This is a genomic window from Mesorhizobium sp. WSM4829 (assembly GCF_055811475.1).
On the sequence record NZ_JBVVQJ010000033.1, the window covers coordinates 1 to 57,671 of the forward strand.

At 59.6% G+C, this 57,671-nt stretch carries 45 protein-coding genes and 15 pseudogenes (1 of these 60 running past the window's edge); 25 read left to right on the forward strand and 35 right to left on the reverse strand.

Features of this window, described 5'->3' with window-relative positions; translation table 11 throughout:
* Both AC0L17_RS25815 and AC0L17_RS25820 read left to right on the forward strand, forming a co-directional pair.
* A partial coding sequence (locus AC0L17_RS25815) for a M16 family metallopeptidase (protein ID WP_473517883.1) occupies positions 1-278 on the forward strand: 278 nt, incomplete at its 5' end.
* 4 nt (positions 279-282) lie between these two features.
* Positions 283-1,674, forward strand: coding sequence for a M16 family metallopeptidase (locus tag AC0L17_RS25820; RefSeq protein ID WP_473517884.1), 1,392 nt, complete (start codon positions 283-285; stop codon positions 1,672-1,674).
* A gap of 261 nt (positions 1,675-1,935) precedes the next feature.
* Here the strand turns inward: AC0L17_RS25820 and AC0L17_RS25825 are convergent, their stop codons facing one another.
* The gene (locus tag AC0L17_RS25825; RefSeq protein ID WP_065006821.1) at positions 1,936-2,115 is read right to left on the reverse strand and encodes an Hsp70 family protein; all 180 of its coding nucleotides are present in this window, start codon (positions 2,113-2,115) and stop codon (positions 1,936-1,938) included.
* A gap of 536 nt (positions 2,116-2,651) precedes the next feature.
* Between AC0L17_RS25825 and AC0L17_RS25830 the strand changes: the two genes are divergently transcribed.
* On the forward strand, positions 2,652-2,933 hold the full coding sequence (locus AC0L17_RS25830; protein ID WP_473517885.1) for a recombinase family protein: 282 nt from the start codon (positions 2,652-2,654) through the stop codon (positions 2,931-2,933).
* Between the two features lie 1,102 nt (positions 2,934-4,035).
* On the opposite strand, the gene AC0L17_RS25835 is transcribed toward AC0L17_RS25830, so the two are convergent.
* The 3 genes and pseudogenes from AC0L17_RS25835 to AC0L17_RS25845 form a co-directional block, all read right to left on the reverse strand.
* A complete protein-coding gene (locus AC0L17_RS25835) occupies positions 4,036-6,093 on the reverse strand; it encodes an acyltransferase family protein (RefSeq protein ID WP_473517886.1) in 2,058 nt (685 codons plus the stop codon).
* A 107-nt stretch (positions 6,094-6,200) separates the two neighbouring features.
* Positions 6,201-6,804: pseudogene (locus AC0L17_RS25840) on the reverse strand (carbonic anhydrase); the annotation flags it as partial.
* A gap of 301 nt (positions 6,805-7,105) precedes the next feature.
* The gene (locus AC0L17_RS25845) at positions 7,106-7,453 is read right to left on the reverse strand and encodes a condensation domain-containing protein (RefSeq protein ID WP_473517887.1); all 348 of its coding nucleotides are present in this window, start codon (positions 7,451-7,453) and stop codon (positions 7,106-7,108) included.
* A 66-nt stretch (positions 7,454-7,519) separates the two neighbouring features.
* On the opposite strand from AC0L17_RS25845, the pseudogene AC0L17_RS25850 reads away from it, so the two are divergent.
* The 4 genes and pseudogenes from AC0L17_RS25850 to AC0L17_RS25865 form a co-directional block, all read left to right on the forward strand.
* Positions 7,520-8,227 (forward strand): annotated as a pseudogene (locus tag AC0L17_RS25850) (beta-ketoacyl-[acyl-carrier-protein] synthase family protein); the annotation flags it as partial.
* A 140-nt stretch (positions 8,228-8,367) separates the two neighbouring features.
* Entirely contained in the window at positions 8,368-9,213 is an 846-nt protein-coding gene (locus AC0L17_RS25855; protein ID WP_473517888.1) for an LTA synthase family protein, read from the forward strand.
* A complete protein-coding gene (locus AC0L17_RS25860; protein WP_473517889.1) occupies positions 9,147-10,085 on the forward strand; it encodes an LTA synthase family protein in 939 nt (312 codons plus the stop codon). Before AC0L17_RS25855 ends, AC0L17_RS25860 begins: the two co-directional genes overlap by 67 nt.
* Positions 10,086-10,178: 93 nt before the next feature.
* A pseudogene (locus AC0L17_RS25865) lies at positions 10,179-10,430 on the forward strand (EamA family transporter); the annotation flags it as partial.
* A gap of 2 nt (positions 10,431-10,432) precedes the next feature.
* Here the strand turns inward: AC0L17_RS25865 and AC0L17_RS25870 are convergent.
* Together AC0L17_RS25870 and pmtA are read right to left on the reverse strand one after the other, a co-directional pair.
* Positions 10,433-11,182 carry a methyltransferase family protein gene (locus AC0L17_RS25870; protein WP_473517890.1) on the reverse strand — a complete coding sequence of 250 codons (750 nt, stop codon included), beginning with the start codon at positions 11,180-11,182 and terminating at the stop codon, positions 10,433-10,435.
* A 532-nt stretch (positions 11,183-11,714) separates the two neighbouring features.
* Entirely contained in the window at positions 11,715-12,308 is a 594-nt protein-coding gene (gene pmtA, locus AC0L17_RS25875; RefSeq protein WP_473517929.1) for a phospholipid N-methyltransferase PmtA, read from the reverse strand.
* Positions 12,309-13,448: 1,140 nt separating this feature from the next.
* Here pmtA and AC0L17_RS25880 point away from each other — a divergent pair.
* From AC0L17_RS25880 to AC0L17_RS25895, 4 genes are read left to right on the forward strand one after another with little or no spacing between them, the layout of a single operon-like run.
* Entirely contained in the window at positions 13,449-14,501 is a 1,053-nt protein-coding gene (locus AC0L17_RS25880; RefSeq protein ID WP_473517930.1) for an ABC transporter substrate-binding protein, read from the forward strand.
* Positions 14,502-14,532: 31 nt separating this feature from the next.
* Positions 14,533-15,411 (forward strand): ABC transporter permease, encoded by an 879-nt coding sequence (locus AC0L17_RS25885; RefSeq protein ID WP_473517891.1) that lies wholly within the window; start codon positions 14,533-14,535, stop codon positions 15,409-15,411.
* Complete coding sequence (locus tag AC0L17_RS25890) at positions 15,387-16,133, forward strand: ABC transporter ATP-binding protein (protein ID WP_473517892.1); 747 nt, start codon at positions 15,387-15,389, stop codon at positions 16,131-16,133. The genes AC0L17_RS25885 and AC0L17_RS25890 overlap by 25 nt, the downstream gene beginning before the upstream one ends.
* 45 nt (positions 16,134-16,178) lie before the next feature.
* Positions 16,179-17,525, forward strand: coding sequence for an LLM class flavin-dependent oxidoreductase (locus AC0L17_RS25895; protein WP_473517893.1), 1,347 nt, complete (start codon positions 16,179-16,181; stop codon positions 17,523-17,525).
* 107 nt (positions 17,526-17,632) lie between these two features.
* Here the strand turns inward: AC0L17_RS25895 and AC0L17_RS25900 are convergent, their stop codons facing one another.
* From AC0L17_RS25900 to AC0L17_RS25910, 3 genes and pseudogenes are all read right to left on the reverse strand, one after another.
* Complete coding sequence (locus tag AC0L17_RS25900) at positions 17,633-18,046, reverse strand: hypothetical protein (protein WP_473517894.1); 414 nt, start codon at positions 18,044-18,046, stop codon at positions 17,633-17,635.
* Between the two features lie 79 nt (positions 18,047-18,125).
* The gene (locus AC0L17_RS25905) at positions 18,126-18,512 is read right to left on the reverse strand and encodes a M24 family metallopeptidase (protein ID WP_473517895.1); all 387 of its coding nucleotides are present in this window, start codon (positions 18,510-18,512) and stop codon (positions 18,126-18,128) included.
* 648 nt (positions 18,513-19,160) lie between these two features.
* Positions 19,161-19,295, reverse strand: a pseudogene (locus AC0L17_RS25910) (ABC transporter permease); the annotation flags it as partial.
* Between the two features lie 5 nt (positions 19,296-19,300).
* On the opposite strand from AC0L17_RS25910, the pseudogene AC0L17_RS25915 reads away from it, so the two are divergent.
* From AC0L17_RS25915 to AC0L17_RS25960, 10 genes and pseudogenes are all read left to right on the forward strand, one after another.
* Positions 19,301-19,751: pseudogene (locus tag AC0L17_RS25915) on the forward strand (transposase); the annotation flags it as partial.
* Between the two features lie 547 nt (positions 19,752-20,298).
* Entirely contained in the window at positions 20,299-21,261 is a 963-nt protein-coding gene (gene aepX, locus AC0L17_RS25920; RefSeq protein ID WP_473517896.1) for a phosphoenolpyruvate mutase, read from the forward strand.
* 16 nt (positions 21,262-21,277) lie between these two features.
* Positions 21,278-22,546, forward strand: coding sequence for a pyridoxal phosphate-dependent aminotransferase (locus tag AC0L17_RS25925; RefSeq protein ID WP_473517897.1), 1,269 nt, complete (start codon positions 21,278-21,280; stop codon positions 22,544-22,546).
* Between the two features lie 187 nt (positions 22,547-22,733).
* On the forward strand, positions 22,734-23,819 hold the full coding sequence (locus AC0L17_RS25930) for a malate/lactate/ureidoglycolate dehydrogenase (protein ID WP_473517898.1): 1,086 nt from the start codon (positions 22,734-22,736) through the stop codon (positions 23,817-23,819).
* A 337-nt stretch (positions 23,820-24,156) separates the two neighbouring features.
* Positions 24,157-25,293 (forward strand): annotated as a pseudogene (locus AC0L17_RS25935) (ABC transporter ATP-binding protein); the annotation flags it as partial.
* Between the two features lie 357 nt (positions 25,294-25,650).
* Positions 25,651-26,307, forward strand: a pseudogene (locus tag AC0L17_RS25940) (carbohydrate ABC transporter permease); the annotation flags it as partial.
* Positions 26,304-27,155, forward strand: coding sequence for a carbohydrate ABC transporter permease (locus AC0L17_RS25945; RefSeq protein WP_473517899.1), 852 nt, complete (start codon positions 26,304-26,306; stop codon positions 27,153-27,155). The pseudogene AC0L17_RS25940 and the gene AC0L17_RS25945, both read left to right, overlap by 4 nt.
* A 17-nt stretch (positions 27,156-27,172) precedes the next feature.
* The gene (locus AC0L17_RS25950; RefSeq protein WP_473517900.1) at positions 27,173-28,438 is read left to right on the forward strand and encodes an ABC transporter substrate-binding protein; all 1,266 of its coding nucleotides are present in this window, start codon (positions 27,173-27,175) and stop codon (positions 28,436-28,438) included.
* Between the two features lie 257 nt (positions 28,439-28,695).
* A pseudogene (locus AC0L17_RS25955) lies at positions 28,696-28,880 on the forward strand (IS5/IS1182 family transposase); the annotation flags it as partial.
* Positions 28,881-29,747: 867 nt separating this feature from the next.
* Positions 29,748-29,888: pseudogene (locus AC0L17_RS25960) on the forward strand (IS1380 family transposase); the annotation flags it as partial.
* Between the two features lie 61 nt (positions 29,889-29,949).
* Here AC0L17_RS25960 and AC0L17_RS25965 read toward each other — a convergent pair.
* Positions 29,950-30,231 carry a hypothetical protein gene (locus AC0L17_RS25965; RefSeq protein WP_473517933.1) on the reverse strand — a complete coding sequence of 94 codons (282 nt, stop codon included), beginning with the start codon at positions 30,229-30,231 and terminating at the stop codon, positions 29,950-29,952.
* 512 nt (positions 30,232-30,743) lie between these two features.
* Between AC0L17_RS25965 and AC0L17_RS25970 the strand changes: the two genes are divergently transcribed.
* Positions 30,744-31,886 carry a hypothetical protein gene (locus AC0L17_RS25970; protein WP_473517901.1) on the forward strand — a complete coding sequence of 381 codons (1,143 nt, stop codon included), beginning with the start codon at positions 30,744-30,746 and terminating at the stop codon, positions 31,884-31,886.
* 974 nt (positions 31,887-32,860) lie between these two features.
* Here the strand turns inward: AC0L17_RS25970 and AC0L17_RS25975 are convergent.
* From AC0L17_RS25975 to AC0L17_RS26045, 15 genes and pseudogenes are all read right to left on the reverse strand, one after another.
* On the reverse strand, positions 32,861-34,219 hold the full coding sequence (locus AC0L17_RS25975) for a CehA/McbA family metallohydrolase (RefSeq protein WP_473517902.1): 1,359 nt from the start codon (positions 34,217-34,219) through the stop codon (positions 32,861-32,863).
* 2 nt (positions 34,220-34,221) lie between these two features.
* Entirely contained in the window at positions 34,222-35,439 is a 1,218-nt protein-coding gene (locus AC0L17_RS25980) for a diaminopropionate ammonia-lyase (RefSeq protein ID WP_473517903.1), read from the reverse strand.
* 197 nt (positions 35,440-35,636) lie between these two features.
* Positions 35,637-36,611, reverse strand: coding sequence for an agmatinase (gene speB, locus AC0L17_RS25985; RefSeq protein WP_473517904.1), 975 nt, complete (start codon positions 36,609-36,611; stop codon positions 35,637-35,639).
* 83 nt (positions 36,612-36,694) lie between these two features.
* Positions 36,695-38,272: pseudogene (locus tag AC0L17_RS25990) on the reverse strand (ABC transporter substrate-binding protein).
* A 50-nt stretch (positions 38,273-38,322) separates the two neighbouring features.
* Positions 38,323-38,544 carry an S-methyl thiohydantoin desulfurase domain-containing protein gene (locus tag AC0L17_RS25995; RefSeq protein ID WP_473517905.1) on the reverse strand — a complete coding sequence of 74 codons (222 nt, stop codon included), beginning with the start codon at positions 38,542-38,544 and terminating at the stop codon, positions 38,323-38,325.
* Between the two features lie 48 nt (positions 38,545-38,592).
* The gene (locus AC0L17_RS26000) at positions 38,593-39,723 is read right to left on the reverse strand and encodes a DUF917 domain-containing protein (RefSeq protein WP_473517906.1); all 1,131 of its coding nucleotides are present in this window, start codon (positions 39,721-39,723) and stop codon (positions 38,593-38,595) included.
* A complete protein-coding gene (locus AC0L17_RS26005) occupies positions 39,716-41,275 on the reverse strand; it encodes a hydantoinase/oxoprolinase N-terminal domain-containing protein (RefSeq protein ID WP_473517907.1) in 1,560 nt (519 codons plus the stop codon). The genes AC0L17_RS26000 and AC0L17_RS26005 overlap by 8 nt, the downstream gene beginning before the upstream one ends.
* Before the next feature lie 48 nt (positions 41,276-41,323).
* Positions 41,324-41,831 (reverse strand): annotated as a pseudogene (locus AC0L17_RS26010) (ATP-binding cassette domain-containing protein); the annotation flags it as partial.
* Positions 41,821-42,240 (reverse strand): annotated as a pseudogene (locus tag AC0L17_RS26015) (ABC transporter permease subunit); the annotation flags it as partial. The pseudogenes AC0L17_RS26010 and AC0L17_RS26015, both read right to left, overlap by 11 nt.
* A gap of 21 nt (positions 42,241-42,261) precedes the next feature.
* Positions 42,262-43,164 carry an ABC transporter permease gene (locus tag AC0L17_RS26020; RefSeq protein ID WP_473517908.1) on the reverse strand — a complete coding sequence of 301 codons (903 nt, stop codon included), beginning with the start codon at positions 43,162-43,164 and terminating at the stop codon, positions 42,262-42,264.
* Positions 43,161-44,111 (reverse strand): ABC transporter permease, encoded by a 951-nt coding sequence (locus tag AC0L17_RS26025; protein ID WP_473517909.1) that lies wholly within the window; start codon positions 44,109-44,111, stop codon positions 43,161-43,163. Before AC0L17_RS26025 ends, AC0L17_RS26020 begins: the two co-directional genes overlap by 4 nt.
* Positions 44,111-45,118, reverse strand: coding sequence for an ABC transporter ATP-binding protein (locus AC0L17_RS26030; RefSeq protein ID WP_473517910.1), 1,008 nt, complete (start codon positions 45,116-45,118; stop codon positions 44,111-44,113). Before AC0L17_RS26030 ends, AC0L17_RS26025 begins: the two co-directional genes overlap by 1 nt.
* The gene (locus AC0L17_RS26035; RefSeq protein ID WP_473517911.1) at positions 45,115-46,134 is read right to left on the reverse strand and encodes an ABC transporter ATP-binding protein; all 1,020 of its coding nucleotides are present in this window, start codon (positions 46,132-46,134) and stop codon (positions 45,115-45,117) included. Before AC0L17_RS26035 ends, AC0L17_RS26030 begins: the two co-directional genes overlap by 4 nt.
* Positions 46,135-46,141: 7 nt before the next feature.
* The gene (locus AC0L17_RS26040) at positions 46,142-47,002 is read right to left on the reverse strand and encodes a phosphodiesterase (protein WP_473517912.1); all 861 of its coding nucleotides are present in this window, start codon (positions 47,000-47,002) and stop codon (positions 46,142-46,144) included.
* A gap of 129 nt (positions 47,003-47,131) precedes the next feature.
* Complete coding sequence (locus tag AC0L17_RS26045) at positions 47,132-48,682, reverse strand: ABC transporter substrate-binding protein (protein WP_473517913.1); 1,551 nt, start codon at positions 48,680-48,682, stop codon at positions 47,132-47,134.
* 182 nt (positions 48,683-48,864) lie between these two features.
* Here AC0L17_RS26045 and AC0L17_RS26050 point away from each other — a divergent pair, with 182 nt between their 5' ends.
* Positions 48,865-49,050 (forward strand): GntR family transcriptional regulator, encoded by a 186-nt coding sequence (locus AC0L17_RS26050; RefSeq protein ID WP_473517914.1) that lies wholly within the window; start codon positions 48,865-48,867, stop codon positions 49,048-49,050.
* A 21-nt stretch (positions 49,051-49,071) separates the two neighbouring features.
* Positions 49,072-49,524, forward strand: a complete 453-nt coding sequence (locus tag AC0L17_RS26055) for a UTRA domain-containing protein (RefSeq protein ID WP_473517915.1) — start codon at positions 49,072-49,074, stop codon at positions 49,522-49,524.
* A gap of 167 nt (positions 49,525-49,691) precedes the next feature.
* Here the strand turns inward: AC0L17_RS26055 and phnL are convergent, their stop codons facing one another.
* The 10 genes and pseudogenes from phnL to AC0L17_RS26105 form a co-directional block, all read right to left on the reverse strand.
* Complete coding sequence (gene phnL, locus AC0L17_RS26060; RefSeq protein WP_473517931.1) at positions 49,692-50,423, reverse strand: phosphonate C-P lyase system protein PhnL; 732 nt, start codon at positions 50,421-50,423, stop codon at positions 49,692-49,694.
* Positions 50,424-50,441: 18 nt separating this feature from the next.
* Entirely contained in the window at positions 50,442-51,233 is a 792-nt protein-coding gene (phnK, locus tag AC0L17_RS26065) for a phosphonate C-P lyase system protein PhnK (protein ID WP_473517932.1), read from the reverse strand.
* Between the two features lie 5 nt (positions 51,234-51,238).
* Positions 51,239-52,129: an alpha-D-ribose 1-methylphosphonate 5-phosphate C-P-lyase PhnJ gene (locus AC0L17_RS26070; RefSeq protein WP_473517916.1), complete on the reverse strand. Its 891-nt coding sequence runs from the start codon at positions 52,127-52,129 to the stop codon at positions 51,239-51,241.
* A complete protein-coding gene (locus tag AC0L17_RS26075) occupies positions 52,126-53,232 on the reverse strand; it encodes a carbon-phosphorus lyase complex subunit (RefSeq protein WP_473517917.1) in 1,107 nt (368 codons plus the stop codon). The genes AC0L17_RS26070 and AC0L17_RS26075 overlap by 4 nt, the downstream gene beginning before the upstream one ends.
* A gap of 1 nt (position 53,233) precedes the next feature.
* On the reverse strand, positions 53,234-53,857 hold the full coding sequence (phnH, locus tag AC0L17_RS26080; RefSeq protein ID WP_473517918.1) for a phosphonate C-P lyase system protein PhnH: 624 nt from the start codon (positions 53,855-53,857) through the stop codon (positions 53,234-53,236).
* Complete coding sequence (gene phnG, locus AC0L17_RS26085) at positions 53,854-54,348, reverse strand: phosphonate C-P lyase system protein PhnG (RefSeq protein ID WP_473517919.1); 495 nt, start codon at positions 54,346-54,348, stop codon at positions 53,854-53,856. The genes phnH and phnG overlap by 4 nt, the downstream gene beginning before the upstream one ends.
* 18 nt (positions 54,349-54,366) lie before the next feature.
* Complete coding sequence (locus tag AC0L17_RS26090) at positions 54,367-55,509, reverse strand: alpha-D-ribose 1-methylphosphonate 5-triphosphate diphosphatase (protein WP_473517920.1); 1,143 nt, start codon at positions 55,507-55,509, stop codon at positions 54,367-54,369.
* The gene (locus tag AC0L17_RS26095; RefSeq protein ID WP_473517921.1) at positions 55,506-56,375 is read right to left on the reverse strand and encodes a DeoR/GlpR family DNA-binding transcription regulator; all 870 of its coding nucleotides are present in this window, start codon (positions 56,373-56,375) and stop codon (positions 55,506-55,508) included. The genes AC0L17_RS26090 and AC0L17_RS26095 overlap by 4 nt, the downstream gene beginning before the upstream one ends.
* A 240-nt stretch (positions 56,376-56,615) precedes the next feature.
* Positions 56,616-57,110, reverse strand: a pseudogene (locus AC0L17_RS26100) (type IV secretory system conjugative DNA transfer family protein); the annotation flags it as partial.
* Positions 57,090-57,255: pseudogene (locus AC0L17_RS26105) on the reverse strand (P-type DNA transfer ATPase VirB11); the annotation flags it as partial. The pseudogenes AC0L17_RS26105 and AC0L17_RS26100, both read right to left, overlap by 21 nt.
* Positions 57,256-57,493: 238 nt before the next feature.
* Between AC0L17_RS26105 and AC0L17_RS26110 the strand changes: the two are divergent.
* Positions 57,494-57,671 (forward strand): annotated as a pseudogene (locus tag AC0L17_RS26110) (IS630 family transposase); its annotated part runs 372 nt beyond the window's last position; the annotation flags it as partial.

Consider the following 57,671-nt stretch of genomic DNA (forward strand, 5'->3'; position numbering starts at 1 on the left):
CCGAGGTCGCCCGCATCGCCAGCGAGGGCGTCACATCGGGCGAGCTGGAGAAGGCCAAGGATCGTTTCGTCCGCTCGGTAATTTTCGCCCACGACGAGCAGAGTTCCATCGCCGACATGTATGGCTCCACGCTTGCCACCGGCGGCAGTGTGAAAGACGTCGAGGAATGGCCCGATCGCATCCGCAAGGTCACCGCCGATCAGGTTAAGGCCGTTGCCGCCCGCTACCTCGTGTCCGACCATTCGACCACTGGTTATCTCTTGCCCAAGGACAATTGACCCGATGACAAACCAACTCCGCAGCGCCATTGCACAAGCATTGCCCTCTCCCGTTAGAGAAGGGAGGGCCGTGCGCCTCGTCACCTTGCTGGCTGTCCTTTGCCTTGCTATTTTCTTCCTCGTTCTGCCGGCGCTTTCCGCTCGTGCGGCCATGAGCGTCCAGGAGGTGACCTCGTCAAAGGGCATTACCGCCTGGCTGGTGGAAGACCATACGCTGCCGATCGTCACGCTCCAGTTCGTGTTCGACGGCGGCACCAGCCAGGACCCGGCCGATAAGGAGGGGCTTGTCAATTTGATGACCGGCTTGTTCGACGAGGGCGCAGGCGATCACGACGGCGACACCTTTCAGGTGCGGCTCGATGATGCCGGCGCTGAGATGAGCTTCCACGCGCGGCCTGACGGCATCTATGGCTCGGTGCGCATGCTTTCCCAGCGCCAGGACGCCGCTTTCGATCTCATCAGGCTCGCGTTGAACAGGCCCCGCTTCGATCAGGAACCCTTTGACCGAACCCGCGCTCAGCTTCTCTCCGGCATCATCGCCAACGAGCGCGAACCTCACGCCATCGGCAGGGATGCATGGCGGCGCAGGCTCTACGGCGCGCATCCGTATTCGAGGCCGCCCGAGGGCACCAAGGAAAGCCTGGCCCGCATAACGCCCGCCGATCTAAGCGCCTTCCACAAGGCCGCTTTCGCCCGCGAGGGGCTGCACGTGGCGGTTGTCGGCGACATCGATGCCAAAGCCCTGAGTGCAAGGCTCGACCAGTTGTTCGGCGATTTGCCTCAGAAGCAGGCGCTCGCCCAGGTACCTGATGTCACCCCGAAGCTCGGCCAGTGGACGTTGGTCGCATACGCCCTGCCCCAGACTTCGCTCCAGCTGGCTTTTCCTGGCATCGGACGAAGCGACCCGGAATTCTATGCCGCGCAGCTGATAAACGATATACTCGGAGGCTCGCCATTTACCTCCCGTCTGTTCCAGGAAGTGCGCGAAAAGCGCGGCCTTGCCTACGGTGTCTCCTCTAGCTTGGAAGGCTATCAGCATTCCAACACGCTTGTCGTGGCCACGTCGACGCGCGCCGACAGGGCGGCGGAGACACTCGACCTGATAAGACGAGTAATCAAGGAGCTGGTGGACACCGGGCCAACAGCGGCCGAGCTCGAAGCGAGCAAGAAGTATCTGATCGGGGCCTATGCTATCAGCAATCTTGGTTCCTCCAGGGCGATCTCAGCCACGCTTCTCAGGCTGCAGCTCGACAAGCGCGGCATAGACTACATCCAGCGCCGCCCGGCCCTCATCGAGCAGGTGACGCTCGACCAGGTCAGGGCAGCGGCGAAGAAGCTGCTTTCGGCCGAGCCCGCCATTATGGGCGTCGGCCCGCGGCTAGACAGTGTCCCATGAATAATCTCGCTCTACAAGTCGCTACGGCCAGGCGGGTTCCTCCGAGGCCGCAAAGGCCCGCCACAAAAAAGAGGAATCACATGCGTATCCCGCTGCTCAACGTCAGCGGCTACGACGCACGCTCGATTCCGGAGGAGCGGCGTCCGTGAGTGGTGCAAGCGCCGTGTTCCCTTACAACGCCTTACAACGGGAGATCAGCCGGAACCGCCTTCCGACGAGCCTGCCGCGACTTGAAAATCGAAGATCTGCATTTCCACGATCTCAGGCACGAAGGTACAAGCCGCCTTTCGAGGCGGGCTTGGCGGCCATCGCCGCCGCGATCGGCTCCTGCAGCAGCGATATCCGATTGAGCCCTGCCATCCTTGCGGCCCTCATCGTGGCCTCTGATTGCATCTGGTTGAATGCCGCTGGAATGGTGATAACCGCACCCTCGATTTCCATTTCCGGAAGATCACGACGGGCCACACCAGAGTCTTGATGACCTCTGCACTGGCCTCCTCGGGTGTTAGCACGCGATCAGACCCGCCTGATCCGAACATGGTCAAGAGATGACACGGGGTCGTCGATGATCATGCCTTGACGCGATGTGTCTCCTCCGACCTCGGCTAGAAGCAGGCCAGGGCGAGCGCGCGCTGCTCTCCTTCGCTTAAGACCTTGCTGTTTGGGGTCGCTTTTGCCGCGTTGAGCCCGACCTCGAAATAACTCTGCCCATCTTGACTACGATCATTAACTGCGAACGGGATGTGCGTTATTCAAAGAGACAGGTTCCGGCGCGAAGCTCGATCGGGCCGAACGCAAAAAGGTCATGGCGCTGGCGCAGTCGAGGCAAATCGATGCCATCCTCGTGACCGAGCTTTCTCGATGGGTCGCTCGACGATCGACCTCCTCAACACGCTGCGCGAACTGGAAAGCTGGAAAGTTTCCGTCATCGCCATGACGGTATGGCCTTCGATTTGTCGTCCCCACATGGCCGAATGATGGCGACATTGCTCTCCGGCATTGCCGACTTCGAGCGTGATCTCATCAGTGAACGGGTCAAATCGGGTCTCGCCGCAGCAAAGGCGCGGGGGAGGAAATTGGGAAGACAGATCGGAGTCCGACCTAAATCCGACCGACTCGCGCCCAAGGTCCTGGCACTTATTGATGAAGGGCGGAGCTACCGCTGGATAGCCCGCGACCTTGGTATCAGCAAGAACATCGTCGCAGACGTCGTGCAACGATATCGGGCGACAGAACAGTCGCTACATGTTGTGGAATAGGCTGATGGTGAACGCGAGCGTGATGCATCGGAGGCCCATCTTCTCGGTTTTATTCGGAAGCGGCAAAGAGCATTTTAGTCGATTTGGGTTTGGTCCAGGCCCACGGCCATCAGAGCTATAGCTTTGCCGATGCAGGGAAAAAATGGCCGGCATGTTCCTAACGCAATAGCACCGAGCCTTGCAATTTCGGTGACGCTGCACCTGATCGCCATCTTAGCCGTTGGATTTTTTCCGACCAGGGAATCGCTGCCCCCGCCAATCAAGCAAAGCATTACCGTCGAAATCCTAAATGAACCCCAGGCTGCAGTAACTGCACAGCCCACTGTTACTCAAAACGAAAGCAAGCCCATCGCATTGCCCGCACCGATTGACCAGGCACCTGAGCAATGCCGTTCAAAGCTTTACTCCCCTGGGTGACCTGATGCCATCGGGAGAAACATCGCGATGGCGCAAAGCTCCTCGGAGCCAATCTGCACGCGGCGCGGCCGGGAATATGCCCCACTTCTTCAGTGCTGGGGTTCTGCTCGCGGGAGATGATTCGGCACGGAGATCAAGGGCCCGCAGGGACGCTGCTCGACGCAATCAAAGCACGGCTTCGTAGGTGGCGTAAGTCGAGAAAGAGAGGCGTGTCAGCTCGGCAGCCCGAGTTCGGAGCCGTTGCCGCCGGCCAACACCCGCCGTGGCGGACCATGCCCTGCCACTGTTCCATGGCTGGCCCAGTTGTCAGGGGCAATAGCGCCGCTGCGTGCTCCACATAGCCCAATGCGGGTGAGTTCGAGCTGCTGAAGGTGGACTCGGCCAGTTTGGGGCGGCATTGTCGTCCGCGCCCTCTTTCTGCGCTCGCACGGGAAGAGCGAACCATACCCGCACTGCGTCCACAGAATGCTGCTGGTAATTGGGCATGGATGGGTGCGGCGGTGACGGTGCTGTCGAGCCGCATAACTCTGCCGTTGGACCCCAATCAATCAGGCTCAAGGTCGTGGCTGCAGCAGAGCACTGACGGGAGATACCATGACGAATACTTCGCTGCAGTCCTTGCTGAGGGTTAGCCCGCGCTGCACCGCGGCCATGCGCGCGATCCTTTCCCCCGGAGAAGCCTGACTTACTCCAGATCCATGGCCGGCGAAGAGATGACCTTAGCGAAAATGGGGGCGAGGATATGCCGGCTCGCCCGCGAAAGGTGGATCGCGTCGAGGTAGAAGACGTCTTCACCTGATTTCAGCGGGCACTTTTCCTGCCCACACAAAGCTTGGACTATCGGAACGAATTGTACAGTTCGTGGCAGCAGATCCGCGAGGATTTGATTGTTCTGCCAAGACCTCTCGGCCGGCATGGTGGAGCACGGCGCATCGCCATTCATAAAGTCCGCACGGATAAGGCAAGTCAGCACATCGGTGGGCGGTTCTGGGGCTGGTCCAACCACGGCGGTCTTGATGCCACGGGTCGCCAGTGCGGCCGCGGTCTCTTTAATGGCGGACGTGAAGTTCGCTTTGGAAGCCTCCCGCGAAGGCCAGCTTCCATCCTTCGAAAGGAAGCTGCCTCCACGCCCCGAGTAGGTGTTCCAGCGGCCTGCTAGGATCACGAGTGTGACGTTGCGATCGGCAAGCACCGATTGGAGCGCGGACGAATTGAAGGCCGGGCAATCCGCTGTCAATGGACTGGCGGGAAGCATCGTCATGTTGGGGAAAGGAGCGCACCCCGCTTTTGTAATCTGTCTGACGCGCACGCCTGTGGTCCGGGCGGCCTCGCTTAAAGAAGGGGCAAGATGGGCAGCCTGAGAATCGCCCCACAAAACGATCGTCGGAGCGATATTGCCGGAGCCGAGGAGGCATTCGCCCGTTTTGGGGATGAGCCCGCCACGCTCGAGGCAGGAAGATGCTTCGAACTTGGCCCTCTCCGCTCTGAGTGCTTGAACAGACGGGCCGCCATCAGGGCCCCGACTGGGGAAGCCGGAGCTGTTGATGATAGCCAGGGATAGACAGCACACCGCAGCTGTTGCGCCGGCGGTCGGTACCAGCCACGTCCAACCTGTAGCTCTCCGGCGGAACGGGCGCTCGACAAAGCGCCATGAGAGAGCTGAGACGAGCAGCGCGGCCATTACGACAGCGGCACGTTCAGAGACGAGCAACTCGCGATTTTGATAGATGCCAGCAAAGACCAGCAACGGCCAGTGCCAGAGGTAGAGCGAGTAGGAAGTCAGGCCGATGAAGCCGGCAGGGCCGATCGACAGCGCTTTTGAGACCATTGTTTCGCGGTGAAAGCCGGCGGCGATGATGAGCGCCGCTCCAATGCAGGGAGCAAGCGCGTGGAGGCCACGAAATGGCGTATCTTGATCGATCAGGAAAAGTGAAGCGGTGATGAGCGCCAGACCCGAGGCAGCGAGGAGTTCCGCAATCGTTTGGTTTGGCTTCATTGCCTTGGCCACGGGCAGCGCGATCAGCCCGCCCGCGAGCAGTTCCCAAGCGCGCGTCGGAAGCATGTAGAATACAAAGGGCGGGTCGCTCTGGAGCCAGTGCTCAGCGGCGTAGATGGACATGACGAATAGCGCTGCGACGATGATTGACGACGCCCACGGTCTCAGCCATCGCATCATGAGTATGACTGCCAAAGGCCACAGCAAGTAAAACTGCTCCTCGACAGCCAGCGACCATGTGTGCAGGAGCGGGAGCGAGTTCGCGGCTTCAGTGAAATAGTTGGTGTTGCGGTAAAAAAAGAAGTTGCTGAAGGAAATCGCGGCGGCGATGGCGCTGTTGCCGAACCCAATGAACTCTCCCGGCGGCAACACAAACCACGCCATCGCAAAACAGGCGGCGAGCATCGCGGAGAGGGCGGGGAAAATCCGTCGAACGCGGCGGTGATAGAAGTCCAGCAGCGAGAATTCGCCTCTCTCTGTCCGCTCGATGATGTCGGACGTTATCAGGAAGCCGGAGATCACAAAGAAGATGTCGACCCCAACGAACCCGCCGCTGACCGCTGAAAAGCCAGCATGATACAGGACAACAGGAACAACGGCGACGGCCCGTAGACCGCTGATGTCCGCTCTGTACTTCATGCCGCTGATCGTCCTCAAAACGTCCTGAGCAACGCCTTTTTCATGTTCGTTATTCTTCGTAAAATCGATCGTTTCGATGAGTGCATCTACGGTATGAATGCGGACCATCAAATGCGATTAAGAACCGAACCAGCCCCATGCAAAATCGCGCAACGCGGAATCACGCTCGATCAAACTGACAGGCAGTGGTTTCGCTGGAGGGCAAACGCATCTTGTCACCGGCCACCGCTGCGTGGTTGGGCGCAGTGGTGCGGCGGATAGGCCGCGTTCAAAGGATAGAGTGAGGTAAATCGCTCGATGTCCGCTGGGTCGACCTCAACCGGTTCCGTCGCGACCATCCACTCGACGTTTTCGGTGCGTGGCGGCGTCGTCAATGATCCCTCATATGTCCAGTAGCCAAGCGAAGCCGGTAGAAGCGCGTTGGGGTCGGCCTCGTCGACCGCTGTTTCCTCACCTGGGATTACGGAAAATGCTGCGGCAAGGCTGGCGAAGCTGGCATTTGTCGCGCCTGGCGCCAGAAACAGGCCCAGCAGACCCAGAGTATCGCTGTTGCGGTCCTTATGGACAAAATGCGCTTTCATCGGGAAGCTCTTGCCCGCGACGTGGTGCTCGCTTGGCGCATGGAAATGAAACTGTAGCAGCTCATAAACACGATCCCCGCGGGCGAGGGTGCTGCCTTGCGGCAGGTTGACTTGGATGGTGTGGCCGTTGTTCACCATCCTGCCGCCGCCCTTGTGCAATCTATGGCGATGTGCGGAAGATCCGCTTTGACCGCGTCCTTGATGTCGATCGGCATTGCTGCGTGCCCGCCGAGCAGACGAACTTTACAAGCGCAGCTGGGCCGCCAGATCAGAACGAGCACGCTGCCGAATGGAACCATCTGGAGCAGCAGCCACCCAGGCCAGCAAGCTCTCAAGCCCGACCTGATCTCTTCCGGACAATCGGCTCATCTCGCCCCTGCCTCGTCGGGCAATTCCGATGGGGCGATCGCATCGCCGGCCGTCCAGTTACTCTTAAGCAGGTTGAGGGTCGGGTGCAGGCGCGTTGCGCGATTTGTATGGAGTCTGGGTTCGGTTCTTTAAATCGGCTTCGACGGCCCGCATTCATACCGTAGATGCGCTCATCGAAACAATCGGTTTTTCTCGACGACCTGCTCGAACGGCAGGTCCTGATGCTCCTGCGCTGCCAGCGCCGTGCGCCGCGTCCGCTCCAGAAGCTCCGACACGCTCGGCTCGCCGGACAGGTCCAGCCGAAGCGCCAGGGTGTTGACGAGGAAGCCGATCAATTCTTCGATCTCGCGCCGGCCTCGATTGGCGCTCGGAACACCGATCACAAGGTCGTCCTGCCCCGACAGACGCGACAGTACCGCCGCCCAGGCCGCCAGCACCGTCATGAACAACGTCGTGCCATGCCGTCGGCTCAGCCGCCTCAGACCCCGCGTCAGATCCGCATCGATGACGATCGGCACACTGGCGCCGGCAAACGACTGCTGGGCCGGCCGCGGCCGGTCCGGCGGCAGCGCCCGCCGGCAGCTCTCTCCATGGACCGCTTCAGCCTGCTTGCCGTGCTTGCAGCGCGCGAAGCCATGCGACAGGCCGGACTCTCCTGCGCTGAAGGCAATGCCCATCGCTTCGGCGCGTCAGTGGGCGTCGGCTTCGGCGGCTACGATGCGACTGAAAAAGCCTACCGCGCCCTCCTTTTGGGCGGAGCGTCCCGCACTGATCTGTTCACCGGAGTAAAGGCGATGCCGAGCGCGGCTGCGTGCCAAGTCAGCATGAGCCTCGGCCTGCGCGGGCCGGTCTTCGGCGTCACCTCCGCCTGTGCATCGGGCAATCATGCGATCGCCTCGGCCGTAGACCAGATCAGGTACGGCCGGGCCGACGTGATGCTTGCGGGAGGCAGCGACGCGCCGTTCGTGTTTATCGTGGTGAAGGCATGGGAAGCAATGCGCGTGCTCGCTCCGGATACTTGCCGGCCCTTCTCCGCCGACCGGAAGGGCTTGGTGCTGGGCGAGGGTGCGGGCATGGCTGTACTGGAAAGCTATGAGCATGCTACCGCCCGCGGTGCAACGATTCTTGCCGAGGTCGCCGGCATCGGCCTGTCTGCCGATGCCTCCCACATCGCCGCGCCGGCAATTCACGGGCCGGAGGACGCGATGCGCGCCTGCCTTGCCGATGCGGCACTGAATCCCGAGGACTTGGAATACCTGAACGCGCATGGCACCGGCACCAAGGCCAACGACGCTTCTGGTTCGATATCGTCACGCTGCTTCCAATCCTCGTGGTCTTTCGCCTCTTCCCGCTGCTCCTGCCAGTTTCGTGGGCCGGAAAGCGGTTTGACCGCGCAGTTGGGCTCTCGGTCTTCGCAATCTTCCTGTTTCTGATGGTCGTGCAGGGGGTCAGCGAGTATTTCTTCTGGGACGAATTCACGACGCGCTTCAATTTCATCGCGGTCGACTACCTCGTGTACACGCAGGAAGTGATCCAGAACTTTATGGAGAGCTATCCGGTCGTGCCGCTGCTTGCCGGCATCGGCCTGTTGGCGGTCGGCGGGGCCTATCTGCTCCGCCGCCAGGTGAAGGCAGGCTTCGCGCCGCATCCGCCGTTCATGAAGCGGCTGGCGGTCTTTGCGACGATAACGGGAATGGCCGCCGCCGGCGTGTTGGTGACGCCCGATTCGATCACACGGCCGATGCCGAGCGCGATCGCCCGCGAACTCGGGGGCAACGGACTCTATGGTTTGATTAGCGCCTTCTTCTCGAATGAGATCGATTTCGCGAATTTCTATCGGACCATACCCGAGAAACAGGCGGCCGAACGGACACGCGACCTTTTAGCGGAAGATCACGAGCCGTTCGAAAGCACCGATTTAAACGACATCACGCGTGACATTCGAGCCGAGGGGCCGATGCTGCGCAAGAACGTCATCCTGGTCGGCATGGAAAGCATGAGTGCGGAGTTCATGGGCACGTTCGGCAATCCGAAAAGACTGACACCGAACCTTGACCGGCTGGCGTCTGAAGGCCTGCTTTTCACTGAAATGCGGGCGACCGGCACGCGCACCGTGCGCGGGCTTGAAGCGATCGCGCTTTCAGTCCCGCCGACCCGGGGCAATCGATCCTGCGTCGCCCCGGCAACGACAATCTCTTCACCATTGGCTCGGTGTTCCAGGATTCGGGCTATGATACGCGCTTCCTCTATGGCGGCTACGGCTATTTCGACAACATGAACGCGTTCTTTTCCGGTAACGGCTTCGGTATAGTCGACCGCGCTACGATGGCGGCAGGCGATGTGCATTTCGCCAATGCGTGGGGCGTTAGCGATGAGGATCTCTATGACGAGGTGATCCGCCAAGCCGACGCCTCGGCGAAAGCCGGCAAGAACTTCTTCAGCTTCGTCATGAACACGTCAAACCACCGGCCCTTTACCTATCCAGCTGGCGCCATAGACATCCCATCGCCGGGCGGGCGCGACGGGGCGGTCAAATATTCCGACTACGCGATCGGGGAACTGGTCAAGAAGGCATCGGCGAAACCGTGGTTCAGGGATACCGTTTTTGTCTTTGTCGCCGATCATACGGCGAGCGTCGCAGGCAAGGTCGAGCTCGACATGAACAAATACCACATACCGTGCATCATCTGGTCGCAGGGCTTTGTCGAGCCCCGCCGGATCAATCGGCTGGCGAGCCAGGTGGATATTGCGCCGTCGCTGCTTGCCCTGCTGCAGGCTAGCTATCGCAGCCGCTTTTTCGGCGACGACCTGATCGAAGCGGACGAACCGGAGCGGCCGGTCTACATCTCCAACTACCGGAAGGTGGCCATGATCCTGCATGGCCGCACGACGATCCTTGAGCCCAAGAAGCAAATCGTCCAGATGAAGGGTGAGGAGGTGCAACCTGAAAGCGCCGTCGACCACAACGCGGTCGAAGATACCGTAGCCGTCTATCAATATCCCTCGCACTGGCGCGACATTTCACGCCGCATTCCAAGTGTTCTTGACAACGGCACGCTGGCACTCGGCCGGTTCGGTGTGCATCGCCTGCCAAACCCGAAGCGACGCGCGCCTCCGTCCAGGACCACACCCACCATACCGGTGCGCTAACAAAGCCACCGTGTCACAACGTCTTAGGAATGCCAGGTCTGCTCCGGTGATCGCCAAGAGGGGTGAGGACCTTAACAATCCCTTGCAAGACCCTTCGTGGTGGCGACGGGTGGTGCATCGTGGATCTGCTACTTTCGCGCGCTCCAGTTTGGAGACGCAGCACGCGTTGCCCCTGTCGACAAACTGAGCCTCGTGCTGGTGGCGGTGTTCGGAGTGACATTCCTCAAGGAACATCGTTGTCGAACTGGGCAGGGGTTGGCCTTGATCGCAACAGGCGCGGTTCTGGTATACGCTACAAAGGCTAACAGGAGGGCTATTCGCGGCGGCTTATTGCTCCGTCTTTAGGATCAGAACAGCCAAAAAAAGGTGGGCAGATAGCCAGCTACCTGGAGGTATTCGATGCCTTCGATGGCTGGAAAGATCGCCAGAAAATATAGGGCATCGAAGAATGTGCTTCTTAATGCGCTCGTGGAGAACGTGTGCTGATGCTTGTCCTGATGCAGCCACGGCTTGGGCCAGAACCGCGGCGTCCTTGCCACATATGCTTCGAACTCCGAACCAAATTTGTCACGAAGAAACGTCTCTTCCTTTCGGGCAGTCATCCCGAAAACCGCATAGGTGCACCCCCCCAGAGCGGATGCAACGATGAACGATCCGAACATGAGGCCGATGCCGAATGCCCCGATCGTCGAAAACAGATATAGAGGATTGCGAGTGATCGAGTACGGCCCGCTGAGTGCCAACTCGCTGTTCTTCCGCCCCCCGACATAGAGGATGCTCCACAACCTCCCGAGTAGGCAGACGAGGATCAGAACAAAACCGATCATCTCGATGACCTCGTGAAGGCTAGATGCTTCATCCCAACCGGGGCGAGAGAATAGCAGCGAGCCAATCGCCGCTACGCTCAAGGCCTGGACGACCAAAAGTCTCTTCCGCTGATTAAATGGTTGCGGGGCAATGGAAGCGGACATCATGGTTCCTTCGACAAAGGCTTTTTCGGGGCTCGCGCCAAGCAGTGCATCCAATGTCGACCGATCTGTCAGAAATGTGACGCGCTGTCCCTTTTCCTGGCGGCGACTGCTCGGTTTCAATGGCAAGCTCGATAGCCGATTGCGGTAGGCCTGACCCTTGGCAGATCCCGATGTCGGCAGCCCTTTGGAACTTGCCGGAAATTAAGGTCTCGGTGGATGAACCCGCATGGCTTTTGCTGGCAGGAAGACCGATGCGCGGGCGTGGATGGACCAAGGCGTTGCGTCAGGACGAGGCTCGGCAGGTGCGTGCGCGCATTGCGGAACTGGAGCGCGACCTCATAGCGCCCACACCTCAAGGACGCCATCGACGTTTCGAATCCGGACATGAACTTCGCTGCGAAGTCCCGCCTGGCGCGTCTCGAGGAATGCATCTCCGGAAATACCGGAGAAACATCGGCGTTCGCGCAAGCTTCGCCGCTCTCAATGCTTGTAGCCGAACATCATCTCTCTGCTGCGGTCAAATCGATCCTCAGAAAATGCGGAAGGGAAGACGGTCCAGCCAGGGCGCGAATGGCTGGCCACAGCACCAAGTTCAATCGGCTTTGCAGTCCTGTACCAGGATTCCGAAAGCCACCTGTCGCTCGCGTCCCCTGTGGTTTCACACTGCTCGTCGATAGGTCCAGAGTTGTGCGGGGGGAACATTGCGAACCACGAAATCATAGTGAGAAACGATGTAACGGTCGGGCATTTTGAGCACCGGTGACAGAAGACCGTAGGTGATTTGGATCACAGGTCGCCCGGCCGGGATTCGTGCAAGCAAATCCTCGAGCAGTGTGAGGCGCTGTTGCATCGGAAAGCTCAACATCGGCACTGCGCTTATGACACAATCGAACTTTTCCCGGCGCTCCCCCAGAATTTCTTCCAGGGCAAACGCATTGCCCAAGCGGAAATCCACTCCTGGAAAGCGTCGCACCAGGCCTTCATAGAAATCCTTGGAATATTCGACCGAAGTCAACCGGTGCGGTTTGATCCCTCTTTCCAGGATGGCCCTGGTGATGACACCCGTCCCGGCACCAAGCTCCAAAACCGGCAATCCAGAATGCGGGTTGACCACACTAGCCATGCGGCGCGCGGCATGGATCGACGTGGGCATGAGTGCGCCCACACCTTTCTTATCCTTCTGCCAACATTTGAAGAATTGCACTTCTTCCTCAAGTTTCTTGCCAAGTCGCTCTTTCAATCGAAAGACCATATCCGCTCCCTTCTCCCGATCCGAGTCGGAGCGACTTTTTGTCGAAATTTCGCTATATAAACAAGCCTGATTCACAGGAATGATTGCCGCGCCGGAGGCGCGAAACGCCCGCGCCGGCTGGCACGCGTTGTCCACCAGGATCACGTTTTTCTCGCTCAGATGCGCGCCAGTTCTTCCTGTATGCAAATCTCGGTCATGGCCTCGCGAGCCCCTCACGGCTCATCGAGCAGCCGTATCTCCGGCTGCACCATCAGCGCCAGCGCGACGCACGCAGGGTTTCTCATCTGCTGCGCGCTTCGCCAGGCGCACAGCAGACAATGAGGCCGCTACGGCCGCAAAAAACCCGCGACGGCGGCTCGATTCCGGGACCGGTCCGCCATTTTTGGTAGGTGATCCGTGCAAATGCGTGGCGTGGATCACCCCAGCTATTTCGTGGCCGCCCCATTGCCAACGTCCTCTTTTCAACCGGCCGAGGCTCCCAGTCGCCGGATCAATGATGACGATCCCCTCTGAATAGTTTTTGACGAGCCTGACGGTCTACGCCGTCTTACCGTGGTTCCGGCTTTGCCATGGCCTTCTCTGCCGCAGGCGGCAAAGTGCTATGACTCTACCGTGCATTGGCCTTGGAAAATACGACGGCTGGACCACAATAATGAGGTTTAGGCAGAAGACTTTTCAGGGAATCCTTCGAAAAGGAAACAGTAGCTCTTCCGGTCCTTACGAAGCCGGCCCTCGCTCTGTTAGAGAAAGCAGATTGCGACCCCGGCCGTTCCTAACGGCCGGTACACGGCGCAGGTCATAGTGCCTGCTCTTACACGACCGGAGCCAAAGCAATTTTTCTGCTAGGCGGCTTCACGCTTTGGACCTGCCGTTCCAAGCCGAAGCTCGATGCAAGACGTATGGGCATCAGGGACCGCTTTTAGCGACGGACGCAAGTTGGCATCGGCAGAAACGCCAGCTGCTTTGCAGCGTCCTAAGCCGCCTGTTGTTGGGCGGCGCGTGCTCCGAAAGAGCATTCGAGGCGAACAGCGTTTCCTTTGAGTGGCAAAGAACAGCACCTGATACTTTTATAGTCTACCAAATCTCTGAACATACTGGCAGCGAAATTCGGAGCCTTCCCAAAATTGGAGCAAGACGATGGTGTTAGCTGTGGAGAGATTTTCAAGAAGGAGATTGGGTGGGTTCGTGACCGCGTTCGCAGTAGGCTTGGTCGCTTCTTTCTCCCCCCTCATTGCGCAGGCGGGTAGTCCGGACGCTGGCAAACTGCCGACCAAAATCCCGGCGGGCACTGTCCTTCGTATCGGCGATCCCGAGACGCAAAGGGCGCTGGAATTATCGGGGCTGATCGATCAACTGCCGTTCGAGGTCGAATGGGCTAATATCAGCGGCGGCCCACAGACAATCGAAGCCTTTCGCGCCAACGCATTGGACGTCGGATCGGTTGCCGACATTCCACCCATCCACGCGACCTGGACTGGGCTCAAGGTCAAGATCATTGCCGCGAAGTTCCGCAAGGAACCGGTTGCGCACCCGATCTATCAACTCGGCATTGCACCGGGAGTTGAGGTCAAGACGCTCGCGGATTTGCGCGGTAAGCGGATTGCTTTCAGCCCCGGTCAGGCACAGGGCGCGCTGGTGTTGAGGGTCCTGCAGGCCGCCAGCCTGGAAAAGGAGGATGTAGATCTCATCGAACTGCCCAGCAAAGGCGATGCCTATCCGGTGGCACTTTCCGGCAAGCAAGTCGACGTCGCGCCGATCTCGGGCGTCCTTATCAAACGCTATCTGCGCCAGTATGGCGCCGACGGCGCTACCACCATCCCGCACGGCTTGCGCGATGATCCAGCCCATCTCTATGCCCCACAAGCTGTGCTTGAGGACCCGGCCAAAGCAGCCGCTCTCGGCGAATATGTGCGCTACTGGGCGCTAGCCGCCCGTTGGGTGGAAGAGCATCCCAAGGAGTGGATCGAGGGGTACTACGTCACCACCCAGGGCCTCAACACAGAAGATGGCCAGTATCTCGTCGACGCTGATGGTCAGTTCGACATCCCCTCCGACTGGAACGACGTGATCGTGCGCCAGCAGGCGACGATCGATCTCCTGGCCAAGGAGTTGAACAAGCCCGCGATCAAGGCCGAGGACCTGTTCGACAGGCGCTTCGAGGCGATCGCCACAAACGCGCTGAACGCCTCCTGACGCCTGCTTTCCGAGACCGGAGACGACACCGATGAACGCATTCTCCAACACCGCCACAGTTGCCCCCGCCTTTCCTGCCGCATCGGATGAAAGGTTGTTGATTCCGCCCGCCGTGGAGCCCCGCAAGACCGGGACGAGGCGACTCGCACTTGGGCGAACGATCCCATTTGGCGCGCTGATCGGGCCTGCACTTCTTCTTGTGATCTGGTCCATCGGCAGTATCGCCGGTCTGATCGATCCTAGAACGCTGCCGGCGCCTTGGTCGGTTGTCGGCACCGCCATCGATCTCATCGCCGAAGAGAAGCTTCAGCATCATTTGATGACGTCTGCCTGGCGGGCAGCACAGGGGCTGGTGTTCGGTGTCCTGATCGGGACCATCCTTGCTCTCATTTCAGGTTTGTCGCGGCTTGGTGAGGCCATCATCGACGGCCCTGTTCAGATCAAGCGGGCGATACCGACGCTCGCTCTGATCCCGCTGCTGATGCTGTGGTTCGGCATCGGCGAGGGCATGAAAGTAACGACCATCGCGCTGGCAGTCCTGATCCCGATCTATATCCAGACCCACAGCAGCTTGCGCAGCATAGACAGCCGTTATGTCGAACTGGCCCAGACCTTGCGAATGGGCTACGGCGACTTCATCCGCCAGGTCATCCTGCCCGGCGCCCTTCCAGGGTTCTTCCTTGGCCTGCGTTTTGCGGTGACCTATGCCTGGCTGTCTCTGGTGGTGGTGGAACAGGTCAATGCCACCAGCGGCATCGGCTACATGATCGATCTCGCACGCAACTACGGCCAGACCGACATCATCATCGTCGGCCTCGTCGTCTACGCATTGCTCGGTCTAGGCTCCGACGGCATCGTCCGCTTCTTCCAGGAAAGGTCCCTGTCATGGCGTCGCACCTTGGCGGATTGAGCGGCGCGCCGGTGGTGCGGGTCGAGAGCCTTGTGAGAAGTTTCGGGCCGCGAACCATCCTCGACGGCCTCAGCCTCGACATCGAGAAGGGGGAGTTCGTCGCCCTTCTCGGCCGTAGCGGGTCGGGCAAGAGTACATTGTTGCGCGCGCTCGCCGATCTCGACGACAAAGTCTCCGGCTCCGGCCGACTCGAAACACCCGACAAGAAATCGGTGGTGTTCCAGGATGCCCGGCTGTTGCCATGGAAACGAGTGCTGGAGAATGTGGTTCTTGGCCTCGACCTGCCGGACGCCGCCGAACGCGGACGGGTAGCTCTCGAAGAGGTTGGCCTGAGCGGCCGCGAAAACGCATGGCCGGTCGAACTCTCTGGTGGCGAGCAGCAGCGGGTGGCATTGGCGCGCTCGCTGGTTCGTGATCCTGAGCTGCTGCTCGCGGACGAGCCGTTCGGCGCACTGGACGCGCTGACCCGCCTGCGCATGCACGATCTGCTGCGCCAGCTCTGCGCCCGTCACCAGCCGGCCGTTCTGCTGGTCACCCATGACGTGGACGAAGCCGTAACGCTGGCGGACCGGGTTTTGGTGCTCGACAACGGTGCGATCGCCGCCGACATCGCGATCGATATCCCCACGCCACGCGATCACGGCGATCGCCGGTTCGGCGAGATCCGCTCCCAACTTCTGCGTCATCTCGGCGTCGAGACAAAGCCTGTGCTGCCCGTCTGAGCGGTCGAAGACGCAGCTCAGAGGCACTCCCAGGAGGACCAACCCATGCCCACCGAACCACGACAGTTGAACCTCAACCTTTTCATCTATCCTGGCGGCCATCATGAAGCCGGTTGGCGCTACAAGGATTCCGCCCCTGAGAGAGTGCTGGATATCTCCTATTATCAGGAACTGGCGAAAAAGGCCGAGGCGAGCAAGTTCGACGCGCTGTTCTTTGCCGATGGGCCAGCGCTTGCCGACAACATTCGCTACGCAAGCCGCTTCAGGCTGGAGCCGCTGACATGGATTTCGGCGCTCGCAGCTGTGACGGAACGCATCGGCTTCATCGCCACGGCTTCGACCACCTACAACGAACCCTACAATCTGGCCCGGCTGTTTGCTTCGGTCGATCATCTGAGCGGCGGGCGCGCCGGCTGGAACATCGTCACGACGGGCGACGCGTCCGCAGCTTTGAATTTCGGCTTTGACCGACATCCAACCCACGCCGATCGTTACGAGCGCGCCGGCGAGTTCGTTGATGTGGTGACGAAGCTCTGGGACAGTTGGGAGGACGACGCGCTAATCGCGGACAGGCAGTCCGGAATCTTTGCCGACACCGACAAGATCCACCCAATCAACCACATCGGCAAATACCATCGGGTGAAGGGACCGCTCACGCTTCCGCGCTCGCCGCAGGGGCGTCCGGTCTACGTGCAGGCAGGTTCGTCGCAAGACGGACGGTCATTCGCAAGCCGCTATGCCGAGGCGATATTCACAGCACATCAGACACTCGCCAACGCGCAGGAATTTTACGTCGACATCAAAACGCGCGTTAAGTCGGTTGGCCGCAACCCTGACCACGTCAAGGTCTTGCCCGGCATCAGCCCCTTCATCGGTTCCACCGAGGCGGAAGCCCGCGCGCTGCATGACGAGTTCAACGAGCTGACGCAGCCGGAATATTCCCTTGACCAGCTACGCCGCATCGTAGACGCCGACCTTTCCAGCTACGATCTGGACGGGCCATTTCCGCGCGAGCTCATCCGTGTCGAGGGGGAGCGTGGTGCAAGCAGCCGCTTCCACGTCGTACTCGACATCATCGAGCGCGAGAATCCAACCATCCGCCAGTTGCTCCACCGCCTCGCCGGGGCGCGCGGCCATTGGGTCCAGGCCGGGACGCCCGAACAGGTCGCCGACAAGATCGAGGAATGGTTCCACAATGGTGCCGCGGACGGCTTCAATATCATGCCGCCCTATCTGCAGGGCGGGTTCGACATATTCGCCGAGGAAGTGGTGCCGATCTTGCGCAAGCGCGGACTGTTCCGGCACGACTATGACGGGGCAACGCTGAGAGACCATTTCGGTTTGCCGCGCCCGGAAAATACGTTCAGCCGGCCGCAAGAGGCGACCGCCTGAGCCACCTTCGCATCGGCATTCAACCTAAAAGCGTTACGCCAACCCATTATGGCTTCCTGCCGGGCCATCGTATCCCAATCTGTCGCGATGCGTGAGTAAGGCGGTGTTCATCGCCTTTCGCCAGGGGCCCGTTGGAAGTCCGCTGACGCGACATCCCCGTAGCGGAAATCGAACTTAAGCGGCGGCCTCCCGGCGGTGCTGTTCGACGGCAGAGCCATCGCACGAGTTGCATAGGCTGAGAGTTGGCGCGTGGCCATCGCCGAACGTCGGCCGGGGTGACCTGGCTCGGCCGCCCTGCGGCCGCAACCGACGCTTTCCGTCCCTGCTGCCCAGACATAGCCCTCCGAAATGACTTGGTCGAATGCGGCGGTCACAGTCTCCTCGAAACACCCGCTGGGATAGATCGTCCGATGCTCCGCCAGCGTGACACCCAGGTACTGCAAGCGGCAGAGGTTCGGCGTCAGATCTGGCAAGACGAGGTCGGTACGAAGGCCGTCAAAGCTGATGATGAGAAAACGCATGATATCTTAATTCTAGTCGCCCGACATCGGTGAACGTCGCAGTTCGTCAGTCGCAAATCGCCAGTTCACGTGACCACGTTTAACAAGCGTCCAAAACCGAATTCGAGGCGTTCCGCAGAGCGCCATAGATTGCTTGCTGATCCGCGCATGGCCGACCGACGACAGCCGTGCGCGCGCAATCGGAAGTGTAGCCATCAACAACGCAGCAAAGATCAAGACGGATGACGTCTCCTCGTTGTGCCGGCCGACCTTTGCCGTTCGCGCCGGCCCACCATAATGCGCCGTTCGCCAGAACCGGCCCGTTGGCGAGTTCGGCTGCGTGCTGCGCCGAGCCCGTTCGGGAAATTGAGAACGGTTCATCGGCGGTACAGTCTGGCCGGATGTGGGCGATGGCGGCCGTCGTGCCAGCCTCGGCAGATTTGCCAGCTAGGCTCAGACGTTCGATTTCTTTCGCGGTCTTGATCATCCGCAAGCGACTGACGAGTCGCGAGGCATCGACCAGCGGACGTCCGGGCAGGCGTCATGGAAGCAGGCCCGGTCTGCAACCGGCAGGAAGGCGTGTTCGTTCCGAGCCGTGCTTTGAGACCGCGGCGAGCCAAGGCCTCGGCAAGCAGCGCAAATGTCTGTCTGCGATCAAAGTTTGCTGGCTTGGGATGTACCTGCTCTACCGGACGAGCGGCTGAGAGACGCCCCTGTGGGACCTTACGATTGTCGGTCAGATCGACCCAGACAGGAAAAGTGACCATGTCATCGATTCCCGAAGCGGTTCGGAATTCTTCAGCGTATACATCGCGGATAATGGCTGTGAGGGGCTCTCTCGAATCCGCAGGCACGATCACGAAGACAGCGCCTGCCCATCGCCAGCCGGCGGCGCTGCCTGGACGTTCTCCCGTGCCGTAGATAATCGACTCCGGTTGGACCAGCATCATTCCGTGCAGCCCTGCCTTTTCCAGGACGGTTAAGTAGGCGGGAAAAAGCAATGAGATGGTCCTGTCAGGGACTGGCGACGCCAAGCTGCACCACTTGGTCCAACATGGCGGTATTGAAAACGTCTGACCATCGGCGCTCCGATTTGAAGCGGCTGAAGGGCGGAACGAGTCAGGCTGCTTGGGCGTCAACGCGGGCCTTTATCCAACCGGTCGCGCAGCCAGTCGCCCAACAAGCTTATGGAGAGCGTCGTCGCGACGATCAGCACAGCAGGTGCAAACATGATCCAGGGCGCACGTGTCATATACTCCCGGCCATAGCCGAGCCAGAGAGAGATTGATCCGCAATCGCACCCAGCTTTCCAATGTTATCCGGGTTTTGCCATGGAGTTCGGTATCATCGCGGCCAAGGGCATGTGCCGGATCGAACCGTTGTTGGAGCGCATCGCTGCTGACCAGTCTTTGCCGGAACTCGCCCGCGAGCTCTTCGCCATGCATGGTGAGGAATATCGCGATCTGCTTGCCGAGATCAAAACTGTCGACGAAGAGCTGATGGCCTTGCATCGTGCTGATGAATGCAGCAAACGGCTGGCGGAAATCCCCGGTGTCGGGCCGATCGGCGCCTCGCTTCTGATGATGAAGGCGCCGGACCGGACGATGTTTAAATCCGGACGTGATTTTGCTGCCTGGATTGGTCTGACCCCAAGAGATCATCCGGCAAAGTCAGGCCCGGTGTGATCACCCGTGCTGGTGATGAGATGTTACGAAGCGTGCTGGTTTGACCTATGAAGGCTGTGCCGCCCTTTGTGTGGCGGACACAGTGAGCACGTCTTCTGTTGACAAGCGGAGGTGTTACCGCCCGTTCTCCCTCATCCGGCGAACAATTCCCTGTAATCGGCTGGACACCATCCAGTTCGCGCGATCGAGATGGCTTCGCCCGGCTTTTTGGGCGCGCTCCGGTTCTTTGAAGAGATGGCGCAGGTCATCTTCGGCATCGATCCGGTGCATTAGGGGGCGACCTGCCACCCTCGCACCGTGATATAGCTTGTCCGCTGTCGCGATCCCGACAGAATTGTATCGCCGCTAACAAACGGAACCAGCCGTCCAAAGCCATCCTGTTGCAATAACAACGGCTTTTTAGCTGGCATGGCTCTTGCTGCTTGAACTGTAACGTGCGCTCCGGCACAGAGCCGCTTCCAGCGGATCTCACGACCATTGCGCATGTGTAGGCCAAAGGACTTTTCTACAGCGAGGTCAGGGCGACGATGAGTAATCGTCCCGTTTCACCGAGTTCATTGGACCTGAGTTTATGGAGGAGGTCATACAATGAGCAAGGCGATTTCGTTCGGGGCGGAAGTCTTGCCGGTGACGGCGTCATCGACTACCCTTCGCGAGCTCATTCTTTCCAACGACCTGACATTTTTGATGGAAGCGCATGATGGGCTTTCGGCAGCGATTGCCGAGCGTGCCGGCTTTCGAGGGCTCTGGGCCTCTGGTCTTTCCATCGCCTCGGCGCTTGGCTATCGGGACGCCAACGAAGCGAGTTGGACGCAAGTCGTCGACGTCGTCGAGCGCATGGTCGATGCGACGAACATCCCTGTTCTTGTCGACGGTGACAGCGGCTTCGGAAATTTCAACAATGCTCGCTTGGTCGCGCGGAAGCTTGAGCAACGCGGGGCCAGCGGCATGTGCCTTGAAGACAAGGGCTTTCCGAAGTTGAACTCCTTTGTCGGGGATCGGCATCCGCTTGCTGACATCGACGAATTCTGCGGCCGGCTCAAAGCAGTGAAAGACACGACGGGACCGGATTTCGTCGTCGTCGCGCGGATCGAGGCGCTGATCGCGGGTCACGGTCTCGATGAGGCGCTGGTTCGGGCCGAGGCTTATGCAGAAGCCGGCCCCGACGCAATCCTCATACACTCCGGCAAGGCCGTCGCAGACGAGATCCTGACCTTCGCAAAGGAATGGAACAACAAGCTGCCGATCATCATCGTCCCCACCAAATACTACAAAACGCCGGCTTGGGTTTTTCGTGATGCCGGCATTTCGACCGTCATCTGGGCCAACCATTCGATGCGGGCGGCGATTGCCGGCATGCGCGATATCTGCGGCCGCATCTGGTCGCAAGAAAGCATCGCCGGGATCGAGGACGAGGTTGCCTGCCTCGACGAGCTGTTCAGCCTGATCGGCTACGACGAACTGGCTCAGGCGGAAGAACAGTATCTGCCGAAGCGGACAGCAGAGCGACGTCCGAGCGAATCGCACCAATTTCAAGAATTCGACAATTAGCTCAGGAGGGGCGCACATGCTTGCGCAACGGATGTCTTTGCTTTCAGGTCCGGGCACTGCCGCCGCCCAAGAACCAGCTGAGCTAGCTCAGCTAGCTGCCGCAGCCGGCCGTCGGATCATCGACCTTGCAGCCGGCGAAATCATCATTGAGCCACCATTGTCGGTGCGCGAGGGAGCGATTGCCGCGATCAATGCCGGGACGAACCGCTATACCGATGCCATCGGTTTGACTTCGCTTCGCAAGGCGGTCGCCGAAAAGCTGTCGGCGCAAACGGACGTCGGCTGGAATTTGGAAGACATCGTTATCACTGCCGGCGCAAAGCAAGCACTGCTCGATGCTGCCCTAGCCGTGCTCGATCCGGGTGACGAGGTAATCATCATTCGCCCCTGCTGGCCGACTTTCGCGTCCCAGATTCTTCTCGCTGGCGCAAAGCCCGTGTTCATTGATGCTCGCCCGTCGACGTATATTCCCGATATCGGCGCGATCCGCGCTGCTGTTACACAGCGCACGAAAGCCATTATCATCAACTCGCCCAACAATCCGACCGGCATTGTCTATGATCCAACTACGCTGCGAGCTATCGGCGATCTCGCAATCAACCACCAGCTCTGGATCGTTTCCGACGAATGTTATTCCTGCTTTGTATTCACTGGGCGCCATGAGTCGATCGTCACCGTGCATCCGGGCGTGCGTTCACGCACGATCCTAGTCAACACCTTCTCCAAGGAACTGGCGATTACCGGCTGGCGGTTGGGCTATCTCGCAGGCCCCCCCGAGATCGTTGCCGCAGCGAAGAAGCTGCAGAGCGATATGACCTCGAATGCTAATGTGATCGCGCAGCATGCGGTTTTGCATCACCTACAGGTCGGACACCGCAGCTTTGAACGAAAGATGCATCAGCGGCTATCGAAAGCCCGCAACACTGGTCTTCGCATCCTGGCTGGTCTGGAGGGCGTGACTGTACCGCGCGCCGATGGCACATTCTTCTTCTATCTCGATCTAAGGAGGTTTATTTCCGACCTGTCGGCTGGAGGTCCCGTTCGATCCGCAGACGATATTGCACGATTACTCCTGGAAGAAGCTGATGTAGCATCCGTTGCCGGCGGGTTTTTTGGCGACATGTATGGGTTGCGTCTTTCCTTCGGCGTTCCACCAGACTTGCTGGAGCTGGGACTGAGACGCGTCGTCGAGACCCTAAACAGCCTGAAGACTCGCTGCCGCCTCTCAGCGGAGCCCGGTGCTAGATTCGGTGAGAGAAGCGGGTTAGCCGAAAATCGGAAATAAGGAGCCTACTAAGTCTAGTAGTGTTCTGCGAGCCCAAAGTTACGCATGTAAGCTTGGTGAGTTATGGGCTTGCGCCGGCTAGCGATCTCGGCGGGCCCGCCAAAGTGACTACGTCAGACGCATGATCCAGAAAAGCGAGCACCGGTGTTCCGACGATCATGCTCAAGCGGAGAGAGGACAGGCGAGCATGGTTTCCATCAAGGTTGAAAATCTCATCGATTTCATCGCAGAAGTCTTTGGTCACGCCGAGTCCTCGCCCCAAGAGGCACGTCGCATAGCAACCTATCTGACGACAGCCAATCTCGCTGGCCACGACAGTCATGGCGTGATCCGCGTGCCCGGCTATATTCGCTGGAAAAATATAGGCTCGGTGGTGCCGAACCAGACGGTCGAGGTCATTGTCGACACGCCCTCGCTCGCAGTGCTCGACGGCAAGTTCGGCTACGGCCAGACGGTGGCGCCGGTTGCCGTCAAGCTCGGCATCGAGAAGTGCAAGAAGGCTGGCCTGGCGGCCGTGGCGCTGCGCAATGCCGGCCATATTGGCCGCATCGGCGACTGGGCGGAGATGGCGGCAGCCGATGGCCTCGTCTCCGTGCACTTCGTCAATGCCACCGACTCGCTTTTGGTTGCACCTTTCGGCGGTGTCGAGAAGCGCATGTCGACCGCGCCCTATTGCGTGGGAATCCCTCGGCAAGGCCAGGATCCAATCGTGCTCGATTTCGCGACCTCTATTGTCGCGGAGGGCAAGTGCTTCGTCGCAAGCCTTGGCGGCAAGAAGCTGCCCAATGGCGCGCTGATCGATTCCGACGGCACCCTTAGCGACGATCCGCGATTGCTCTACGGCCCATACACCCCCGATGGGACGCGTGATCATACCAAGGGCACAGGGGCCATCCGCGCCTTTGGCGAGCACAAGGGCTCCGGCCTTGCGCTGATCTGCGAACTGCTCGGCGGAGCCCTGACGGGCACGGGTGCGACCGTCGCTAATCGACGCTTCGCCAACGGCATGCTGGCGATCTATATCGATCCAAAGGTAGTCGATCCTGCAGATTTCTTCGACGGCGAAATCACCCGCTATACCGATTTCATCCGTGCGACGAAGCCGGTCGCCGGCATCGAGCAGGTGCTGATCCCGGGCGATCCTGAACGCAGGACCCGCGCCGAGCGAACCAAGAATGGCATCCCATTGCTTGATGATACCTGGGCCGCAATAGTGAACACCGCGCGCGAAGTGGGCGTGAGCGAAACGAGCATCCAGCGGGCCACGAGCTAGGAAGAGAGGTGTGCCCTGGTTGAATCGGTGCGAGCGGTGGATTCTGGTCACCTCTTCCCACAAGGAGAGGGCGGAACGCATCGGAAGATGCGAACCCGGGTGAGGAGCACGGTCTCCATCAGGAGCTGTAGCTTCCCACCTGGATTGTAGTTCACGGCTCGATGATAGCTCTCTCGGATATCGTACCAAATCTCCTTCTCATATCGAATTATTCGATCAACGTCATCCGACCTAGAAATTCAACTTTTCAAGGTCTCGCACATCGGCGAACACGTCCAAACGAGATCTGCGATCTAATTGCCTTGATCCCAACCATGATGAGCTGGAAGTAACGAATATGGCATCGGTATTGATTAAAAGCATTCGAAAGAATTACGGCACAACTACTGTCTTGCGTGGCATTTCGCTGTTGATAGCGGATGGTGAGTTCCTGACGCTGTTGGGACCATCGGGGTGCGGAAAATCGACCCTCCTGCGTATCCTAGCGGGGCTCGAGGTGCAGGACTCAGGTTCGGTCTTAATTGGCGAGCGGGCGGTCGACAGCCTCCAACCGAAGCGGCGGGATGTGGCGATGGTTTTCCAGTCCTACGCGCTCTATCCCCACATGACGGTCGCCTCCAATTTGGCGCTGCCGCTGCGTATGCATCGGCTCTCGGCATTGCAGAGGCTCCCTCTTCTTGGTCGGCTGCTGCCAGGTTCCAAGCGGATCGCTGCCGAGATCGACGCGGAAGTCAACCGTACGGCTAACTCCCTCGGCATCGTCCACCTGCTGGCCCGCAAACCTGGGCAGCTCTCTGGCGGCCAACGCCAGCGCGTGGCCGTCGGCCGGGCGACGGTACGCCATCCAGCTGTTTTTCTGATGGACGAGCCCCTGTCCAGCCTCGATGCCAAGCTGCGTGTGCAAATGCGCGCCGAGATCAGGGAACTGCACCATCGGCTCGGGGGCACCTTCGTCTATGTGACGCATGACCAAGCCGAGGCCATGACGCTGTCGGACCGGGTGGCGGTAATGCTGGACGGCGAGTTGTTGCAGGTCGCTCCGCCGCAGGACATCTATGCCGATCCCGACGACCGGCGCGTTGCCGAATTCATCGGTTCGCCCAAGATCAACATGCTCGATGGGGTGGTGCGCGAACGCGACCTAATCGATGTCGCTGGATCGACGCTCACGATAGAGGCCAATGCACTCGTCGGCGAGCATCTCACCCTCGGTATTCGCCCGGAGGCTTTTTTTCTCGCCGATCACAGGGGGCAGGGCGCATTAACCGGTTGCGTGCGCATGATCGAGCATATGGGCTCCGATCTCTTCGTCCATCTCGATCTCCCTGTCATCGGTTATCCGCTGATCGCAAGGCTGCTCGCCGAACGGGCGACTCATATCGCCCCCGGCCAGACCTTGCATGTCGGAGTCAGGCCGGACCGCGTACTTCTCTTTACCCGTGATGGGAGGCGTCTACGCCAGGAAGTGGAATCCGGCCGAGCATCGGTTACGCCAATCCGGGGAGATTGTCGGATGGGCGGGCCCCTCGCAGTCTCCGACGCCTCGGACGAGCCGTCCGCGACTGGTAGCAGTCAAATGTTCCCGTCCGTCGTTGCTTCACCAGCCCGTAGGCGTGCCTTTACAGAGGCGCTGGCGGCCTGGATCCTGGTCGGGCCGGCGGCCTTTTTTCTAGTCGTCCTATTTTTTCTGCCAGTGATCTGCGTCTTTGTCATCGCGCTCACGGATTGGCAGTTCGATGCGCGTTCCCTTTCCTTCGTCGGCCTAGCCAATTTCCGTGAGGTTTTCGGCGACGCGGGCTTCAGAGCTTCCCTTCTCAATACTTTCGTTTACGTTCTGATCGTCGTGCCAGGGACTGTCGCCTCCGGCCTCCTGATCGCGCTCCTTATCGAAAGCGGACAGACCTTGCGCGCCTTCTACCGCGCCATTCACTTCCTGCCCTTCATAGCGACGCTCACAGCTATGGCTATTGCATGGGAAGCTCTACTGCATCCCACTATCGGCCTCGTCAACCAGACGCTCGCCACTATGGGTCTGCCTACCGCCAACTGGCTGCGTGACGAGAATACGGCCCTGCCGGTGCTGGCCGTCATCGGCATCTGGCAGAACGTCGGCTACGCCATGGTCTTGTTCCTAGCCGGTCTCAAGCGCATCCCACAGGATCTCTACGAAGCTGCCGACGTCGACGGTGCCGACCTCTGGCTCGACCGGCTGTGCACCGTCACCCTACCTATGCTCGGGCCCGTTTCTATGTTCGTTGTCATCGTCGTGGCGCTGAAGGCATTCCAAGCTTTCGACAGCGTGAAAGTGCTAACTCAAGGCGGGCCCGTTCACGCCTCCGAAGTGCTGCTTTACACGCTATATCGGGAGAGCTTCGAATATCTGCACCCCGGATATGGGGCCTCCGTTGCCGTCGTCTTTCTCGCCATCGTCGTGACGCTCACTTTCGTCCAGATCCATGTCATGGACAGGAGGGTGCATTACCAATGAGCGTCACCATCTCTAACAATCGCCTGTCGAAGCCCGCCGCCATTCTTCGGCATGCCGTGCTGCTCGTCACCGGAGCACTCACTTTGGTGCCTTTCGTTTGGATGGTGTCGATATCGATAAAGTCGCCTGGCGAGATCTTTCGTGCGGCCTTCTCTTTCTGGCCCTCGCAATTCTATGGCGTCGAGAACTATACGAAGGCGCTGACTGAAGCGCCGCTGCCGCGCTCAATGGGCAACGGCCTAGTCATCTGTGCTTTGATTCTCAGTCTTCAGATACTCGTCTGCGCTCCGTGCGCCTATGCCCTCGCCAAGCTTCGCTTTCCTGGACGCAATCTACTGTTCGGCATGGTGCTGATCGGGCTGATGCTGCCACAGCAAGTGCTCTCGCTGCCTCTTTTCATTCTCGGCTACCGGCTCGGTATCCTTAACACCTTTGCGGCGCTCATCTTCCCCTATGTCGTCTCGCCCTTCGGCATCTTCCTGTTCCGCCAGTTCTTCAAGACCATCCCTGACGATGTGGTGTACGCGGCCCGCCTCGACGGTCTCTCTGAACTCGCCATCATCTGGAGGATCATGATGCCGATGGCCTTGCCAGCCGTCATCGCGTTCTCGACCTTCTCGGTGGTTGGTCACTGGAACGATCTTTTCTGGCCTCTGATCGCAGTGCGCGACCAGTCTCTCATGCCGCCACCGCTCGGCATCATGGCCTTTAAGAATGAGGAGGCCGGCAACGACTACGGGCCCCTCATGGCCGCATCCACTCTCGTCGTGCTGCCTCTCGCCATCGCTTTTCTCGCCGTACAGAAGTGGTTCGTCGAAGAAATGACCCGAGGCGCTGTTAAACAATAGGCCAACGGAGTCGACCGATGATTGTTTCACGCAGGATCTTTCTCTCGGCGGCGACGGCTGCAGCAGCCACGCCGATTCTAAAGGCCGTTGCCCACCCCGAGACATTGATCCGGGTTTCTTATGCTACGGCCTCTCTCAACGCACTCTATGAGGCCCTCGCGCGGCGTTTCATGGATACGCGCCCAAATATCAAGGTCGTATTAGATACTCCCGCTGTCGACTACGACGACCTCGTTCAACGAACGTTGAGGCAGAGCATAACAAAGCAAATGCCCGACATTTCTCACCAGGGATTGAACCAGATCCGGCCTTTGGCCAATCGCAGAATTGCCGTGCCGCTCAATGGCTTTATCGAGGCCGATCCAGCCTGGAAGACGATCGGCACTCCTGATGCCATCACGTCCTGGGCGTCTTACGGCGGGAAAATCTATGGCTCACCCTTTGCAATTTCCATTCCAGTGCTCTGCTACAACGCAGATCTCGTGGAGAAGGCAGGTGCAGACCCTAACAGCTTGCCTACCGACTGGGATGGCGTAATCGAACTTGGCAAGAAGATTGGTGCCTTGGGGGCCGGTATCAGTGGTCTCTATGTCGAATACACTAACAACGGCTGGTCGTTCCAAACGCTTGTCGCCAGTTTTGGCGGCCGAATGATGAGCGAAGACGAAAGAAGGATCGATTTCGACGGGCCGGCTGGCCTTCAAACCTTTCAACTATTGCAACGCCTCGCGAAAGAAGGCCAGCCGGCGTTCGATAGGGATCAGGCCCGGCAGGCATTTCGGGCTGGAACACTCGGGATCATCTCCACCGCAAGCAGCGTGCTAACGGGATTCGAGCAATCGGCGGCTGGCAACTTCCAGGTGAAGGTCGGACAATTCCCGGTCTCCTCCGCAAGTGCCAAGCTTCCCGCTGCCGGCAATGGCATCGTCATGCTGACTGATGATCCGGAGAGGCAGAAGGCCGCCTGGGAATACATCAAGTTCGCGGTAGGACCCTTCGGTCAAAACGTGATGGTCCAGACCACTGGCTATGTACCGGCGAGCATCGCAGCGACAAAGGACCCCGGCGGGCTTCGCAAGTTGTTCGAGGAACACCCCGAACACCGCGCTGCTGTTCAGCGCCTCCCAATGATGACAGGTTGGTACTCTTTCCCGGGCGAGAACAATTCGAAGATCAACAAGATAATCGAAGACTACTGCTATCTTGTTTTTTCGCAGAAGCTGGATCCTGCCACAGCGCTTTCAAACCTCAGGAAAGAGGTCGACGCTCTCCGGTCCCACTGACAAGATTTTAGCAGCTCAGCACCTGGGCGCGGCTGCAATTACTACTAGCCGGGCGCTTCGCCGGTAGACGCCCACTGAGGGAAATAATGAAAAACACTCAAAGCCGCTGAGCGAGAGAGCGAGAGTCGCCTTTTGGCGTGGCCGCTGTTTTGAGATTGCAGGTTTGTCAGGATGTGAGGCTCGAGAGCGTGTTGAATTCATCTTCAAGGTTCTCTCGAATCAGCGATTGTGCTTCCGTGGTTGCAGCGGAAGGAACGATGCGACCGAGGAAGCCGGAGACGACAGGGGAAGGCGATCTGTTTCGCGCAAGGGTGGATCAGATTATCAACCTGAGGCACGACCTGGTGCAGCTCTGAGGCAAGATCGACTGGGACTGGATCGATCTCGAGATCGCGCCGCTCTATAGCGAGACGGCCGGCCAGGGATCGAAAGCGGTTTCGTTACGGCACGCGTTCGTAGCCGTGAGAAAGCAAGCGGTTATACAGTTCCTCTGCCGACGTCTGCTCGTGGTCATGAAGTCTTTGCGGTCGTCGGGTTCCCCAACCGCACGGGACGCCTCGCCTCGCGGGTCCCAGCCGATCAGCTGGCGCCGTAGCCGCAGAGCCGCCTCGGCGTCCTTCGGCACAAGCACCGGCTTTCCGATGAAAGTGAGGATGCCCATCGGAGCAAGAACCCGCTTGGGCCGAGCGGGTCAAACGCGCTTCATCCAAGCGGCGTTGGTATAGTAGATGGAGCGATGGTGAATGCGCCGGTCCGGCTCAAAGCCGGGCGGATTGCACCGACATTTCGAGTGCGCCTGGGAAAATGATGAAGCCGCGATTTGGCGGTTTCCTCGGCGCGACCGATTACACCTTGCCCGCCCCGCGTGGAGCGGTGGTACCAACAAATTGTCTCAGGTCACCCACACCGCTGGCCGCAGCGATCGCCGTGGCCGACGGGTTGACCATCTACCGGCTTCGGGGCAATCGGGACGATCGTGCAGGACAGCTGAGGAAATCTCGAAGGAAAACACATCGTAGTTGGACGGGGATGAAACTCGTGAGCAGTGGTGTGACGCGGCAAACATCAAATCGGGGTGCGACTCTCTCGAAAGCCGAAGAGACCTGTAGCTTCGGACCTGCCGCGTTGGTCGTCCCAGGAGACAACACTTTAACAACTACGCCGACCTGTTACGGCATAGAGCGATCTGAGAACGGTGAAACCACCGAAAAAAACTCGTGGGGTTGGCGGATGGGGTGCAAGCCGTTGGTTGCTTAAGCCAATCCGGACCATTTTCCGGAGACCACACCCGCCATGAGTAATGTTACCGCTAAGCCGTCTGGTCCGGGCGATCCGGATCAACTGGCCGAACATTCGAATCCTGCTCCGCGGCGACAGCCGTTATTGCAGCCCGCAGGTCTTCGCCCTCGCGCCGACCAAGACCCTGCGCAAGCATGTCGCCTTCATGGAGAAGAACGGCTTCGTCAGCCGGGTCCATCGCAAGAAGCCGACAAACCGTCCGATGCCGCAAGCTATCCGGCGCACGCCAACAACATCAAGTCGAAGGGGCGTTCGCCGTCGAGCATGTCTTTGCCGGACTGAAGAGCCGCATGGGGCTGTTCATCCGAACCATCGGCATTGCGCGCGTCACTACGAAGATCGGCATGGCCAATATCCTCGACAATATGAAGCGCCTGATCCATCTGGACCGCACGGTAGTCGCGTGAACCGCCGCCGAGGCGCCGCGCGTCGCCGCAAAAGTGGGGTATTGACGACCGATGAACGCCGTTGCATGCCGAAATCTTGCCGGTCACGCTTCAGTCAGGACGTTGATCTAATCGTCCAGTTTGGAGAACGCACCCAGATATGGATAAGCGTCCTGCCAGTCAATTGACACAGTATTATAAACCTTAAACATTTTATTACCACTGTGAAAGTTTCATAAGATATGGCGCAGCCTATACTTAATATAAAGTAACGTTTTCTGCTGCGATGATGTGATAGAGCTGTGGCGATATCAGCCCGCCGAGGACGCGCTCAAGAGCCGCAGCCTTGGGACCCGGTAGCTTTAGTGCACCAGCGACAAAATTCGAAGCAAATAGCTACGGAGCAGAGACATGTAACGCCCGCCGACGATTGCGGTCTGTCAACTTCGAGGGCTGGCAACCAGATTGCCAGACAAGTTCATTTTGGTCAAGTCGATGTGTTTCTAGAACACAGTTCAACGTTGTGTCTAATATTATAAGTAATGGATCACGGTTGAGATTTAATCACCACTGATATCGCCCCTCTCCCCGCGGGGGCGACAAACCAGGAGACAGGGAACTTGAAACTCAACAGTTATGATGAATGGTCGCAACTCCGCGAAGTGGTTGTTGGTTCTGCTGCGAACTATACGTCGCACTATCGCGAACTCTCGTTCGATTTTTTCTTCCACGACAACCTCAAGACGCCATCCGAGTGGTACTATCCACGGGTTTCCACGGCGAGCACGGCGGGCAATGAATCCGGCCGGAGCCAGCTATCGATTAAGCAACGATACGTCGAGGAGTTGAACGAGGATGTCGAAGGGATTGCCTCAACACTGGGTTCGCTCGGAGTGACCGTCCACCGCCCCATCGAACTCGATCCTTCTACAGCGGAAGTAGCAACACTCGCCTGGAGCTCCGGCGTCATTCCTGCTCTCAATGTTCGCGATATCTCCCTGGTGCTCGGCGATGAGATCGTTGAAACGGCGCCGATGCTACGCTCACGCTACTTCGAAACAAAGCTGCTGACGCCCATTTTCGCCGACTATTTTCGCCAAGGGGCGCGCTGGTCGGCTATGCCGAGGCCGATCATGACCGACGCATCGTTCGACCCCTCTTACGCGCAGCAAACCATTGGGGGCCCTATAGAGCCAATCAAAGACCCGAAGCCGTCTCCCTACGACGTCGGCTTCGAAATAATGTTTGACGGGGCTCAATGCCTGCGCCTAGGACGGGACGTGATAGTCAATGTATCAACCGAAAACCATGCAATGGGCTATACTTGGCTCCAGCGCCATTTCGAAGACCGTTTCAGGTTTCATCGTATCAATCGATTGAGCGACAGCCATATGGACAGCATGGCCCTGGCGCTGCGGCCCGGCACACTGCTCGTGCGGTCTGAGCGCGTGGCAGACTATCTTCCTGACCCATTGCGAAACTGGGAGCTGATCATCGCCCCGGATCCTCAAGAGAACAATTTTCCCACCTACGACGACGATGACCTGGTCCTCACCAGCCTGTATATCGACCTGAACGTGCTGTCAGTCAGCCCCGAAATCGTTCTCGTGAACGAAGCCTGTCCTGAGCTCATCCGCCTTTTAGAGCAACGCAAGTTTACCCCTGTGCCGGTGCGCCATCGCCATCGGCGGCTCTTCGGAGGCGGATTTCACTGCTTCACGCTTGATACCGTGCGGGACGGTGGCCCAGAGGAGTACCTGTAGGACTTCCACAAGGGGTACTGGGTAGCGGGTCGATCGAGCTCGAGGAGGGCGGCGATGAGCCGTGCATTCCTCCGCTATCCAAGCGCCGTGCTTGATCCGCCCACAGTACAGCGTCTCGATGTCTCCTGCGGTCCCCGCCCTTTTCGGGTCGCCTGGTAGGCCTCGACGACCCGCGCCATGGACCAAGTTGGCATGACGGCGCGCGCTGCTCCTCCAAGCAGCGTACCGCCAAGCCGCATCCTAAAGACCGCGTCGATCTTCTCCTGGAAGGGGGCGTTTGCGGGAGGGGGCGGAATCCTACGCTAAGCCGAAGCTCCGACTATTGCCCAGCAAAATTGAGAAGTCGAAGGCATTCACCCAAGCCCTGAAGGCTGCTTGCGCCTTTGATTGGTTCTTGAGGTTGGGGAAGAGCATCTGTCATTTGGTACGAAGGACCTCCCAGTCAGGCAGCGATTACACGAGGCGGAGGACCGCAATGAACGGCTGGCACACATAGGCGGGAAGGAGTGTGATCCCAGCGCCGGCGACGCACGATTGGACTAGGAATCCCATAGAATCTAAGGTTACCGTCCGATGAAAGCACCCATTCGAGCTGCGCATCGTGCACCAGGGAGCGGTGATGCAGGAGGTCGGTCGCTTCCAGATATGCGGTGCTGCCACTGGGCCCCGTTTGATCGACGGTACTTTGCGGGTGATCAAGTCCTCTCCTGTGATCCGCGATGCGGGCTTCGCCGACGCCACGCCCTCGATGATAGGTAGGTCTGAGGGCGCATCTCGGCCTGGTGATCGAGGCTCCCGGCGAGCCGAAGATCTACTGGGCCGGCGAGACCGTGTTCGACCGGTTGGTCGAGCGCACGGTCGCCGATGCGGCGGCATCTCGGCGACGCAGCTCCTCATCCCCGAAGATGGTGAGACGCTGCAGCTAGGCAAGACGCGTTGACGGTGAGGCCTCCGAAGGCGACGGGCTCCCCTGCTCAACCTTCCCGGAAGAACACGGGGTTGGCCAGCGCGAGCAACGCTCCGCTTCGGTCCCTGAGCTCCACTATCAGCCATGAAGCCCCGGCTGACGATCGCGGCAAGGCGACATCGCCCGTCTCCGGTACGTCCTTGCGAAACGTCGCCGCAGCGTTTTCGACGACGCGCAACGTCGCCCCGCATGGCGCGTAGCTCCATCGCACCACCAGTTCGGCCCGGCCCTCGACGATCTCGCCCATCGCCATCCGGCGGCCATCGCTTGCGATCGTCTCGACCGTCAACTTCGGTCCCGACGACAGGAAGTTGCGGCCGCGCGCCACGGCTGCGAGGATGGCGCGCTCGTTGCGCCCCAACGACCAGACATTGTTGAAGCCGTATGTCTGGCCAGCCTCGGCCGGGCCGTGGATGTCGGTGCCCGCGCTCACGAAGAGGCGTCGGGCCTCCTTTCTCCATGCGCGATCCAGCCAGTGATGAAAGAGCGTCAGCCCCTCCTCGTTGTAGTCGCTCCAGGGCCCGTTCCATACCTCGATCACGGAAGCCGGGCCGGGCTGCATGTCGGCGAATTCCCAACGGCAGCCGGTGCAGGAAGGGTCGCCGGGCGACTTGGGATGGGCGATGACGAAGAGAGCGCCTTGCCGCTCCACATCCTCGGCGAGCGCCGGCATCGTCACGCCGGGCATCGAACCGGCGCGCCATTCCTGCCAGCGCCTCGTGCCCAGGGCGAGCGCATGGCCGTAGTGCGTGGTGAGTTCGACTCCGCCCATGGTGAGCAGCGCATTGTCGCTCATCCTGTCGCTCTCTGCGAGGCCCGAGACGGTGTTGTGGTCGGTGAGCGTCACGAAATCGAGACCGCGGCGTCGGGCGAAGCCGACGAGGTCGGCCACGTCCCACTCGCCGTCCGAATGCGTCGTGTGCGCGTGGAGATCGCCGCGGTACCAGCCGGGACCGGGATCCTCGATCGCGACTGCGAGTTCATCGGCAACCGTGACCGGTACGGTCGAGAGCTCCACGTCGATCCGGTAGGCGACCGGGTCGGGCCCGATCAGCCGGAACACATCGAGCCAGATCGTCCAACGTCCCGGCTCGATCGCGCCGCGCACAAAGCCCGGCGTGGCGGAACCCGCGTCCATCGAGAAGCTGGTCGCCGGATTGTTGTGCCGCGTGCCGCGCGGGCCGGCGGGGCCGAACAGGCTGAGGCAGATGAGATTGTCGAAGAGCGCACCGCTCGCGCGGGCTGGCATGAGGGAGAACGATACGCCGATCCGGGTCGTCCCCTCGGGCACGTCGAACTCTAGGGGTGTGTGCCCCTTGTGATGCTCCGTGGTCAGCGTTCCGCTGAGCGTGATCGTCCCCGGCAAGATCATTTCCCTCCTTCGGTACGATTGGTGGAACGGGTCGGGACAGCCTCCGGTCGCATCCCGACCAGCTCCGCGTAGCGCCCGGGATCGGTGGCGCCCTCAGTGTTGATGACGAGGACACGGGAAGCGCCATCAAGGTTAAGCGCCGCCCGAATCCCAGGGTCCGCCGCCGCGCGAAGAAGGCCAGCAAGGCCGGCACAGCCGCTCTCCCCCGCGACGATTGCCGGGTCGTTTCCGCGCGGGCGCGCCAGGCGGTTCATCGCGGCAATCGCGTCCTCGTCCTCGACCGTCATGAAGGCATCAGCGACACGCGCGAGCACACGCCAAGCGACCAGCGAGGGCTCGTAGCATTCGAGCATCGCCATAACCGTCGGTTTGCCAGCCGTTATCCTGACTGGATGTCCCGTCCGTGCGGTCTCGAAAACGCAGGCTGCCCGCCCTGGATCAACGACGACGAAGGTGGGGCGCCTCTCGCCGAGCACGAGCGTGAGGTGCCCCGCAATGGCCGCAGCGACTCCGCCGACCCCCGCCTGCACGAATACATGTGTCGGTGGCTTGGGCAGCACGCGCAGCGCTTCACGCAGCAACGCCGTATAGCCCTGCATAACCAGTCCCGGAATGCGCTCGTATCCCGGCCAGGACGTATCTGAGACCACTATCCAGCCCCTCTCCGCTGCTACACGCGCGGCCTCGGCCACCGAATCGTCATAGGTGCCATTCACCCGGATCGTATGAGCGCCGAAGCGATCAATAGCGGCTACGCGCTCCTCGCTAACGCCAGAGTGGACGAAGATCGCCGCCTTTGCGCCAACGAGTTGCGTCCCGGCTGCCACCGAGCGCCCGTGATTTCCGTCGGTGGCACAAGCGACCGTCATCTTGGATGCGATGGAAAGAACGTCAGGTGTGTACAATTCAGAAATATCGACCGAACGCATCAATTGACGGCTGGCCTCTTCGAGCACAAGGCGTATCACCGCATAGGAACCGCCGAGGGCCTTGAAGCTGCCGAGGCCCAGCCGGAACCCCTCGTCCTTGACATGGAGATCACCAACGCCGGTTTCGGCAGCCAAAATTGGGAGAGCATGCAAGGGAGTCGGCACATGATTGTCGCGATAGGCGAGGAAGCGCTCGACCTCCTCGGCGGCCTTCACGCCCAGAATCTCAGCATCCGCCGGATCGAGGGGCTTGCGGTAGTCGGGGTGCAGATTGGGAAGAAACATCACCGTCCTCCTGAATGCTGATCAGGTTTTCTCTCGTACCTAAAATCTCCTGCCTGGGCTTCGGTCCCTTGGCGAGACGTCGACCGAGCGCGGAGACACGTCATAGCGCTCGCCCGCCTTGGCGCGTGCAGCTTGCGCATCTACTTTTTCGACAACAGCTGCCACTGCACGTTTCCTTCAACGGTTACTGAGTTCAATCAGCCCGTTTTTGCTTTTCGCGAGGTGATTGCCGAAGCCAGCACGCAAGCGATTTCGTAGAGGATGGACGAGCCAACCAAGGCTGTTCCACCAGTGTGGTCTAAGGGAGGGGATATCTCGACGAGGTCTCCGCCGATGAGGTTCAAGCCTGATAGGCCTCTTACCAACGCCTGGGCCTGAACTGTCGTCAAACCACCAATTTCTGGAGTTCCGGTCCCGGGCGCATAAGCGGGGTCGATACTGTCGATGTCGAACGAAAGGTAGGTCTTTTCGCTGCCGACAACGCTTCGCGCTTCTTCAAGGACTCTCTCAACACCCAAAGCGTTGAATTCTTCGATAAAGATTACGCGGATGCCGTGCTTAGTCGAGTAATCCCATCCTTCAGACACGTTTTGGGCGCCCCGGATGCCGATCTGAACCGTCCTCCTAGGGTCAAGTAGGCCTTCCTCGATTGCACGCCGGAACGGCGAGCCGTGGCTAAACTTCGATCCTTGGAACTCGTCCCAAGTGTCCGTGTGCGCATCGATATGCACCATGCCAATTGGCCCGTCCTTTGCAATCGCACGGAAAATGGGCAAGGTCACCGAATGGTCACCTCCGACTGATAGCGGCGTGACACCTGCGACATGGACGAGGTCGAAGAAGTTTGAGATGTCGGCATGAGCACCCTCCACATCAAATGCGCGGGTCATCGGTACATCTCCGAGATCTGCCATTCGGCATTGCTCGAATGGATTGACGCGCGTGACGTGGTGTATCTTTCGGGTGAGAGACGACTGGTTGCGCACTTCTCGGGGACCATGCCGCGCACCGGGGCGATTTGTAAGCGCACCGTCATAGGGGATTCCGATTAAGCCTAGATCCACATCAGCTAAAGTCGTTGCCAGCGGCGCACGCAAAAACGTGGCGATTTCGGCGTACCTTGGAGCACCAAGATTGGGGGTAGATGGAGAGATTTTGATATCGGCAGTCATAGGTAGGATCCTTTTAAAATGGCCGCAGTGGGCCGCCGGAGGGATGGGCGATGTTTCGGTAGCTGCGAAGCAGGGCCCCAATCTTAGTCGGCCTGGCAATTCCACCAGAAGCGGGAGAAGTTCAGGTCCCAGCTTTGCATCGGGACATAGGCATAACCCTGCAGGCACTTGCTCGCCGCGTAACGCAGCGCTTCAACGGTCAGGAACACATCGGCCTGGGTCTCCGTGATCTTGCGTTGGATCTCCTTGTAGAGATCATTCTGCACGGCCGGGTCTAGCGTCTCGCGCGATTCGTCGATCAGCGCATCGATTTCGGGATCCTACAGCCATTCCATCGACGCCCAGGTGCCCTTGGCCTTGGAATGGTACTGCACATAGAAGACGCTGTCGGGCGACGGATAGATGGGGCCATAGAAGACTTGCGTCGTCGCCGGCGTCGTCTCCACTTTTGCGGCCAACTCCGTGATTCGGTTCCAGGGTTCCGGCTTGATGTCGAGTTCGATACCGATCCGTTGGAGATTGGCCTGCATCAGCAGCGCGAGGTCCTCCTCGAAGGCAACGCCGGCGACGTAGGTGTGGCTGACCTTGATCGGGCCCTTGCCGGCGTATTTCGATTTCGCCAATTCCTCCTTGGCCTCCTCCAGATTGTATTCCGGTGCTGGGAGCTCGTTGAGATAGGCGTCCTTGAACACCGAGGCGAGCGGGCCGTTCATCGGCTCACCGGGATGGATGACGTTGCGCACCGTCTGGTAGTCGGTTGCATAGGCGATCGCGCGACGCACATGGATGTCGTCTGTCGGCGGTACCTTGGTGTTCATCTTGATGTAGAAGCCGGTGGCCGTAGTGGCGCGCAGGATCTTATAACCCGGCATCTTCTCGATCGCTTCGAAGGTTTCGTTGGCCTGCGTACCCGCCGACATGCCAAGCTCACCCTTGGCTGCCAGCGCCATTACGGTCGCCCCGTCATGGGTGATAACAAAGCGGATCTCATCGATCGGTTTGCCCTTGGTCCAGCCGCCGTGGTAGCCCTCGTAGCAGTTGACGATCATCTGGGAACCGCGCTGCCAAGACGACAGCATGTAAGGGCCCGCGCCCGCCGGGTGGTCGGCGAGATAGTCCGTCCCCCATTTTTCCTTGCTGCTTTCCTTGATCAGCTTCTCGTTCAACACCAGAATAAGCGGCGTGTTGCTGATGAACGGCGCATAGACCTTTTTCAGCCCGATCTCAACCGTCCGGTCATCGACGGCCTTCACCTTGTCGGGATTGACGATGTCGGTGAAGAGGTAGGACGGACCCTCGTTGATCGCAAGTAACCGTTTGATAGTATAGATGACGTCGGAAGCCTTGACCGGCGTGCCATCCTGAAAGGTTGCGCCCTGTTTCAGCTTGAAGGTGTAGGTCTTGTCATCGTTGGAAACACTCCAGCTCTCCGCGAGATCGGGAGCAACGGAACCGTCGGGGTCGACGGTCGTCAAGCCCGAGTAGAGGTTCACGGCCGCCATGTATTCAGTATAGTCGTTTATCTTGCCGGGATCGATGGTGCCGAATTCCTGCGGCGCGTTGACGACGATTGACACTTTTTCCTGAGCCGTGGCCAGGGCGGTGAGCGCCATCGCCTGCACCAGCCCCAGAAGCAGGCCTTTGATGAGTGTGCTCTTCATTTGTCTGTTCCCATTTTCGTTGCTTGTTGATGTTTGTTGCCGGCCGCCGTTCAGGCGGCGGGATCCAGTGCCTTGTCGCAGCGCGGCAGCCTTCCAACATGACGGTCGACGCCCATCATGACGCCCATCATGAAGAAAGGAACGCAGGGCGCGTCGTCGGCAACCTCGTCGGGCTGAATGATCCGGACCAGACCATTCGCTTCGATCACGGAACGCGCCATCAGCTTGCCGATATAGGAATCCCCCGCCGCCGCCAGTGCCGAGATAGGCACCGCCGATGGCGATCGGCTCCATGTCGGCAGCGGTAATCAGCTGCTCGGTCATGGCTGCATCTCCTCGATCGACCGGAAGGTGATATCGTCGAAGCCGAAGGCCTTCGGGCCCACCACTTCGAGCGCGGCTGCCGAGCGCAGCAGCGAATGACAAGGCAATGCCACGATCGAGACGCGATGGCCGTAGCGCAGCATTTCGGTGGTGATCGCATTGCCGCTGTCGACATCTAACACGATGATCAGATCCGGTACCGACACTTCGACCTCACCGTTACGGCTGAACACGAGGTTTTCGTTCTGGATCATCACCGAGGCGGTGTCGCCGTTGAAGGCATCGATGCCGGCAAGCTTGGCTTCGCCGATGACGAAGCCGCCACGCAGATGGCGTTCGAGATCGACGATCTTGCCGGAAAAGACCTGACGCCCGTTTTCCTGGGCGCAGATCGCCGCCACCGGATCGGCGTGCTCACGCCGCGCCTTCAGCACCGCGCGTCCGAGCGAAACTGCCCGGGTGTAGGAATGCGGGATCGAGTACTTCTTGAGGAAGGCTCCCGTCATCGGCGCCGAGGCCAGCGTCGAGGCGCCTCCTTGGGAGACCACGCAGGCGCGCGCCATGCGTTCGTGCCAGAGTTCGGAGGCCGCATGCTGGAACAGGACGACATTGCCGTGCAGGTCGCACATGACGCTGGGGGTCGAGCGATGACCGTAGATCGAGAAGGTGGTCATCTGCATTTCGGGAAAGGCGCGCCCCATGCCGTCGCAATCAACGACCGGCAGACCGGCAAAGGCGGCTGCGATCAGCGGCTCCATCGAATTGGCGCCGCCAATTTCCTCGCAGACGATGGCGTCGATGGCGATTCCGAGATGCTCTTCGAGTGCCCGTACGCAACGCAAGCCTTCGCGCCCTTCCTTCAGTCGCTCGTAGTCGACGACCGGCGCACCGATGCTGCCAAGCGAAATGCAACGGGCATCATCGGCCAGTCGATCGAGCGGCAAGATCGACAGCGAATAGCCGCTGCGCATGGCAAGGCGCGCGCGCAGCTTGCCTAAATAGGGGTTGCCACCGCCGCCGGTGCCCAGGATGCCGGCACCGATCTCCACCGCCTCCAGGTCTTCCTCATCGAGCACCCAAAGGTCGGAGGGATCGTAGTTCAAGGCCTTCAATGTACGCTCAGCCATGGAATCCTCCCATTTCGCCGACAACCTTGACGTGGATGCGGGTGGCATTGCCCGGCAGATAGGCAAGCGGCACGTCTTCCCGTTCGATGACCTGGATCGTTTCTGCGATGGCGCCGGCCGAAAGCGCACGTTCCGTCGCTTCCTGCTCCGCCTGATTCAGGCAGATTTCGCGCGTCAAACCCTCTTCGAGCGCAAAGACGCGATCGACTTCGCCGCTGATCTGGGCGATGGCCGCACCGACCGCATTGGCGACGGCGAAATTCTCAGGTCGGATGACCTCCAGATCCCCAAGCCTGTCCGGCATCAGGATCGAACCGCCGCCAACCGCGATGACCGGGATCGGATCGGACGAGACGCGGCTGCGCTCCACGGAGTTTTCCAGCATAGACACGATCCTGGCATGGGCCTTTTCGGCGAGTGCCCGGTCGAGATGCCCGAGCTTGGACGCATCGCCGATATCGGCCTTGCCGAGTGCGACGGCGATATCCGTGGTGGTCAGTATCGAGCCACCGAAGACCAAAGCGTCCTTGGCGATGCGATACCCGACCGATTGCGGACCGACCGTCACCTCGCCATTGGCAAGTTCGCGCACTAGCGAGCCGCCGCCGAGACCGATCGAGAAGACGTCGGGCATGCGGAAGTTGGTGCGGACGCCGCCAACGTCGACAATGGTCGCCGCCTGGCGCGGGAAGCCGTGATGCAGCGCGCCGACGTCGGAGGTGGTGCCGCCGATGTCGACGACGATCGCTTCTTTGCGGCCGGTCAGGAAGGCTGCGCCGCGCATGGAATTGGTGGGGCCGGAGGCAAAGGTGAGGACCGGAAAACTTCTGACGGTGGCTGCCGCCATCAGCGTGCCGTCGTTCTGGGTGATGAAGAACGGGCAGGAAAGACCGGCATCTTCCAGTGCCTTGGCAAAGGCGTCCACCGTCTTGGCCGCAAGCGACAACAGGCTTGCGTTCAAGATGGCGGCGCTTTCGCGCTCCAGGAGGCCAATGCGGCCGATGTCGCCGGAAACGACGATCGGGAGGCCAGGGCAATGTTTTTCGATGACAGCCTTGGCGCGCTGCTCCATCTCGGCATTGATCGGGCTGAAGACGCAGGTGATGGCGGCCGCCTTGACGTTCTTGAGGCGAATGTCGGCGGCGATGCGGATCAGTTCCTCGTCATCGAGTGGCGCGATGGCGCGGCCGTCGAATTCGTAGCCGCCGCGCACCAGGTAGGTATGATAGCCGACGGCCTCGGCGAGATCGTTCGGCCAATCGACCATCGGCGGCAGGCAGGCGGTCGCCGGCAGGCCGAGGCGGATGGCGGCGACATGGTTGATGTGCTTGCGCTCGATCACCGCATTGGTGAAATGTGTCGTGCCGATCATAACGGTTCTAATCTTGGACCGATCGATACCGGCCTTGGCGATTGCCCCCTCCAGCGCCTCGATGACGCCTGTCGTCACGTCATCCGTCGTCGACGCCTTGACCCCCGACAGCACCTGCCGCCCCCCCATCATCACGGCGTCGGTGTTCGTACCCCCGACATCTATTCCCAATCGATACACGGACGATCTCCTTGTTGGCGGCCCTTCGGCCCTGTTCCTCGTTCGGCCTCAGGCCGTTGACCTCACCAGGAAGCGCGCTCTCTCCTTGGCGCGTACGTGGGTTTCAATGCTTCCTCTTCGTCGCTCATCACCGGGAACGCCAAGATGAGTGTTCGGGTGTAGGGATGCTGGGGATCGGCAAAGACGTCCGCCGTGCGCACGTCCTCGACGATCTCGCCCCTCAGTATGATGGCGGGCTGCAGAAATTGCGCATCAGCGAAAGGTCGTGGGAGATGAAGAAGTACGTCAGCCCAAGCTCGCCCCGCAGGCGCTGCAGCAAGGCGATGATCTGCTTCTGCACCGAGACGTCGAGCGCCGAGGTGGGTTCGTCGAGCACGATGATCTTCGGTTCGGCAGCAAGCGCCCGGGCGATTGCGACGCGCTGCTTCTGCCCGCCCGAAAGCTCGTGCGGATATTTCGAGAGATAGGCGGACAGCATGTTGACTAGCGCCATCAGCTCTTCCATCCGCAGCGTGGCCGCCTTCCCGCGCAGTCCGACCTGGCTCAGCGGGAAGGCGGCGAAGCCGCGGATCAAGGATGCTGATGATCAGGTCGATGACGAGATCGGCGGCGATGTTGAAAATGCCCGAGACGAGGGCCACGGCCATGACGGCGTTGAGGTCCTTCTGCACGATCGCGTCGAGGCCGTAGCAGACAAAACCGCCCCAGGAGAAGACCATTTCGACGACGAAGGCGTTGCCGATCAGCGAGGCGAACTCGAGCCCCATGATCGTTAGCGGCGCGATCGAGGAGAGTTTCAGGAGGTAACGGGACACGACCAGCCGGTTCGGGACACCGAAGGATTTCAGCGTCAGCACATGGTCACGCCGCTGGTGGTCGATCATCGCGGAGCGGGTGATGCGGGTGATCTGGCCGATGCCTGCCATGGCGAGCGGCGCCAGCGAGTGGATGTTGAACGCAGGAATGCGCGTCACCAAGCTCGTCGCTCAAGCGGCGCCTTTGCCTCCTGGATCCGTCTGGTCCCGCAGCCAATCACCGACGATCGAAATTGAGAGGGCGGTCAGCATGATAACAACGCTCGGGATGAGCAGCAGCCAAGGTGCCCGTTCCATATAGTCGCGCGCGGCTCCAACCATGTTGCCAAGGCTCGATAAAGGGGGCTGTACACCAAGCCCAAGGAACGACAAGCTGGTTTCGAGCAGAATAACCTCAGGCAGATTAAGCGTCATAGCTACGATCACACTTGACGCTACGTTTGGGAGGATGTGCAGCCCATAGAGACGCAGGGGCGAAGCGCCAATGTCCCGCACTGCGATCGTATAACCCTGCTCGGATTCCGCCATTGCCAGCCCGCGGCAGAGACGAGCGATGCGCTCCCATCCGAAAAAGCCCAGAAGAACTGTGAAAAGGACCAGATTGTTGCCGAAGAAGGCAAGAACGGCGAGTGCGATAATCATGAAGGGCATGGCAGCCTGGGCGTCAATGAGCATCAGAATGACTTGTTCAAGACGGCCGCGGACGTGAGCCGCCAGAAAGCCAAGACCAATGCCAACGGACGCCGCGATGAATGTCGAAATCAACCCGATCGTCATGCTCGCGCGGATCGAGAAAACGAGCCGTGAAAGAGTGTCACGGCCGAGTTGATCGGTTCCGAGGAAATGCGTCCAGTCCCCTCCATCCATGAAAGCAGGGGGTCGCAACCGTGCACCCAAATCCGTGGCGGTTATATCGAGAGGAGTGATATAATTTGCCAAAAGGGCTATCGCTCCGATGAGGGCAATCCAGAGAAACGCGAGGAGCACAGAGGGCGGACAGCCGTCGAGCAAGCGGCTCCACGCGAATGCAAAACGAGCAGATCGCGTATTTCCTTTTTCCTCTGCGATAGTCATCCCATGTCATCCTTTCCCGCTTTGCCAGTCTGACCGTGCCGGAGACGAGGGTCCAGAAACCCGTAGAGCAGATCGACACCCAAGTTAGCTACGACCATGGCGGCGCCCACCATCAGCAGAATTGTCTGCACGACGGCGAGATCTCTGCTCGCAACCGAAGTGACGAGCAGCCGGCCGATCCCCGGCCAGGAGAAAACGCTTTCGGTGATGACCGCCCCTGCAACCAAGCCGCCGAGCATCAGGCCAATAACCGTGACGACGGGCAGTGCGGCGTTCGGGATTACATGCAGCAGGACGATATGCCAGCGTGGGAGTCCCCGCAGCGTCACTGCCCGGATATGCGGCTGACCTAGCACGTCGACAATGGCCGACCGTGTGAACCGCGCCAGCGTAGCGCCGCCAAAAACGCCGAGCGTCAGCACAGGCAGAACGAGATGCGATAACGTACCTGCACCTCCCGAAGGAAGCCAATGCAGCTTGACCGCGAACAACATGACCAGCAGAAGAGCGAAAACGAAGCCGGGCATGGTGAAGCAGACGACCGAACTGGTCATGATGAGCCGGTCCAGCCAAGTATTGCGCCGAAGTGCGCTTAAGACGCCGGCAGGTATGCCAATCAGCAATTGCAGGATGAAGCCGGGAACCATAATCGCCAATGTCGCCGGCACCCGTTCCATGACGGCGTTAGCCGCACTTCGCCCGTCGAGCATGGAGCGTCCGAGATTTCCTTCCATGACGGCTTGCAGATATTTGACGTATTGAATCCATATCGGCTGATCGAGACCCCAGCTCCGTCGAAATTCACGGAAAGCCTCATCTGTAGCATCAACGCCCAGAATGCTGATGGCCGGGTCTCCGGTCAGGCGCAGGACGACGAAAGTCGAAGTTACGATCAGGACGAGTGTCGCGAAGGCGCGAACGCAGCGAGCGGATATGTATCCCAGCATCAAGCGTCCTCCAACTTTGCGAGCGAGGCAACCATCTCGTCCTGGGGATGATGGCAGGCTATGGAGCGGCCATCGGCCGTAGTGCGGAGCTCGGGCCGCTCGGTTCGGCATCGCGCCGAGGCAAAAGGACATCTTGGATGGAAGACACACCCATTTGGGACTTCGATCGGGTTCGGCGGATCGCCTTGAATGAAGGAGCGGCGTTGCGATCGCGGCTTCAGGCTGGGCACTGCAGACATCAGCGCCTGCGTATAGGGATGTCGGGGGTGTCTAAAAAGATCGGCGGCGGGCGCTTCCTCCATGACCCTGCCGAGGTACATCACCATCACGCGGTCGGCGACCTGACGAACGATTCTCAGATCGTGACTGATGAACAGATAGGTTAATCCTCTGGCAGCCTGTACATCCTTCAGCAGGTTGACCACCTGCGCCGCCACCGATACGTCAAGGGCGGAAACCGGCTCATCGCAGACCAAGAGTTCGGGGTCGAGCACCAGAGCCCGAGCGAGCACGACGCGCTGCCGCTGACCGCCCGACAATTCGTGTGGATAGCTGCCGAACTGGTCCGGCCGCATTCCGACGGTCGACAGGAGATCCTGAACCTTCTCTTTCCGCTCCGCCATCGAGGAGCCTACTCCATGGACGACGAGCGGTTCCGTTACCTGGCGGCCAATCGGAAGACGGCGATCAAGGAAGCACAGAGGGTCCTGATAGACCATCTGCATACGTCGCCTTTGCGCTCGCCAAACTGTGTCGTGACGCGTCCGCACCGGCATACCGTCAAGTACGATCGTCCCCCGCGTCGGCGCCATCATACCGAGAACGAGACGCCCAGTCGTCGACTTGCCACAACCGGATTCGCCAACGATGCCAAGCGTTTGGCCTCGCTTTACAGAAAAGGACACGTCATCGACTGCCTTTAGCGGGATCTTAGGCGAGAAAAGTGCGATGCCGGATCGAATGGAAAAGTGTTTTGTCAGGCCCTGCACAGTCAAAAAGGGTGTCATGCCTGAACCTCAATGCGCGCCGCGGTCGGCTTGTCGCCGACGGGTGACATCCTCAGGCAAGACACACAGTGATCGTCTCGAACCCATAAGAGGCACGGCGTCGAAACCATGCATCCTGGCATAGCTTCGGCACATCGAGCTTGGAAAGCGCATCCGCGCGGAATGGAACTCGGCGCTGGAACGCTGCCGGGAATCGCTCGCAGCCTACCTACCGGCTCGTCCAAATCGGGAGCGGCGGTAAGGAGACCGCGCGTATACGGATGGCGAGCCCGGTCCAAGAGGCCGGCAGAAGGCGCCATCTCCACCACCTTTCCCGCGTACATGACTGCGATTCGATCGCTGGTTTCGCGCACCACCCCCAAGTCATGCGAGATAAGGACGATCGACATGCCCGTGTCACCCCTGATCTCTCGGAGCAGGTTCAGGATTTGGGCCTGGACTGTGACGTCGAGGGCAGTCGTGGGTTCGTCCGCGACGAGCAGATCTGGTTCCCCGGCTAGTGCCATGGCGATCGCCACCCGTTGGTTCGTGCCTCCAGACAACTCGTGAGGATATTGCCCCAGCCGCCTTTCCGCCGCGGGTACTCGAACTTGATCGAGCAGTCGCTTTGCCTGGGCGCGCGCGGTCGCCCATCCAACTTTGCGATGCAGTACTAATATCTCTACAAGTTGAAATCCGATTGTATGGATCGGATTCAGAGAGGCGGTGGCATCCTGGACGATCATTGCCAGACGTCGACCCCGAAGAGCGGTCATGGCCCTGTCGTCGAGTTCAAGAAGGTTAGAGCCGTCGAACAAAACGGTACCTGTAGTGGTGGCTTGCCGTCCCAGCACACGCAGGACGGCAAGCCACGTAATACTTTTTCCGCAGCCGGACTCTCCGACAAGGCCAAGAATTTCGCCACGGCCGATATCCAGATCGATCCCGCGCAAAACCTCTGTGGCTCCGCGCGTCGACTCGAACCGAACACGAAGATCCCTGATCTGCAGAAGGGGTGCGACACCAGTAGCGTTCATGATCCAACTACCCAGAGGCCGCCAGCGCGGTTTTCTTCGTCAAAGACGCCAACGCCTGGTAGTTCGGATCAGGGATGATTTCATAAGGCGGACCAAAGTCTTCGACGAAGACTGTATGCGAGACAATTCCCTCTTCCGGAACCAGCACATGAAGCTTAAATGCCGGCGGCTCATCAATGTCCATGAAAGTGTGCACATCTCCCAGTCTCAGATGACATGCACTCACAACCGATGGCGCAACTGAGGCAAGCGTGCCATGCCAAAGGCAATCGATCGCGCGATGATGATGGCCGCAGAGCACACGGACGACCTGTTTGTTGGCCTCGATGATCTCACCCAGCTCTTGCGCTCCGTCGATCAGTCTCACGGCATCGTAAATGCCCCCGCCGAATGCAAAGGGCGGGTGATGGAGTAGGATCAGCGCCGGAATATCTGGGCGCTCCTGGAGGCGGTTCCGTAAATAAGAAAGGCGCTCGGAGCAAAGGCGTCCTGAACCCTCACCTTCAACGAGGCTATCGAGCCCAACGATACGAAGGTCATCGTGTTCGATGCAGAACTGGACGAAGCTGAGATTCCTTGCTTTCCTCTCGGGAAAAACGGTCAGGAAGTTTTCTCGGATGTCATGATTGCCCAACACGAGATGCACCGCGAACGGCAGCGATTCGATCATCTCTCTCAGTCTTTGATATTCGCCGACTTGACCACTATCGGCTAAATCTCCGGTGACGATCATCATGTCCGGTCTTGGAGTCATATTGGCCACGCGGTCGAATGCCTGTGCCGCCATCGCAGAGTAATCTGCGTTGCCGGAAGCCAACGGCTTGCCTGCTTCGCGGATATGTAGATCGCTGAGATGCGCTATGATCATATGAAATTACCTTGCTGTGAGCACTAGCACTGACGGTCTCCACAGATCGGAACGCGGGCATGAACGAATGATCCGGGATGAGCACCATGGGACCTCACGGACGCATGATGCTCGGCGGCGTAGTCCGCCTTACGCCTGCCTGTTGAAGGGACCGAAATCCATCATCTCCGTGCGATGCGACGCCCAAGTGACATCCGAACGCTTGCCGTAGAGCATCGGCGTGTCGTAGAGCACCGTGCCGGGCGGGTCGATCTGATCAAAGATTTCCAGCACACGTTGGTGAACCTCACGGCGCTCCGCGCGGTCGGTGAGCGTTTGAAGTTTTTCGCCAATGCTATCGAATTCCGAATTACTCCAGCTCTTGGCCTGGGTGCGAATGAAGCCGTTGGGCCCGTAGGCGGGCCAAAGCGACCCCATCACGTCCGGATATTGCGATACGATCGAGCCGTTGAAGATGGCGTTGTTTGGTTGGGCGAAGAGCTGCGCTACATTCTCGACAACCTTGAGCTGGACATTGATGCCGGCTGCCTGCAACATCTGCTGTATAGCCTGCGCCGTATCGAGTTCGGCAGTGTAATAATTGACCCGCGTGCGATACTCGATTGGGGCACCGGCATAACCCGCCTCGGAAAGGAGCTTCTTCGCGGCATCGGGGTCATAGACCGGCATCGGAAAATTCTCAATGAACATGTCGCCATAGGCTTGCCATTGGAAGCTCCTCGGCACGCCCACCATCCCCGCGAATAGTTGCTCGGCAAGCGCTTTCCGGTCGATAGAGAGGTTGATCGCCCGGCGGATACGAACATCCTTGAGTGGCCCGTCGAACGTACCGTAATTCAAGCAGCGGATGGTGTCGACCGGGCCGCCAATGACCTCGAGATTTCCGTATCCCTTGATCGTTGCGATCTGATCCGGCGTGACTTCCGTTATGATGTGAGCATCGCCCGCCGCAAGCGCGTTGACGCGGCTCGCCGCTTCCGGCATGACCTTGAACGTCACCGAGGAAAATGGCGGCTGCCCGCCCCAGTAGTCCTCATGGGCGACGAGGTGGATTCGCTCGCCGGCGTTCACTTTTTGCACTCGATAAGGACCGGTGCCGACAGGGGCAAGCGCCCACGCGTCCCAGTTGTTGACCTTCTGAAAGGCCGCCTTGCTGATGATCTGGCCTGCCCAGTTAGCCAGCCTGGGTTCGAAAATCGGATCGACCTGCTTGGTCACGAAACGAACCGTGTTTTCGTCGAGCGCGACAACTTTTTCCAGCCCACTGAAGAACGCGCGGGACATGCTTTGACCGGGGAGCCCATCTGTCAGCATGCGTTCTGGCCCGAAGGTGAAAGCGACATCTTCGGTGGTCAGGATCGACCCATCATGGAAGCGGACGCCTTTCCGGATCACGAAGTCCCAGGTGCGTGGATCGACCTGATGCCAGGACTCCGCGAGACCGGGGACCAGCCGATCGCCATTTTGCCGATCGATGCGGATGAGCATGTCGTAAATACTGGCCGTTACACGAAACGCCGTGAGGGAGCCGAGCCTGAGCGGGTCGAGTTGCGGCGGGTTTTCCGAAACGCCGATGGTCAGGTCGATCCGGGATTGACCGGCGGCAATCCGCGGGGCGATCGTGGCAAGAAGCGGAACCGCGCTCATTGCCTTCAAGTAATTCCGGCGGGTGATATTCATGGCGTAAACTCCTCGTGTCAAAAATGGAAGTTAGAAGTCTGGATGACTTGTGTAGACATGTCTACAGGTACTTGCATGTTGCACGATCTGGTGACAGATGGATGACAAACTAGGGCCAGCGACGCTCAACAATATTGAAGAACTGACGAAACGACCTTCCGCGTTGGTGGCGTATCGAACTGGTGATCTTGATAGAGATCGAGGCGGGTGCGTTTCCGGTCGGTGATAAGCTGCCCGGCGATAACATTCTGGCTTCGTATTTTGGCGTGACCCGCACGACTGTTCGGCGCGCACTCAGCGAGCTTCAAAGGGATCTTGCGCACCAAGCGAGGGCGCGGGGTCTTCGCAGAACGGCGCATCCGCACTGATCTGGGCCGAGAGCGTCGTTCATGGCCAATCTGCGGGACGCGAGCTTGACGCCAAGTGCCGAAATCCTCGCCTGTTTCAAGATGGGCGCTACTTCCGAGATTGCACAACTGCTGGAGATTTCGAGGGGTGAAACAGTCTTCGTCTATGATACTGTCGGAAAAGCCAGCAATCGGACCATTTCCTTCTCCCGTCATCTCCTCCCAGCGTGTCATTTCCCCGAAGCAGACGTCCGTGTCTCTGAATTTACTGGTATTACCCAGATTTATGAGCTTTACGGTCATGTGGCGCATTGGCGCGCGCATTGCGAAATCAACGCACGCCTTCCAAGTCTGGAAGAGGCGCGCAAGTTGGAACAATCCAAGACGGAACCCATTCTGGAAGTCCGTAGAATCAAGAAGGTCGGCGACCACCCGATCGATTACAGCATTGCGCGCTTCTGCGCCGGCCGCGTCACCGCATTTTTCGACAACTGATCCATAACGACACTCCCAGGCGCGAGGGTCGCGCGGCGTGCTGTGGCTCGAGGACACGGTTTTGACGGACGGCGGCGTCGCCCGTGATGGATACTGCAGGCGGACCAGTATCCCTACGCTTCCCAGGGCCGGCATCGAACCCATCCGGTGCGTGTTGAGCTCGTGTATCATGCGCCCGCCAGCTCCGACATCGACCGCGCTTGGGGCTCCGTCGCACCCGGTGTGACCTCAAACAGCCGATCGGCAACCGCCTCACGAACTTCGGCATCATGGAAGATGCCAACGATCGCTGCGCCGCGGGCCTTCGCCTGATTGATAAGATCGATGACAGACGACCGGTTCTGAGCGTCGAGGGAAGCCGTGGGTTCGTCGAGGAGCATGATGGGATAATCCGCGATGAAACCGCGAGCGATGTTAACGCGCTGCTGCTCGCCGCCGGAAAAGGTGGCGGGCGCCACCGACCAGAGCCGCTTAGGGATGTTGAGGCGGACGAGCAGCGCCTTCGCCTTGGCATGCGCTTCCTTTGTCGGAATACCAACTGCCATCGCTGGTTCGGCGACGATGTCGAGGGTGGTGACGCGTGGGATGACCCGCAGGAACTGGCTGACATAGCCGATTGTGCGGCGGCGGATTTCAACCACTTCCCAAGGTTCGGCGGCAACGAGATCGACTGTGTCGCCCATGTGATCGACCAGGATCTCGCCGGCATCCGGCTTGTAGTTGGCATAGAGAGAGCGAAGCAGCGTCGATTTGCCGGCGCCGGATGGGCCATAAAGGCAGACGCATTCACCTGCGTTCACGGTGAGTTCGGTGTTGTCGAAGACCGGCAGAACGATTCCGCCCTGGGTGTGGAGGGTAAAGGTTTTAGCGAGGCCTTTGGCGTGTAGGCGAATGGTCATGATCATATCCCTCCCGTTTCAGACTTGCAGGACCGACGAGACGAGCAATTGCGTGTAAGGGTGGTGGGGATCATCGAGCACCTGGTCCGTCAGACCTTCCTCGATGACGCGGCCACGCTGCATGACCATCAGTCGGTCAGCGAGAAGCCGTACCACCGCAAGGTCATGGGTGACGATGATCGCGGCGACGCCGAGCTCCCGCACGAGACCGCGAAGCAGGTCCAGCAATCGTGCCTGGACGGAGACGTCGAGGCCGCCGGTCGGTTCGTCCATGAAGACGAGCCGGGGTCGGGTGACGAGGTTACGGGCGATTTGCAGCCGCTGCTGCATGCCGCCGGAGAAGGTCCGCGGCTTATGGTCGGTGCGGCTGAGATCGATCTCGACCTTCGCAAGCCAGTCCTGCGCTTCCGAACGAATATTGCCATAGTGCCGCGCGCCGATCGCCATCGGTCGTTCGCCGACGTTGCCGCCGGCCGAGACCGCCATCCGCAGCCCGTCGCGCGGGTTCTGGTGGACGATGCCCCAGTCGGTGCGGGCGAGCCGCCGTCGCTCGAGCTCCGACAATGTCAGGATGTCCACCAGACCGCGGCCATGTATGTCATAGGTGATGGTGCCGGCATCGGGAGGCAAGCCACCTGAGAGGCAGGCCAGCAGGGTCGATTTGCCAGAGCCGCTTTCCCCCACAATGCCGAGCACCTCGCCGGGCCGGATTGCAAAGGAGACATCGAGGCAGCCGATCTGACCGCCATAGGATTTGGAAAGCCCGGAGACGTCAAGCAGCGGAGGTTTTTGGGCCAGCTTGCGGATCATCTTGGTCATTGCTGGCTACCGCCCGTCGGCTGCGCGGCCAGCTCGGCTTGGCGGGTGTTGCAGAAGTCGGTGTCGGAGCACACGAACATGCGCCCGCCGCGATCATCGATGATCACCTCGTCGAGATAGCTCTCCCTTGAGCCGCAGAGCGAGCAACAGCCTTTCCAGGATTGCACTTCAAACGGGTGATCATCGAAATCAAGATTATGGACTGATGTGTATGGCGGTACGGCGTAGATGCGTTTTTCGCGGCCGGCACCCCAAAGCTGTATGGCGGGGTTGTTTCCAATTTTGGGATTGTCGAACTTCGGGATTGGCGTCGGCGACATCAGAAAACGACCATTGATCATCACCGGATACTCATAGGTCTTGGCGATGCGGCCGTAGCGGGCGATTTCCTCGTAAAGGGTAACCTGCATCGCGCCGTATTCGGCATAGGCATGCATCTTGCGAGTCTCTGTCTCCCGAGGTTCGATTGAGCGGAGCGGTTCGGGTGACGGCACCTGGTAAACGAGAATCTGGCCCTCGCTCAAAGGCGTCTCGGGCACGCGATGGCGAGTTTGAACGATCGTTGCCTTTGCTGTGCTTTCGGTCACCTCCACATCTGCGACAGTTTGGAAGAAGCGACGGATGGAGACCGCATTCGTCGTGTCGTCGGCGCCCTGATCGATTACCTTTAATATGTCGTCGGGGCCGATTACGCTGGCGGTCACTTGGACCCCACCGGTGCCCCAGCCATAGGCGAGGGGCATCTCACGGCCACCGAACGGAACCTGATATCCAGGGATCGAAAGAGCTTTGAGCAGCGTCCGACGGACCATCCGCTTGGTTTGCTCGTCGAGATAGGCGAAGTTGTAGCCCTCGTCGCTCAAGTTTGTGGTCATGCCGCCGCTCATTCGGCAGCCTCCTTCATTTTTGCTGCCGAGCGTGAAGCTTCGTATTCCGCCCGCAACTGCCGCACGAGTTGCAGCTCCGCTTGGAAGTCGACGTAGTGCGGTAGCTTGAAGTGGCTTACGAGCCCGCTCGCCTCGACGTTATCCGTGTGCGAGAGGACGAATTCCTCGTCTTGGGCCGGGTAAAGCACGTCTTCCCCGAGTTCGCGGGCGCGCATCGTTCGATCAACTAGGGCCATGGACATGGCTTTGCGTTCATTGTGTCCGAAGGAAAGACCATAGCCACGCGTGAATTGCGGAGGCTGCTCAGCGCTTCCTTGGAAGCTGTTGACCATCTGGCATTCCGTGACAGTGACTTCGGCTATCCCGATCGGAAATCCGAGTTCTTCAGGAACGATTTCGACAGTCACCTCTCCGAGCCTGAGTTCGCCAACGAAAGGGTGGCTGTAGCCGTAACCGCGGGTAACCGAGTAGGCTAGGCCGAGCAGGAAGCCTTCGTCGGCGCGCGCGAGATTTTGCAGGCGCTGGTCGCGGCCTGCCGGAAAACTCATCGGTTGGCGGGTAAGATCGAACACCTCCCCTTGATCGTCGTCAACCTCCTCTTGGATTAAACCTTCGCCATCGAGAATGTCGACGACGCGTGGAATAGTCTCGTCGAGCGGTTTGGCGTTCGGCAACGCTTGTGTCCGCTCCAGCCCTTCGGCGGCTAGCGCGAAATCGAGCAAACGATGGGTATAATCGTACGTGGGGCCAAGCACCTGGCCGCCGGGAAGATCCTTGAATGTCGCCGAGATGCGTCGGCGGATCGCCATTTTCGACGTGTCGATCGGCTTCGACATGGCGATGCGCGGCAGTGTGGTACGATAAGCGCGAAGGAGGAAGATCGCCTCCGTCGAATCGCCTTGCGCTTGTTTCAGCGCAAGCGCAGCAAGCTCCCGATCGTACACGGAACCTTCTGCCATGACCCGATCCACAGCAAGAGCTAACTGCTCGCTGATTTGGGAAAGCGTCAGCTCGGCAAGGGCAAGATCGCCCCGACGTGTCTCCGAGATCAGTTTGTGAGTGTTGAGGATGGCCTGTTCGCCACCCTTCACGGCAACATACATCTTAGCCCCCTACCTTTATTGTACGAGGCAGACCGATCACAGCGTTGCCTGATGTGAAGATCACGTCGACGCCGCGCGGATAGAGTTCGCTGTTGAGATCCCAATCGGACCAGAACCAGGACGGAAGTCCTTGAATGCCGACGGTGAAGCTCCCTTTAATGCCCGGACCGGTCCAGGTTGTTGTCGGGCCGTCGGTCAAGCATGGGACCTGAATGATCAGCGTCGTCGAGCGGTCGGGATATTCGACATCGCCCTGATGAAATTCGAAGAGGCGAGGCGTGTTTTGCGGATCGGTTACGAGGGCGAAGCGAGCCGTCGCGGCTACGCTCGTTAATGGCAGACCACAATGAAAACGAAGCCATGCTGCCGCCTCGTCAGTAGCGGATTGACGGTCGAGCCAAGCCGGCGTCTCAAAATCCATGAGCGTTAGGCAGAGTGCCGCGGTGGCCGAGCCGAGCGGCTGCGGGGCCACAACGCTCCTGTCGAGCGAAATAACCCGTGCTGGGTAGGCAATCGAAAGCAATGCAGCACGAAACACAGCCTGCGCATCGAAGACCGGATCTGCAAATCCGGGCTTTAGCGAAGCGGCGGCAGAAGGTCCGGATGGCTGGGATTGCAAAGTCATTCCGCGTCCTCCCCGCGAACCATCGTAAAGAAGTCGACCTTGGTGGAGGCTACCTTACGGCTCATTTCGATTCGGCGATATTTGGCTTTCGTCCGCAGCGGTTCGATCACCGTTGTCATGATCTCCGTACGGCGAGCCTCTTGCTGCAGCAGCCCGTCCATGACAGCGGCGAGTTCCGCCTCGCGCTTGTCGCGACCCTTTACGTAGCCATGGCCTACCGTGCCGTCGGCCAACCTGACGGACGCCCGCGCAATGGTCATCTCGCCGAGATTAAATACTTTGCCTGTCCCGCCGGCGCGTCCCCGAACCATGACCAGCCCGACATGGGGTGGTCGAAGCCGCTGGAACGTAACGCCGGATACGATATGAGCCGCCAAACCTTCGAGCTCACCCGGTTGGCTGCATGCCATCACAGTGAGCCACGCGGACCGCTGCGCGACAGCAGCGTGTTCCTCTTGCATTTGCTTTTCACCTTCGTTGTTTAAGTTCAATCAGCGCACTTGGCGCCATCACATAAATTGGCGCCCGGCTACCCAGACGTTTCGGATCACGGGTACGCCGTCGACGAGCCGTACGCGAATGAGATCTGCTCGGAGTCCTGGAGCAATACGGCCTCGATCGGCAAATCCGAGTAGGTCGGCTGGAGTTTTCGTCACCATCGCGACAGTTTCTGACAGGTCGAAGCCTCTGGCGGCCAGTGCAAAGGCGGCATGCAGGAGACTGCCCGGCACATAGTCGGAGGTCAGCATGTCAAGCAGACCTTCATCTGCGAGCTGCGCTGCGCTAACGTTCCCCGAGTGCGAACCACCGCGGACGATGTTTGGCGATCCCATCACAGTCTTCATGCCGCGCTCACGCGCGTGTCGCGCGGCAGCAACTGTCGTTGGAAATTCGCTAACCGCAATGCCGTCCGCATGAGCTTCGTCGACATCGGCGATAGTCGAATCGTCATGGCTGGCCATGACGATTCCGCGCTCGCCGCAAAGCCGGCCGATGGTGGCGCGGCTCGACGGAACGACCTCCTTTTGCTGCGCGCGACATTCGGAGAGATAGACCTCGAATTCGTCATCGGTCCAAACGCGCGTACCTTCCTTGCGGTAGTATTCTCGGTAGAGCTGAAGGTCGCTCCACTGCCGCTGACCAGGTGTATGGTCCATGAGGCTGACAAGCCGGACACTCGGATCAACGATATGGCGTTCGGCAAGGGACGGCAGGTCTGGATCTGCAAGCTCGCAGCGCAAGTGAAGATAATGATCCACCTTGAGCAGGTCGGCAGTGCGGGCATACGTGAGTGCATCGATTGCCTTATCGAGCATGGCCCTACGTCCGCCGCCGCTGTTAAAGTCGCCGAGCGCCAATGCATCAAGTACCGTCGTGATACCGCTCCCAACGAGCTGCCAATCATGCGCCAGCACGGACGCGAGCATGGATGGCCACCATACGGTGGGCCGCGGACGAACATGGATCTCCAGGTTATCTGTGTGGATGTCGATCAGGCCAGGCAAAAGAAAGTCGCCTTCGCAATCCAGCGTGGACGCTTTGCCGGGCGGTCCGCCGCCCACCGACGCGATCCGATCCCCCCGGATTTCCAGAGAGCCCGCGAAGACACGGTCTTCCTGAACAATCTGCGCGTTTGCGAGTTGCAAGTTCATTTCGCATCAGCCTCCGGCGCCGCGCTTGGCCCAGCAGAGCTTCCATTGGTTTGTGGAAGAAGTACCGTGACACCCGCCGTCTCGAAGGCGGCAGAAAGAACGTCCGGTGGCCGTGAGTCAGTCGCGAGGAAGTCTACTCCTTCAAGCGACCGAACGACTTGGGCATCACGACGACCAAATTTTCCGCTGTCCACTACAAAGGCGACCTGTTGAGAGCGGCTCGCCACAGCACTAACGATTACTTCATGCTTTTTTGTCGGCGAGAGGAAACCGTGGAGGGGACTGACAGCGCTTGCGCCCATAACCGCCAGATCGAACAAACGACCGTCGAGGTTGCTCAGCATCTCATAACCATCGAGGGATCGTGATGGAAAATGCACCACGCCGCCGAGCAAATTGACTGTGCACCGACCCGGCGCAGCGACAATCAGAGCGATGTCTATCGAATTGGTAGCGACGGTCAGACGCTTGTCACCCCGAGCAAGCTCCTCAGCGACCAGAAGCATAGTCGAGCTTGTATCAAGAAAGACGTTCATATCATCCTCGAAAAGGGGCATCGCTGCCTTCGCCGCGAGAAGCTTGCCCTCGCGGTCAATCCCCAGGCGTTCCGTGATCGAGCGGCGAGCGGTTAAATCGAAGGTTCGATTTGGCGCCGCCCCACCATGGACGCGTCGTAGTTGACCGGCCTCCTCCAGAGCTCTGATGTCGCGCCGGATCGTTTCATGAGATACATCGAAACGGCTGGCGAAGTCGCCGACCGACACAACTTCACCCTGATTTATGAAGCCAAGGATCCTTTGCTGTCGCGCAGCACCAAGGTTGCCGCCCCCTTTTCCGAGCGCGATCTTATTGTTTCGGACGATCACGGTCGTTCCTTTTGTTTTGAGCACAACAACCCGACGGTCGCGATCTAGGCCCTAATTGTTATAGTTTGATGACAATTGTGAAATAGTGACCGTTGATGTGAGAAAATGTCGTCATAAACCGTTCACATAAAACGGGTACGTGAAAGTCAGCTTGATGTTGCGGGAATCTGCCGCTTGCGAAGTGAGGGCGTCAGGCCAACGGACGTTGCCATGCGTCATGACATTGGCGGCGCGAGCGGGGTCGGTTACGATCTGCGACCCTTCATGCATGAGAATATTGGGAATGACATAGCGGGCGCCTTTGCCCGGGGTGTCGGCCCGAGGATCAGATCGTTCCGATCATCCTTGGTGCGTAGGATCTTGCGACCGATGCGGCTAAGGATATGACCGAGAAACCACTTGTCGCGGCGCAGAGCAGCGATATCCTGAAAGGCGTCACCAAGCGGGCTGCCTTACGGCCGAAGACCGATGTAAGCGACGAGGCCGCCGGCGACGAGCGCCGGTACAAGTGAGCCGACTGCGACCTTCTGTATAGCAGGATTACCCGCAAAGTGCCAAAATTACTGGATCGGGACGAATGGAATCCTAGGGATCGTTGTCTTGAGGATTCGGCCGTCTTGTAGAAGAGTTGCAGGCCGAGGCCATGGCGAGCATCCAGGCTGCGAATGCAACGGCGAGGCAGAAGATCAGGCCTGGTATCCCTTGCTCATGATTTTCGTGCCGTGCGAAAAACATATCGGAAACGCCACGCTTGCCGCCCTCACGGCGCAACTGGAAGACGATCGGGTTCACCATCTGGATAACGACATGAGATCCTGCTTAGTGAAATCTGCCGACATACCTGCCACTGCATCATCATCATTGCCAATTGCTCATAGGCCCTTAGTCTTACTGAGTCAGAAAGTCGCGGCTGCGGGGGCATTCGTGCTGGGTCGCGGATTTGTTAGCGTGCTGCTTCATGATCACCCATTGCGATGAGTTGGTGCGCCAGCCAGTGCGCCCCGATCAGGTGAAAGCCGGTCTTTCCGATGTCGATGCCAACATCTTGATAGTCATCTCTGCCTCCTCCTTTATGGACAGCGAAAGCGTATTCGCCATGGAGGAGGCGAACCATCCCACAAGACGAAGCCAGGAATTGGCCAGAAGAACGGGATCGTGCGGCAATGGGCAAGTCGTGGAACGCGGTCCCGCCAACCGGCTGACCAGCGCTACAAGAGCGCCTACCTGTTCGGCGCAAGTTGCCCGGCGCGCGGCATCCGCGCTGCTCTCGCGCTTCCCGTTGCCGACACCGAGGCC

Excerpts from the sequence above, each read along its gene's own strand:
- AC0L17_RS26075 (WP_473517917.1), bottom strand. The coding sequence starts at position 53,232 with ATGTATGTTGCCGTGAAGGGTGGCGAACAGGCCATCCTCAACACTCAC.
- AC0L17_RS25895 (WP_473517893.1), top strand. The coding sequence starts at position 16,179 with ATGCCCACCGAACCACGACAGTTGAACCTCAACCTTTTCATCTATCCT.
- AC0L17_RS25825 (WP_065006821.1), bottom strand. The coding sequence starts at position 2,115 with ATGGAAATCGAGGGTGCGGTTATCACCATTCCAGCGGCATTCAACCAG.
- phnH (WP_473517918.1), bottom strand. The coding sequence starts at position 53,857 with ATGACTTTGCAATCCCAGCCATCCGGACCTTCTGCCGCCGCTTCGCTA.
- AC0L17_RS26030 (WP_473517910.1), bottom strand. The coding sequence starts at position 45,118 with ATGACACCCTTTTTGACTGTGCAGGGCCTGACAAAACACTTTTCCATT.
- AC0L17_RS25890 (WP_473517892.1), top strand. The coding sequence starts at position 15,387 with ATGGCGTCGCACCTTGGCGGATTGAGCGGCGCGCCGGTGGTGCGGGTC.
- AC0L17_RS26035 (WP_473517911.1), bottom strand. The coding sequence starts at position 46,134 with ATGAACGCTACTGGTGTCGCACCCCTTCTGCAGATCAGGGATCTTCGT.
- AC0L17_RS26045 (WP_473517913.1), bottom strand. The coding sequence starts at position 48,682 with ATGAATATCACCCGCCGGAATTACTTGAAGGCAATGAGCGCGGTTCCG.
- AC0L17_RS26055 (WP_473517915.1), top strand. The coding sequence starts at position 49,072 with ATGGCCAATCTGCGGGACGCGAGCTTGACGCCAAGTGCCGAAATCCTC.
- AC0L17_RS25950 (WP_473517900.1), top strand. The coding sequence starts at position 27,173 with ATGATTGTTTCACGCAGGATCTTTCTCTCGGCGGCGACGGCTGCAGCA.
- AC0L17_RS25900 (WP_473517894.1), bottom strand. The coding sequence starts at position 18,046 with ATGCGTTTTCTCATCATCAGCTTTGACGGCCTTCGTACCGACCTCGTC.
- AC0L17_RS26040 (WP_473517912.1), bottom strand. The coding sequence starts at position 47,002 with ATGATCATAGCGCATCTCAGCGATCTACATATCCGCGAAGCAGGCAAG.
- AC0L17_RS25945 (WP_473517899.1), top strand. The coding sequence starts at position 26,304 with ATGAGCGTCACCATCTCTAACAATCGCCTGTCGAAGCCCGCCGCCATT.
- AC0L17_RS25830 (WP_473517885.1), top strand. The coding sequence starts at position 2,652 with ATGGCGACATTGCTCTCCGGCATTGCCGACTTCGAGCGTGATCTCATC.
- AC0L17_RS25905 (WP_473517895.1), bottom strand. The coding sequence starts at position 18,512 with ATGATCAAGACCGCGAAAGAAATCGAACGTCTGAGCCTAGCTGGCAAA.
- phnK (WP_473517932.1), bottom strand. The coding sequence starts at position 51,233 with ATGATCCGCAAGCTGGCCCAAAAACCTCCGCTGCTTGACGTCTCCGGG.
- AC0L17_RS26070 (WP_473517916.1), bottom strand. The coding sequence starts at position 52,129 with ATGAGCGGCGGCATGACCACAAACTTGAGCGACGAGGGCTACAACTTC.
- AC0L17_RS26000 (WP_473517906.1), bottom strand. The coding sequence starts at position 39,723 with ATGGCTGAGCGTACATTGAAGGCCTTGAACTACGATCCCTCCGACCTT.
- AC0L17_RS26025 (WP_473517909.1), bottom strand. The coding sequence starts at position 44,111 with ATGCTGGGATACATATCCGCTCGCTGCGTTCGCGCCTTCGCGACACTC.
- AC0L17_RS25820 (WP_473517884.1), top strand. The coding sequence starts at position 283 with ATGACAAACCAACTCCGCAGCGCCATTGCACAAGCATTGCCCTCTCCC.
- AC0L17_RS25925 (WP_473517897.1), top strand. The coding sequence starts at position 21,278 with ATGCTTGCGCAACGGATGTCTTTGCTTTCAGGTCCGGGCACTGCCGCC.
- AC0L17_RS25835 (WP_473517886.1), bottom strand. The coding sequence starts at position 6,093 with ATGGTCCGCATTCATACCGTAGATGCACTCATCGAAACGATCGATTTT.
- AC0L17_RS25930 (WP_473517898.1), top strand. The coding sequence starts at position 22,734 with ATGGTTTCCATCAAGGTTGAAAATCTCATCGATTTCATCGCAGAAGTC.
- aepX (WP_473517896.1), top strand. The coding sequence starts at position 20,299 with ATGAGCAAGGCGATTTCGTTCGGGGCGGAAGTCTTGCCGGTGACGGCG.
- pmtA (WP_473517929.1), bottom strand. The coding sequence starts at position 12,308 with ATGGTCTTTCGATTGAAAGAGCGACTTGGCAAGAAACTTGAGGAAGAA.
- phnL (WP_473517931.1), bottom strand. The coding sequence starts at position 50,423 with ATGACCATTCGCCTACACGCCAAAGGCCTCGCTAAAACCTTTACCCTC.
- AC0L17_RS25885 (WP_473517891.1), top strand. The coding sequence starts at position 14,533 with ATGAACGCATTCTCCAACACCGCCACAGTTGCCCCCGCCTTTCCTGCC.
- AC0L17_RS26020 (WP_473517908.1), bottom strand. The coding sequence starts at position 43,164 with ATGACTATCGCAGAGGAAAAAGGAAATACGCGATCTGCTCGTTTTGCA.
- AC0L17_RS26090 (WP_473517920.1), bottom strand. The coding sequence starts at position 55,509 with ATGAACTTGCAACTCGCAAACGCGCAGATTGTTCAGGAAGACCGTGTC.
- speB (WP_473517904.1), bottom strand. The coding sequence starts at position 36,611 with ATGACTGCCGATATCAAAATCTCTCCATCTACCCCCAATCTTGGTGCT.
- AC0L17_RS25855 (WP_473517888.1), top strand. The coding sequence starts at position 8,368 with ATGGTCGTGCAGGGGGTCAGCGAGTATTTCTTCTGGGACGAATTCACG.
- AC0L17_RS25980 (WP_473517903.1), bottom strand. The coding sequence starts at position 35,439 with ATGTTTCTTCCCAATCTGCACCCCGACTACCGCAAGCCCCTCGATCCG.